General features: G+C 65.9%; 16 protein-coding genes (2 of these 16 cut by a window edge). 8 read left to right on the top strand and 8 right to left on the bottom strand.

The window, feature by feature from the left end:
- Nucleotides 1–336, bottom strand: partial view of an aminotransferase-like domain-containing protein gene (locus tag AC6I6U_RS16455; protein ID WP_497883045.1) — the 5' portion only. Its footprint begins 996 nt before the window's first position; the window shows 336 of its 1,332 coding nt (coding positions 1–336); it begins with the start codon at nucleotides 334–336; its stop codon lies beyond the left edge, outside the window.
- 99 nt (nucleotides 337–435) lie between these two features.
- On the opposite strand from AC6I6U_RS16455, the gene AC6I6U_RS16450 reads away from it, so the two are divergent.
- From AC6I6U_RS16450 to AC6I6U_RS16430, 5 genes are all read left to right on the top strand, one after another.
- A complete protein-coding gene (locus tag AC6I6U_RS16450; protein ID WP_497882955.1) occupies nucleotides 436–1,332 on the top strand; it encodes a DMT family transporter in 897 nt (298 codons plus the stop codon).
- A 795-nt stretch (nucleotides 1,333–2,127) separates the two neighbouring features.
- Complete coding sequence (locus AC6I6U_RS16445) at nucleotides 2,128–2,619, top strand: hypothetical protein (RefSeq protein WP_497882954.1); 492 nt, start codon at nucleotides 2,128–2,130, stop codon at nucleotides 2,617–2,619.
- Between the two features lie 69 nt (nucleotides 2,620–2,688).
- Complete coding sequence (locus tag AC6I6U_RS16440; RefSeq protein ID WP_497882953.1) at nucleotides 2,689–3,213, top strand: hypothetical protein; 525 nt, start codon at nucleotides 2,689–2,691, stop codon at nucleotides 3,211–3,213.
- Between the two features lie 78 nt (nucleotides 3,214–3,291).
- Complete coding sequence (locus AC6I6U_RS16435; RefSeq protein ID WP_497882952.1) at nucleotides 3,292–4,563, top strand: transporter; 1,272 nt, start codon at nucleotides 3,292–3,294, stop codon at nucleotides 4,561–4,563.
- On the top strand, nucleotides 4,560–5,201 hold the full coding sequence (locus AC6I6U_RS16430; RefSeq protein WP_497882951.1) for a C39 family peptidase: 642 nt from the start codon (nucleotides 4,560–4,562) through the stop codon (nucleotides 5,199–5,201). The genes AC6I6U_RS16435 and AC6I6U_RS16430 overlap by 4 nt, the downstream gene beginning before the upstream one ends.
- Nucleotides 5,202–5,221: 20 nt before the next feature.
- Here AC6I6U_RS16430 and yfcF read toward each other — a convergent pair whose 3' ends face one another.
- Nucleotides 5,222–5,857 (bottom strand): glutathione transferase, encoded by a 636-nt coding sequence (yfcF, locus tag AC6I6U_RS16425; RefSeq protein ID WP_497882950.1) that lies wholly within the window; start codon nucleotides 5,855–5,857, stop codon nucleotides 5,222–5,224.
- Nucleotides 5,858–6,040: 183 nt separating this feature from the next.
- Here yfcF and AC6I6U_RS16420 point away from each other — a divergent pair, with 183 nt between their 5' ends.
- Nucleotides 6,041–6,757: a helix-turn-helix transcriptional regulator gene (locus AC6I6U_RS16420; protein WP_497882949.1), complete on the top strand. Its 717-nt coding sequence runs from the start codon at nucleotides 6,041–6,043 to the stop codon at nucleotides 6,755–6,757.
- 57 nt (nucleotides 6,758–6,814) lie between these two features.
- Here AC6I6U_RS16420 and AC6I6U_RS16415 read toward each other — a convergent pair whose 3' ends face one another.
- From AC6I6U_RS16415 to AC6I6U_RS16395, 5 genes are all read right to left on the bottom strand, one after another.
- Nucleotides 6,815–8,773, bottom strand: coding sequence for a MacB family efflux pump subunit (locus AC6I6U_RS16415; protein WP_497882948.1), 1,959 nt, complete (start codon nucleotides 8,771–8,773; stop codon nucleotides 6,815–6,817).
- Nucleotides 8,770–9,927, bottom strand: a complete 1,158-nt coding sequence (macA, locus tag AC6I6U_RS16410) for a macrolide transporter subunit MacA (protein ID WP_497882947.1) — start codon at nucleotides 9,925–9,927, stop codon at nucleotides 8,770–8,772. The genes AC6I6U_RS16415 and macA overlap by 4 nt, the downstream gene beginning before the upstream one ends.
- A gap of 56 nt (nucleotides 9,928–9,983) precedes the next feature.
- A complete protein-coding gene (locus tag AC6I6U_RS16405; protein ID WP_497882946.1) occupies nucleotides 9,984–24,671 on the bottom strand; it encodes an amino acid adenylation domain-containing protein in 14,688 nt (4,895 codons plus the stop codon).
- Entirely contained in the window at nucleotides 24,668–47,368 is a 22,701-nt protein-coding gene (locus AC6I6U_RS16400; protein ID WP_497882945.1) for a non-ribosomal peptide synthase/polyketide synthase, read from the bottom strand. The genes AC6I6U_RS16405 and AC6I6U_RS16400 overlap by 4 nt, the downstream gene beginning before the upstream one ends.
- 338 nt (nucleotides 47,369–47,706) lie before the next feature.
- A complete protein-coding gene (locus AC6I6U_RS16395; RefSeq protein ID WP_497882944.1) occupies nucleotides 47,707–54,108 on the bottom strand; it encodes an amino acid adenylation domain-containing protein in 6,402 nt (2,133 codons plus the stop codon).
- 495 nt (nucleotides 54,109–54,603) lie between these two features.
- On the opposite strand from AC6I6U_RS16395, the gene AC6I6U_RS16390 reads away from it, so the two are divergent.
- Nucleotides 54,604–55,404 carry a helix-turn-helix transcriptional regulator gene (locus AC6I6U_RS16390; protein WP_497882943.1) on the top strand — a complete coding sequence of 267 codons (801 nt, stop codon included), beginning with the start codon at nucleotides 54,604–54,606 and terminating at the stop codon, nucleotides 55,402–55,404.
- A 71-nt stretch (nucleotides 55,405–55,475) separates the two neighbouring features.
- On the top strand, nucleotides 55,476–56,915 hold the full coding sequence (gene adeC, locus AC6I6U_RS16385) for an AdeC/AdeK/OprM family multidrug efflux complex outer membrane factor (RefSeq protein WP_497883044.1): 1,440 nt from the start codon (nucleotides 55,476–55,478) through the stop codon (nucleotides 56,913–56,915).
- Nucleotides 56,916–56,948: 33 nt separating this feature from the next.
- Here adeC and AC6I6U_RS16380 read toward each other — a convergent pair whose 3' ends face one another.
- Nucleotides 56,949–57,671, bottom strand: the 3' portion of a protein-coding gene (locus AC6I6U_RS16380) for a LysR substrate-binding domain-containing protein (protein ID WP_497882942.1). 228 nt of this gene lie beyond the right edge of the window; only the last 723 of its 951 coding nucleotides appear in the window; its start codon lies beyond the right edge, outside the window — the gene reads right to left on this strand; the stop codon is at nucleotides 56,949–56,951.

The raw sequence follows: 57,671 nt of genomic DNA, 5'->3' as shown, positions 1-57,671 counted from the left end.
CAGTTGTCGCAGGCCGTTGCGCAGCAGTTCCGACTGCCCCGGCAGCGAGGGGTAATTGAAGTTGAGGTCGGCCACGCCCACGGCGATTTCCGGCTGGTCGATGCCCTGCCCCGGCGGCAGGCTGGTTTCCCGGACGAAGGTGCCGCGACCGGTTTCGCCACTGACCAGGCCCATGCTCTCCAGTTCGCCATAGACCCGGGTGGCCGTCACCAGAGCGACGCCGTGGGTTTCGGCCAACTGGCGGTGGGTCGGCAGGCGGCTGCCCGGCGACAGCCTGCCCGAGCGGATGTCCGCGGCGAGGCTGTCCACCAGGGTCTTGTAGCGCAGGCGTGGCATGTGCAAGCGTATCCATGACAATTTTTTGATTGTCATCATACGCACTCCTAGCATGGACACAACCGGTTCCCGGTTCAACCTTGAGGAGCATGCTGCCGGATGGAACAGCTATCGAACGTGCAACAACCGACGACCAGCCAGCGCACCAGCGGATGGCTCAACGGCCTGATCGGCGTGGTGATTTTCAGTGGTTCACTGCCCACCACGCGGCTGGCGGTGCAGGAGTTCGACCCGGTCTTTCTCACGGTGGCCCGTGCGAGTATCGCCGGGGTGCTGGCGCTCGCCTTGCTGTGGGTTTTCGGGGAGCGGCGCCCGGCACGGGGCCAGTTGTGGTCACTGGGCGTCGTCGCCCTCGGGGTGGTGCTCGGGTTTCCGCTGTTGACGGCGTTGGCCCTGCAGTATGTGACTTCGGCGCATTCGATTGTCTTCGTTGGCTTGTTGCCGCTGGCGACGGCGGCCTTTGCCGTCCTACGGGGTGGCGAGCGGCCGCGGCCGGCGTTTTGGTGTTTTTCGGTAGTGGGCAGTCTGCTGGTGGTGGGGTATGCGCTGGCCCAGGGGCTCAGTGCCTCGCCCGTGGGGGATCTGTTGATGCTGCTGGCAATTCTGGTCTGTGGGCTCGGGTATGCCGAGGGGGCCAGATTGTCACGGACGCTGGGTGGCTGGCAGGTGATCTGCTGGGCACTGGTGCTGTCGTTGCCCTTGATGCTGGTGTTGAGCCTGGTTTGTGCTCCGCCGGGCTTTTCGGGTGTGTCTACGGCGGCTTGGGTCAGCCTGGGGTATGTGTCGGTGTTCAGTATGCTGGTCGGGTTTGTGTTCTGGTATCGGGGGCTGGCCCAGGGCGGCATTGCGGCGGTGGGGCAGTTGCAGTTGCTGCAACCGTTTTTTGGGTTGGCGTTGGCGGCTACTTTGCTGCATGAGCAGGTGAGTCTGGGGATGGTGGGGGTGACGGTGGCGGTGATTTTTTGTGTGGTGGGGGCTCGGAGGTTTGCTCGGTAGGAGGCTTGTTAGTAGAGGTTTTTTTGGGGTGCGGGGCGGTAATGGCCCGCCGGGAGATTGTCGGGCATATCCGTTTGCGCGTTTAGCTGATGTGTTGGTTTCGCCCTTTACGGGCGAGTCACTTTTGCCAAGCGGCAAAAGTAACCAAAAGCGCTTGCCCCTCCATTCGGCCCTCGCTACGCGAGGGTTCCTTCGCTCCGGTCCCGTTTCGAGAGCACGCCGCGATGGGCCATCCATGGCCCAACACGGCTCGCCCGGCATCCCTGCCGGGCGTCTCTCGAAACAGAACCTCCACTCAGCCTGCTGGGCGGGGCAGGTAGATCAAAAGCCAAATCAAAAGCCAGAGCCAGAGCCAGAGCCAGATCTGGGGCTGGGGCTGGGGCTGGGGCTAGGGCTAGGGCTAGGGCTTATCCTGTGGGAGCGGGCTTGCCCACACATAGGCCGGCGATCACATCAGAAATCCCTCTGATTCTCCGCTCCATCACAACTATGTTATTCGCGCTCTTTTTGTAGCTCTAAGGCTACAGCCATTTCCTATATATATTCACACGAAACCTCAGGCAAGCTTTTATTATTTCCAAATAACAGAAAACCTATCCGTTCGGACAGTTTTTAAGCCTTCTAAAAATATATTAAATATCCACTTACAAATGAGCGCAGCCTGGGTCTTTGGCAGCCATAAAGATAATAAGCACATCTCTGCCGGCTGCCAAAAATATAAGAAAGATAAATTTCGATACCGTTCCTTTCTGGCTTTACACCACGATCACTGAGACTTTGAAGCTGGAGTCAAAAATGAAAATCACCTATCTACTGTTAGCTACCTCCTTGTTACCGGCCATCAGTGCAGCACAAACACCCATTCTTGCTTCACTTGAAGCCAAGGGCATTCCGGTAACAATCCTCGATGATGAAAGCCTCGGCAAGATCAAGGGCGCTGCCATGATTACCGGCCATCCCTACCCCAGCGTTATCCAGGGTTTGAAGATATACAACATCAGACTGAAGCGCTTTGGAAACGAGCACGATTACAGGTCCTACTACTCGGTAGGCAGCAACTGGAGCCCGCACAAACATCTTGAGCGTACGGAAGATGGCAGGACCTACAAAATTGCTGGCGACCTTTGGCTGGCAGACAAATCTGACTCTCCTGGTGGGCAGTGGAATGCAAGCAACGCCGTAGAAGTGGATTTCCATTATCAAGCTCTGGACCAGAATGGAGCGCCGCTCAACTTCGGCTGGAGAGAAACCAGTTGGAACAGGCCCATCTCGACTTTTTCCTGGTAGTCACCACTCCTGCACCGTACCCAATCAACACGCCAGTCCGCGTAGATTCTCCACTTACAAGGCACACACATGAAAATCAACAGCAACCTAACTTCACAAGCACAAAACTCACCAACTCCTCCAAAAACAACACATCAGATAGAAAACCAGAATCACTTTTCAATAGACACTCTCCAAAACGTCAAAAATGAAGACGACAAAGTCAGTATCAGTACGGCCGCCATGGATCTGTCGGACACAATGGACCCGCCTGTTCCGGTAGGCGCCATGCCGAGCTGGTGGGGTCAGTTTGCGGTCGAAGTCATATTTCTATCGGACTTGCCAGGTTGGAAAGGCGAAGTTGGCTCAATATTCGACAGAAGCGGAAAATTTTCGAATCTTTCAGCTGGGGAAACAGATGAATACTTCAAGCTGTTGCAGTCACACATGGATGCCCTGTACGAACGAAACGGTCTCATCGACGATGAATCGACCTACGCCGCCCTCAACTCCCGTTCCATGAACGAAAAACTCCATCAGGAGTTCCTCGAAGGCATCAGAAACGACCCACGAATGGCCGAGTTCGTCGGTCGCCTCGGTATCGCGATTTCCTGACCTCCTCGCAGCAACTCCACCGACCACGCTCCTGCAGCGTGGTCAGCCAATGCCTTTCCCTGAGGCCAGGACGCTAGCATGACCAGTCCCTTCAAACTGCTCGCCGCCATCGGCGTGATCTTTCTGTATCTCTACGAATCCATACCGGTCCTGGCCGATAACCTGGTCCTGAAAAATGGCGATCAGGTATCCGGTCATATCATCTCGTTCAGCGACGGGCTGTGTATCTTCGATACCCGTTACGGTTCAGCGATTCGGGTGCCCACCACTGAAATTCTCTCGATCGGCAGCGACAAGCCCTACTCTCTGCTGTTTGCCAGCGGGGAAAAGGTCACCGGAAAAATGCTGCTCTCCGCCGACCACTGGACACTGCTGCAATCGGAAACGTTCGGCACCGCGCCCATCGAAGTCTCGGCCATCGTCCGCCTGACGCAAGCGCTGCCCCAGGCAGCCACCGCGCCAGGGAATCCACCAACGGAGAACCCGGACAGCCGTTATGGCACACAGGAGCAAAGCCAGCCGCCACTGGATTTCCTCACCGGCTCCACCGTGCTGCTGTCGCCCGGTGAATATGAATTGGACCTGGGCATCGCCTACAAACAGAATCGTATCCAGTACGGCCTGCCGCAGGCCGGCTATTTCCAGCGTTCGTCGTACTCGGCGCGGCAACTGGAGCTGCGCCCGACCTTCCGCGCCGGTCTTCATCGGGACCTTGAGGGCTACCTCAGCGTGCCGTTCACCTATAGCCAGGTCGAGGACGTGTCCAGCAACGCGTTCGTGCGCAAGACCGCTGCCTGGCGCCTGGCCGATATCGCCCTCGGCGCGCAGTACCAGATCGTCGAGGAGGACGCCCACACCCCGGCGATTGCGCTGAGCCTGGACCTCAACATTCCCACGGGACAAAAACGCTACAACGATGTTTTCAACCGCTGGAAAGACCCGTTGAACAACGGCTCCGGACACTGGAGCCTGACCCCCGGCGTGGCGTTCGTGCGCAGTACCGATCCGGCCATACTCTTCGGCGGCATCGGCTACCAGTACGCCTTCGCCAACACCATAGACGGCTATCGCCTCAAGCCTGGCGGGGTGTTCAAGGGGTATGCCGGAGTCGGTTTCGCCCTCAACGAACGACTGTCACTCGGCGGCCGGCTGGCCTATGCCCACAGCGCCAACCTGCAGGCCGATCACCAGACCATCCAGGGCTCCGACGCCGATCCACTGGAGCTGTCCTTGAGCGCGGCCTATCGGCTCGACGACAATTGGGTGCTCTCGCCGGAGATCACTCTTGGCTTGAACGACGACGCCGGCCCTGCTGCACTGTCGGCACATTTCAAGAGACGGTTCAATTGACCGGCCAACGGCTGGCGAGCGTGCTTATCCTGTTCACGCTGCTGTTCGACAGCCAGATCACCACGGCGGCTGGCCCACGGTTGCAGTCGATGAAGCAACTACGCTTTCACGGCATCCAACGCCAGACCCTCGACTATTCGTGCGGTGCGGCGGCGCTCGCGATATTGCTCAAGCGTTACCTTGGCGAATCGGTCGAGGAAACGCAGATCCTTGCCGATATCGTGCTGCGCCTGTCGCAAGCCGAGGTACGCGAGCGGGTCCGGGAAGGCTTCTCGATGCTGGACCTCAAGTCATCTGCCCGGCATCTGGGCTACAACGCCGAAGGCGTACTGCTGCCACCGCAAGCCCTGCATGCGCTGGACGGTCCGGTAATCATTCTGCTACGCCGCAACCGGCTCAATCATTTCGTGGTACTCAAGGGCGTCAAGCAAGGACATGCCTTCCTCGCCGACCCGGCACGCGGCCACCTGCGGCTACCGTTGTTCGAGCTGCTCAACGAATGGCACGGCGAAACGCTGATCGTCGGTCACGCGGATGGCCGCCAACCGGGGGACTCTGCGTTGAGCTCCCCCGGTGCACACTACAGGGATGCCGAGACCGACGTCGTCAGAACCCTGCTGGGCCCGTCCAGCCGCTGACCCGGACAGGCACCGAAAATTTACTTCGAGGCCGCGCACGACAACGCCACCCACTCCTGCACCGCCGGGTGCTGCCATTGCTGGCGCGCATACGCGACCAGCCCATCCGGCACCGGATCGCCATTGAGGATCAGCCGGTTGAGCATCAGCGCCAGGTCGACATCGGCAATCGACCATTGCTCGAACAGACTGCTGCGCCCATCGGCCAACAACGCCTGCGCGCCATCGAGCAGCTTGCGCGCGGCCGCCTCGCCCGCCGCCGACAACGGACCGCCCTTGCGGCCCTGGAAAATCACCAGGGTCGAACGCTCCTGGCGCAGCGCCTGCAAGTCGCTGCGCAACCAGGCCTGCACCTGTCGCGCCCGCGCCCGTTGCCGGGCGTCCCGCGGGTAGAGCGGTGCCTGCGGATAAAGTTCGTCGAGGTATTCGGTGATCGCCGACGACTCGGACAGGGCAAATCCATCCTGCTCCAGGGTCGGCACCCGTTGGGTCAGGGACAGGCCGGCATAACCTGGCGCCTGCTGCTGGCCGGCGTCGAGATCGAGGGGCTGCAGGTCGAATTCGACACCCTTCTCCCGCAGCGCGACAAACACCGACAGGGCATAGGGGCTGGTGTACTGGGCATCGACATACAAACGCGGACGGGCATTGTTCACGGCACACTCTCCTTGGGATGTGCACGACACGCTACGGGATCTGCCCGGACAAATGAAATCATGGATTTTCATGGGCGTATTCCCGAGCGGAATACTGGGAATTAGGCTATGGTAAACGCCGCTGCTCCAGGCACGTCCTACGGGTAGCGCATGTAATGGACTCTGATACTCACGGATGAAACGATGAACTCACAACTGTTCCCTCATATTGGCAAGGTCATCGCCAGCACTGGCAGTCGCAGTTTTCCGCGGATGCTGCATGACCTGATTCTTACTCAGTTGTCAGTCGACGCCACGCATATCCGCAAGCTGCCGATGGACACCCATACCACCCCGGTATCGGCCAGTGCCGGCAGCCAGGTCATCACCCATGGCGAACTGATCTCCGCGGCGTCCCACGCAAAGGAATCGGCCCTGCACCTGACCCGGCGCAAGGATGACTGCAGCTACACCCTCTCGGTGTACCGTTCGGACGAGTCGCAGCAGTTCTCTGCCCAGGAACGGAGCATCCTGCAGGACTTCTCCCCGCTGCTGCTGCCGATGGTGGAAAAACACATCAGTGCCCTGCAACCCCTGTCGAGTTCACTGGACAGCCAATCCGCCCTGCCCGACAGCCTGGAAAGCCAGGGCCTGCAGACATTGCGCCTGCGGTTTGCCGATCGCCTGGCGCAGTCGGGGCTGACGCTGTCCAACCGGGAAATGGATGTCTGTGTCGGTCTGCTGTCCGGCCGCACGGCGCCGGTGCTGGCCGAGCATCTCCAGCTGAAGGTCAACACCGTGGAGAGTTACCTCAAGCGCGCGGCCATCAAGATGGGTATCAGCGGGCGCCACTCGCTGATGCGCTGGATGTATGCGGAGGAAGTCCCGGTCCCGGTGGTCGTGCCGACGGTGCCGGTGTAACCGGCCTGCCGGCGGCCCGGCGAGGGGGTGCACCCTGGCATCCCCGCCGGCCCCGCCTCAGTCCCGCGCCAAAGCCTCGATCGGGTCGAGCCGCGAGGCATTGCGCGCCGGCACGAAACCGAACACGATGCCGATCAGCGTCGAACAGATCACCGCCGTGGCGATCGCCCCCATCGAGAACACCATCTGCCACTCCTTGATGAACAGCGAGAACAGATAGCCGATTCCGAACGACAGCGAAATGCCGATCATCCCGCCGATCAGGCAGACCATCACCGCCTCCACCAGGAACTGCTGGCGAATGTCCGACTGGCGCGCACCGACCGCCATGCGGATACCGATCTCGCGAGTGCGCTCGGTCACCGACACCAGCATGATGTTCATCACGCCGATACCACCCACCGCCAGGGAAATCACCGCGATCAGCGACAGCAGCAGCGCCAGCGAGCGACTGGTCTTGTCCACCGTCTGCATGATGTTGTCGAGGTTGTTGGTGAAGAAGTCCTTGGTGCCGTGGCGTTGCTGCATCAGCTTGACCACGTTGTCCTCCACCACCTTGCTCGGCTGGCCATCCTTGATCCGCACCATGATGCTGTCCAGGTAGCGTTGCCCGAGCAGGCGACCGGCCGCGGTCTCGTAGGGCACCCAGACATTCAACTGCTTGCTGGAGGTGAAGATGTTCTTGTTGTCGGCCGTCACCCCGATCACCGTGCAGGGCAGGTTGTCCAGCAGGATCACCTGGCCCAGCGGGTCGACATTCGGCCCGAACAGGCGGTTGCGCGTATTGTGGTCGATCACCACCACCTGGGCCTGGCGCCGGGCATCGCTTTCGCTGAAGGAAATCCCCTGCGCCATCTTCAGGCCACGCACCTGGAAGTAGCGGTCACTGACACCGTTGACCTGGGCATCGAGGTCGACGTTCTGGTAGCGCAGGAGCATGTTGCGCCCGACCATCGGCGTGGCGCTGTCGACGTAGTACAACTGGCTCAGCGCAAGCACATCGGCCGGTACCAGCGTCTCGATCCGGCTGGCCCGGCTGTCGCCGAAACTGGTTCCCGGATAGATGTCGATGGTGTTGCTGCCGATTGCCTGGATGTCCTTGAGCACATAGCGCTTGGCGCCTTCGCCGATGGCCGAGATCGACACCACCGAGGTGATGCCGATGACAATGCCGAGCATCGTCAGCAGCGTGCGCATGCGATGCGAGATCAGCGCCACCCAGGCCATGTTGAAGGCTTCCTTGAACAGCCCGAAGCTGGCCACCAGGCGCCCTGCCCCGCGCGAAGCCAGCGTGGCCTTTTCCAGGGCGGACAGGTCGTCGCTGACGCGCTCGTTGCTGCGGTCGCTGATGATCTCGCCATCGCGCACCTCGATGATCCGCTCGGCGTTGGCGGCGACCTTGGGGTCGTGGGTGACGATGATCACCGTATGCCCGGCAGCGTGCAGTTCCTGGAGGATCTGCATCACCTCCTTGCCGCTGTGGGTGTCCAGGGCACCGGTGGGTTCGTCGGCGAGAATCACCTCGCCGCCGTTCATCAGTGCCCGGGCGATACTGACCCGCTGCTGCTGGCCGCCGGACAGCTGGTTCGGGCGATTCTGCAGGTGCGCGGCCAGGCCCAGCCGATCGAGCAGCTCGCGAGCCCGGCCATGGCGCCGGGACTCACCAGTGCCGGCATAGATCGCCGGCATCTCGACGTTGTGCATGGCACTCAGGTGCGGCAACAGGTGATAGCGCTGGAAGATGAAACCGAAATAGTCACGGCGCAACGCGGCCAGTTCCTCATTGCCCAGGTCACGGGTTTCGCGGCCGTTGATCCGGTAGCTGCCGGCGGTCGCGTAGTCGAGGCAGCCGAGGATGTTCATCAGGGTCGACTTGCCCGAGCCCGAGGCGCCGGTGATCGCCACCATTTCCCCGGCATTGATCGTCAGGTTGATGTTCTTCAACGCTGTGAACTCACGCTCGCCGGCCATGAAGCTGCGGCTGATGCCGCTCAGTTCCAACAGGGGCCGAGTCATTGCCCGGCCCCCGCCACGGCCGGCGTCGGCTCGCCGATCACCACCTTGTCACCTTCGGCCAGGCCGTCGTTGATCTGCACCTTGACGTTGTTGTTGATCCCGGTGCGCACCTTGCGCTCCTGGGCCACGCCCTTGGCGTCGACCACCCGCACCGGATAACTGCCATCGGCGTTGCGCGTGCCGAGGGCCGCCACCGGTACCGTCAGCACCGCCTTGGCGGTGTCGAGGACGATACGCACCTGGGCGGTCATGGAAATACGCAGGCGATGGTCGGGGTTGGGTACATCGAACAGTGCGTTGTAGAACACCGCGCTGTTCTGCTTGGGCGTGCCGGCGGTCTGGGTTTCCAGGAAGTTCTGCGGCGCAGGCTCGGTACCACGCAGTTTGGCGTAGTAACGCTTGTCCGCCTCGCCGAGGATAGTGAAGTACACCTCCTGGCCGGGGCTGATATGGATCACGTCGGCCTCGGAGACCTGGGCCTTGACGGTCATGGTGTCCAGGTCAGCCAGCTTGAGCAGCACCGGTGCCAGCTGGTTGGCGATCACGGTCTGGCCCTCCTGGGTGACGATGCCCACCACATCGGCATCGATCGGCGCCACGATACGGGTGTAGGCCAGGTTGACCTTGGCCGTGTCGATCTGCACCTTCGCGCTCTTGATCTGCGCCTCGAGCGCGGCCAGGTTGGCGCGCTGCACCTCGTAGTTGGACTCGGCGGTCTCGAAGTCCTGCCGGGAGATCGCCTCGTCGCTCTGCAGTCCCTGGTAACGTTCATAGACCGCCTTGGTCTGCTTCAGTTGGGCCTGGGTCGCGCGCCGCTGCGCCTGCAGGTTCTCCTCATCGACCTGGGCCTGGCGCAGGGTATTCTGCAGTACCAGCGGGTCGATCTCCGCCAGCCACTGGCCCTTGCTGACCTTGTCGCCGACCTTGACCTTGAGGGATTTCAGCTGCCCGGATACCTGGGCCCCGACATCCACCTGGCGGATCCCTTCGAGCAGGCCGGTCGCCAGCACCGTGTTCTCGATATCCGAACGCTCGACCGTGGCGACCAGGTACTGCGGCGGCTCGGCAGGCGCGCTCACCGTGTAGAACACCAGGCCGGCAAGCGCCACCACAGCCAGCCCGATACCCGTCTTGCGAAACTTCGATTTATTCATAAATGACCATCAATACCTTGAGAAAGACTTGAAATCGAACCGCAGCAAGGGGCGTCTCACGACACCCCCGCCTCGACGGCAGCCGGCAACATGCCCAGCCACCAGGCCACCAGGTGACCGACAGCAGGCGCCTTGAGCAGGCTGAAATGGTTGCCGGGGCCGTACCACACCGTCAGCTCGTCCACCTGCCCGTTCCAGCCGGCGATCATCGCCTCCTGCTCACGCAGGTTGCCGGTCGCGTCCAGGCGCGGGTCGTCGGCCAGTACCAGGCTGACCCGCCCCTCGAAACGACGTGCGGGCCGATAGACGGTACGCAGCGCACTGGCGAAGGTCCGCGCCGGCCCATGCATTGCCTGCGGGGCCGCCCGTGCCGAGAGCAGGCCGACCCGGACCATGCCGGCGTGTAGTTGCGCCAGTTGGTGGTTGTCGTCCTGTTCGGCGAAGGCCTCGGCGTCGATGCCCAAGGACTTGCCCGAGGCCAGTTGCATCGCCTCGACCAGCCGTTGCAGGGCCTCGGTGGTGGTGTAGGGCTTGCCGATCACGCTGTTGCCACCCGGCGATTCGCTGTCGATCAACGTCAGCGAAGCCACCTCGCGGCCAGCCGCCTGCAGTTGGGTGGCCATTTCGAATGCCACCCAGCCACCGAAGGAGTGCCCGACCAAATGCACCGGCCCCTCCGGGCAGGCCTGCTCCAGCGCCTGCAGGTAAAACGCCGCAGCGCTCTCGACACGGCTGTGGGGCACCGACTCGCCATCCAGTCCACGGGGTTGCAGGCCAATCACCGGCCAATCCGGGCCGAGGGCATCGGTGAGGCCGATGAAACCGGTGACACTGTCCCCGGCACCCGGCACACAGAAGATCGGGGTGTGCCCGTCACGCCCGCGCTGAATCGTCAGCAACGGCTGGTGCACGGCAGCCGAGGCCGCTTGTGCCCGTTCCAGGGCCTGGCCGATCAACTGGCCGAGCACCTGGACGTGCGGTGCCTGCATCATGCCCAGGTGATCCCCCGGCACCTCGATACGACGCAGCTCGCCGCTGCCCAATGCAGTCTCCCAGCCCAGCGACTCGCTGCGCCGCGCCAGCTCGCTGGTGCGTTCGCTGGCCCGGAACAGGTGCACCGGCATGCCGATCGGGTGCACGCGGTAATGGGCCAGCGCGTGCCCATGGGCCACCTCGCGGTCGAGGTACTGCCACAGCTCCTGGGCAGACGCCGCGCCCAAGCTGCTCGGCAGCAACTGCCGTTCACGGCAATGCTCCAGCAACGCGTCGAAGTCGAAGCGCGCGTGGTCCGCCTCCAACTGCCGCAGTTGCGCCAGCGCTTCGCTGCCCGCCGGCCCTTCGGCGCTGAACCAGGCGGAGCATTGCAGCAACAGGTGGCGCTTGTGCGCCGCCTCGCCGGCCCAGCGCGCCTTGCCCTGGTCGGTCAGCCGCGGCACATAGCTGTCGAGCAGGCCGAGGAACTGCACCGACTGGTCCTGGCCCAGCAACTGGATGGCGACCTCGTAGGCCAGCACGCCACCGAACGACCAGCCGGCCAGGCGATACGGCCCTTGCGGCTGCACTGTCCGGATCAGTTCCACCAACCGCGCCGCCAGGCATTCCAGGGTGCGCAGTTGTGGCTGGCCGAGGGCGATGCCCGGCAGGCCATAGATCGGGTAGTCACCCGGCAGGTGTTGGCCCAGCGCCGGGAAATAGGCATCCGCGCCACTGAATTCGTGCACCAGGAACAGCGCTGGCTGGCTACCACCAGCCCGCACGGTGATCACCTCTTCGTCGCCGGTCGGTGCGTCGCCCCGCTGTTCAAGCAAGGTGGCCAGCGACTCGACGCTGGCATGCTGGAACAACTCGGCCAGCGACACCGACAGCCCGGCCTGCTCCAGCCGGTTGACCAGCCGGATGGCCAGCAGCGAGTGACCACCCAACTCGAAAAAGTTGTCGTGCCGGCCGACCCGCTCGACCTTGAGTACATCGCCCCACCCTTGCGCCAGGGTCTGTTCGAGGGCATTTGCCGGCGCCACATAGGCCCGACTGGCGAAATCCTTGATGAGCGGCACCGGCAGCGCCTTGCGATCCAGCTTACCATTGGCGGTCAGTGGCAGCATCGGCAGTTGCACATAGGCAGACGGCACCATGTAGTCCGGCAACTGCCCCAGCAGGTGGCTGCGCAGTGCCTCGACCTCCGGCGCCACGCCTTCCCCGACCGTCGTGAAGTAGGCCACCAGGCGCTTGTCGCCCGGCGCCAGCTCATGCACCAGCACCGCCACCTCGCGCACCTGCGGATGCCGCCCCAGGCGGGTCTCGATCTCGCCCAGCTCGATCCGGAAACCACGGATCTTCACCTGACTGTCGTTGCGCCCGAGGTATTCGAGGCTGCCATCGGCACGCCAGCGCACCAGGTCACCCGTGCGGTACATCAGGCGGTCCGGCACCGGGTTGAACGGATCGACGAGAAATTTCTCCGCCGTCAGCTCCGGCTGGTTCAGGTAACCCTTCGCCACGCCCGCCCCGCCGACATACAGCTCACCGACCACACCCACCGGCACCAGTTGCTGCCAGGCGTCCAGCACGTAGGCGCGGGCGTTGCCGATCGGCCGGCCGATCGGCAGGCTGCCCTCGGCCACCGTGGTGATTTCGAAGGTGGTCGAGAAGGTCGTGGCTTCGGTCGGACCGTAGCCATTGAGCAGATGCCGGGGCGCCCCCTGCCTGAGTACCCGTTCGATCACGGCCGGGTCGAGGACATCGCCCCCCACCATCAGGTAGCGCAGGCCACGGAAGGCGTCCATCAGACCGTCGGCGTACTGCTGGAACAGGCCGGCGGTCATCCACAGCACGCTGACGGCCTGTTCCAGCAACAACGCCCCCAGCACATCGCGCGACAGCAGGTCGCCCTGGTCGACCACCACCACGCAACCGCCGTTGAGCAACGGCGCCCAGACTTCCAGGGTGCTGGCGTCAAACGCCGGGTTGGAGGCGAAGGCCACTCGGTCGTGTTCGTTGAAATCGGCGTAGCCGTTGTTGATTACCAACCGCGTGATCGCCCGGTGCGGCACCAGCACGCCCTTGGGCGTCCCGGTGGAGCCGGAGGTGTACATCAGGTAGGCGACCGTCTCGGCCGATTGCACCAGCTGCGGATTGTGCCGTGGCCGCCAGTCAAGGGCGAGGCTGTCCAGCTCGACCCGGGCCAGTGCGAGGTCGGCCAGTTCGTCACCGTGGGTCAGCAGCACCACGGCCCGGCTGTCTTCGAGCATGAAGCGCTGGCGCTCGACCGGTGCATGGATATCCAGCGGCACATACACCGCTGCGCACTTGCTGACCGCCAACTGGCTGGCCAGCAGGTCCACCGAGCGCTCCAGCAGGATCGCCACCGCATCCCCCGGTGCCACGCCGAGGGCGAGCAAGTGATGGGCCAACTGGTTGGCCCGGTTGTTCAAGGCCTGGTAGCTGAGGGTCTGCGCCCCATGCACCACGGCCAACGCGTCAGGACGGCCCGTGACCTGAGCTTCGAACAACTGGTGTACGGTCTGCTGGTGCGGATAGGCGCGCGTTGTCGCGTTGAACCCTTCCAGCAATTGCCGACGCTGGTCGCTCGGCAGTACCGGCAGTTGTCCGATCGGCAGAGTCGGCTGCTGTTCCAGGGCCTGTGCCAGGTTCTCCAACACCGCGTGCATCAGGTCGCAGACACGCTGCGCCCCGATATCCGCCGGCGCCAGCGCCGTCAGCGCGAAATCCTCGCCGAGGTCGTCGACACTGAGGGTCAGCAGGTAGTTGGTACGCTCCTCGGCCTTGAGCAACTGGATGCCCTGCCAGGCGTCCCGTGTTTCATCCGCCGCGGTCTGTGCCCCGGCGCCGTGCCGGTAGTTGAGCAAGGCGCTGAACAACGGCGTGCCGGCGGCCACGCCGCTGCAGCGCTGCATCAGCGCCAGCGGCGCATGCTCATGGGCCAGCAGCCGGGCCAGTCGCCCGTGGGTGGCCTGCAAGGCCTCACGCACCGGTCGCTCATCGATGTCGACGCGCAACGGCAAGGTGTTGATAAAGACCCCCAGGGCCCGCTCGGCGCCCTCGCCGCCCTGCAGGCGTCCGAGCAGCACAGTGCCGAACACCACCTGCTCGCGGGCCGCGGCCGCGCCCAGCAGTCGCGCCCAGGCCAGGTGCATCAGGCTCGCGGCACTCACTCCCAGTTGCCGCGCCTGCTGGCGCAGGCGCCGACTCAACGCCGGGTCGACCGGACGCTGGCGCTCCTCGACGCCCGCACCATTGCCCTGCACCTCCCGCAAGCCGAACGGCAAGGTCGGTTCGTCGATATCGCCCAACTGCTCGCGGAAGAACGCTTCGTGCTCCTGCTCGCTGATCCCCAGGCGGGCCTGGGCCACGTAGTTGCGGTAAGGCACGGCGGCGCCCAACCGTTCGCCATGGCCGAGCAGGCAGGCCTGCAACTCCTGCTGCAGCACGTCCAGCGCGACGTGGTCCATCACCAGGTGATGGAACAACAACAGGCCGATGATCCGGCCATTGGCCGGGTCGGCGCAGTGCACCAGCCGCAGCAGCGGCGCGCGGGTGATGTCCAGGCGATAATGGCGGGTATCGAAGCGGGCCAGCAACCGGCTGGCCACGTCGCCATCCGCTGGTTCCAGCGACACCGCCTCGCACACCAGCGGTGCCTCGCGCAGCACCACTTGCAGAGGCTGCGGCAGGCCGTCCCAGAGGACCGCGCTGCGCAGGATGTCATTGCGTGCGATCACCTGCCCCAGCGCCTGGCTGAAGGCGTCCAGGCGCTCGGGACTGGCAAAGGCGAATTGCGCCTGCAACAGATACGGATCGCCTTCGCTGGCGGCCAGGTGATGATAGAGAATCCCCGCCTGCAACGGCGCCAGCGGGTAGATATCCTGCACGTTGGCACGGCCGCCCGGAACGCTGGCGACGATCCGGTCGATGGCCGCCTGCTCCAGGTTCACCAGCGGCAGGTCATCCGGCGTGATCGGCTGGGCACCGGGATGGATGCGGTTGGCCGGAATTTCGATCTCGCGCCCCGTACCGAGGCTGGCGACAAACGCAGCCAGGCTCGGCTGGCCGAACAGCACGCGCACATCGGCCGACAGGCCAAGCCGGCGCATGCGGCCGATCAGGCTCACCGCCAGCAGCGAATGCCCGCCCAGCTCGAAGAAGTTGTCGTGGCGCCCCACCTGCTCGACCTTGAGCAACTCGGCCCAGAGCCGGGCCATCAATATTTCAGTGTCGCCCTGCGGCGCTTCGTATTGGCGGGCGGCCAGGGCCGCGTGATCCGGCGCCGGCAGCGCCTTGCGATCGAGCTTGCCGTTGGGGCTCAGCGGCAGCGCGGCCAGGTGCACGAACAGCATCGGCACCATGTAGTCCGGCAACTGCTCCAGCAGATGAGCGCGCAAGGCGTCGATCACCTGGGGCTCAACGGCGGTGTAGTAGGCCACCAGACGCTTGTCACCGGGAACATCCTCGCGAGCGACCACCACCGCTTCCTGCACCGCCGGGAAGGCGATCAGGCGCGCCTGGATCTCGCCCAGTTCGATGCGCAGGCCGCGGATCTTCACCTGGTCGTCGTTACGTCCCAGGTACTCGATGTTGCCGTCCGCCAGGTAACGGCCGACGTCGCCCGTTCGGTACATGCGGGCCCCGGCAGCCGGATTGAACGGATCCTCCAGGAAGCGTTCGGCGGTCAGTTCGGCACGGTTCAGGTAACCGCGCGCCACCTGCACGCCGCCGATGTACAGCTCGCCGACCACGCCCAGCGGCACCGGCTGCATCTGCCCGTCGAGCAGGTACATTCGGGTATTGGCGATCGGCTTGCCGATCGGCGTGTTGTCCGGAGTCTGTTCCAGCGGGCCGGCGCAGTTCCACGCCGTCACGTCCACGGCCGCTTCGGTCGGGCCATACAGGTTGTACAACCCGGCCTCTGGCAACTGCGCCTTGAAACGACGCACCACGCTGCCTGGAAGGGCTTCGCCGCTGCACATGACCCGCTTCACGCTGGCACAACGTTCGACATCGCCGTGGGCCAGGAACACATCGAGCATCGACGGCACGAAGTGCAAGGTGGTGATCTGCTCCGCCTCGATCACTTCGCTCAGGTACAGCGGGTCCTTGTGCCCTTCGGGGCGCGCCATGATCAGGCGCGCGCCGGTGAACAGCGGCCAGAAGAACTCCCACACCGACACGTCGAAGCTGAACGGGGTCTTCTGCAGCACCGCGTCCTCCGACGTCAGGCCGTACTCGTCCTGCATCCACAGCAGGCGGTTGACCACCGCCGCATGCTCGTTGATCACGCCCTTGGGCTGGCCGGTGGAGCCGGAGGTATAGATTACATAGGCACTGTGCCGTGGTGTCAGCGCTTGCAGCCACGGATTGTTCACAGAGCGGTCGTGCCAGGTATTGTGGTCCAGGTCGATCACCGGCACCGACACCTCGCCCAGCAGCTCGCGGGTCGCCCCCTGTACCAGCACCACGGCCGGTGCGCTGTCCTGCAGCATGTAGGCGATGCGCTCCAGCGGATAGGTCGGATCCAGCGGCACGTAGGCCCCGCCCGCCTTGAGGATCGCCAACAGACCGACGACCATGTCCAGGCCACGTTCGACACAGATCGCCACTCGCGCATCCGGCCCCACGCCCTGTTCGCGCAGGTAGTGGGCCAACTGATTGGCACGCTGGTTCAGTGCCCGGTAGGTCAGACGTTGCTCGCCCGCCTGCAGCGCCAACGCTTCCGGTGCCCACTCGACCTGGTCCTGGAACAGGCCGTGGAGGGTCTGCTCGAGGTTGTAGCCGGTTTCGGTGGCATTGAAATCAACCAGCAGTTGCTGGCGTTCGCTCGGGTCCAGCAGGTCGATCCGTGCCAGTACGGCCTGGTCATCGGCGACCATGGCCCGCAACACCCGCTCGAAATAGCCGGCATAACGCCGCATCGTCGACTCGTCGAACAGCGCCGTCGCGTAGCCGAGCCCGCCGCTGATGCAGCCCTGCACCTCGCCCAGGTCCAGGGACAGGTCGAACTTGGCGAAATGCCCCGGTGCAGCGATCCCTTCCAGTTGCAGGTCACCCAGCACCGCTGCGGCGTTGCCGCCCGCCTGCCAGGTCAACAGGGTCTGGAACAACGGGCTGTGGGCCAGGCTGCGCGCCGGACGGATCAGCTCCACTACCTGTTCGAACGGCAGGTCCTGATGGGCCTGGGCCTCAAGTGTGCGCTGGCGGACCTGCGCCAGCAGACCGGCGACACTCACGGCGCCGGCCACATCCAGGCGAATCGCCAGGGTATTGACGAACAGGCCGATCAAGCCCTCGACCTCCACGCCCTGGCGGTTGGCGACCGGCGAACCGATGACGACCTCGTCCTGCCCGGCCAGGCGACTGAGCAACAGCCCCCAGCCGGCCATCATCGTCATGTACAGCGTCAACCCATGGCGTTGGCCGAGTGCCTTGAGCCCCGCGCTCAACGACTCGTCGAGGTGGATCTCGACAGTGCCCCCGGCATAGTCCTGGCGCACCGGACGCGGCCGGTCCGTGGGCAGCATCAGCAGCGCGGGTGCGCCGCCCAGGGCCTGCTGCCAATAGGTGTGCTGCCGCGCCAGCACCTCGTCGCGCAACCACTGCCGCTGCCAGACGGCGAAGTCGGCGTACTGCAACGCCAGCGGCGGCAGCGGATCGCTCTCGCCGCGACGGAAGGCGGTATAGAGCGTCGCCAGCTCGCGGGTCAGCACGTCCATCGACCAGCCATCGGAGATGATGTGATGCAGGGTCAACAGCAACACGTGCTGATCCTCACCGAGGATCAGCAACCGGCCACGGATCAGTGGCCCGTGCGCCAGGTCGAACGGGCCCTGGGCCTCGTCGCGGATCAAGCCGTCCACGGCCGTGTCTGCCTGTGGATGCTGGCGCAGGTCCTCGACCTGCAGGAGCGGGCCGGCCTCGACCGGGGCAATCAGCACCTGGGCTGTTTCGTCGCGCTCGACAAAGCGGCTGCGCAGGGTTTCGTGACGCGCGACGATCGTCGCCAGCGCCTGTTGCAGCGCCGCCCCATCCAGCTCTCCGCGCAGGCGCAGGGCGATCGGAATGTTGTAGGCGCTGCTGGCGCCTTCCATCTGGGCCAGGAACCACAGCCGTTGCTGGGCGAACGACAGCGGCAAGGCACCGTCGCGAGGGGCCGCGACGATACCCGGCAGGCTGGTCTGCGCATCGCTCTGGAGGAAGCGCGCCACCGCCGCCAGCTCGGGATTGGCGAACAGTTCGCCCAAGGGCAGCTCGCGCTGCAGTTGCAGGCGCACCTGGGACACCATGCGCATCGCCAGCAACGAGTGGCCACCCAGTTCGAAGAAATGATCCTGGCGCCCGACCCGCTCGACCTGCAGCAGTTCGCCCCAGATTCGCGCCAGGCTGTTTTCCAGTTCGCCTTCGGGCGCCTGATAGTCGCGCTGCGACAACGCCTCCAGCGCCGGCTGAGGCAGCGCCCGGCGATCGAGCTTGCCGTTGGCGGTCAGTGGCAGCGCCTCCAGTCGCACATAAGCCACGGGCAGCATGTATTCCGGCAACTGCGTCGCCAACCGGGCACGCAATTCACCGGGCTCGGGCAACACACCCGCCACGGTTTCCGTGAGATAGGCCACCAGGCGCACCTGGCCGGGCTCGTCCTCACGCGCCAGCACCACCGCCTCGCGCACGCCGGGGACACGGTTGAGGCTGGCCTCGATCTCGCCCAGCTCGATCCGCACGCCACGAATCTTCACCTGGTCGTCGTTACGCCCCAGGTACTCCAGGGTGCCGTCGGTGCGCCAGCGCGCCAGGTCGCCGGTACGGTACATGCGCGCCTGCGGCGCCGTGCTGAACGGATCGTCGAGGAAACGCTCGGCGGTCAGTTCCGGACGGTGCAGGTAGCCTCGCGCCACGCCGGCTCCGCCGACATACAACTCCCCGGCCACCCCCACCGGTACCGGTCGCAATTGCTCGTCCAGCAGGTAGATCCGCGCATTGGCGATCGGCCGGCCGATGTGCAGCACCTGGCCAACCTCGACCCGCCCGGAGGTGGCGACCACCGTGGCCTCGGTCGGACCATAGTTGTTGATCACGGCAAACCCCGGCTCCTCGGCGAACTGCCGCAGCCGGTCACCGCCGACCAGCAGCGTGCGCAGGGTCGGATGGCCACCACCCTGGCCAAAGGCATACTCGGCCACCGGTGTCGGCAGGAAACACACCTGCAACGGCTGGGCCCGCCACCAGTCGAGCAGGCCATCCAGTTCGCCACTGCCCAGGCGTGCCGGTGGCAGGTGCAGGGTCGCACCCACGCACAGGGCCGGCCAGACCTCCCAGGCCATGGCATCGAAACCGACCCCGGCGACACTGGCGGTATGGCTGCCCGGCCCCAGGTCGAAAGCCGCGCAATGCCAATGCACCAGGTTCTCCAGGGTGGCATGTTCGACCATCACCCCCTTCGGCAACCCCGTCGAGCCGGAGGTGTAGATCACATAGGCGAGATGGCGGGCGTCCAGCCCCGCGACCTGCGGATCGGTCTCGGACTGCTGCTGCCAGCCCGGCAAGTCGAGATCGATCAGCGGCACATCCAGTTGGCCGGGCAGTTCGCGGGTATCGCCCTGGACCAGCACCGCCCGTGGCGCGCTGTCCTCCAGCAGGTAGCGGATGCGCTCCTGGGGATGGGCCGGGTCGATCGGCACATAGGCGCCACCGGCCTTGAGGATCGCCAACAGGCCCACCAGCATCTGCGGGCTGCGGCGGACACAGATCGCCACCCGCTCATCCGCCTGCACACCCAGCGCCCGCAGGTGATGGGCGAGCTGGTTGGCCTGGCGGTTGAGTTCACGGTAGCTCAGCGCCTGCCCATCCATCTGCACGGCGATGGCCTGCGGTGTCCGCACGACCTGGTCCTCGAACAGCCCGTGCAGGGTGTGCCCGCGCGGGTAATCGACCTGGCTGGCATTGAAACCTTCCAGCAACTGCACGCGCTGGCTGTCATCGAGCAGGTTGGCCTGCCCCAGGCTGGCCTGGTCGTTGTCGACCATCGCCTGCAACACACAACGCAGGTAACCGACATAACGCTCGATGGTGCCGGCGTCGAACAACGCCGTGGCATAGGTCAGCGAACCGGCCAGGTGCGTACCGGCATCGCCCAGGTCCAGCGCCAGGTCGAACTTGGCGAACTGGCCGCTGCCGGACAGCCCTTCCAACTGCAGGTCACCGAGCTGCAATGCCGGTTCATCGTGGTTCTGCCAGGAGAACATGCTCTGGAACAACGGGCTGTGGGCCAGGCTGCGTTGCGGCCGGGTCAGTTCCACCACTTGCTCGAACGGCAGGTCCTGGTGGGCCTGGGCCTGCAGCGCCCGCTCGCGGACCTGGGCCAGCAACGCCTCGACGCTCTGTTGCGGCGACACGTCGAGACGAATCGCCAGGGTGTTGACGAACAGGCCGACCAGCCTCTCCACCTCGGCGCGCTGACGGTTGGCCACCGGCGAGCCGATCACCAGGTCGTGCTGCCCGCTCAAACGCCCGAGCAGCACGGCCCAGGCCGCCAGCAGGGTCATGTAGGGGGTGATGCCGTGACGCTGGCCGAGGGCTTTGATCGCGGCACTCAGGCGTTCATCCAGCTCGAAGGCGACACTGGCGCCGGCATAGTCCTGGCGCGCCGGACGTGGCCGGTCGGTCGGCACCATCAGCAAGGCCGGGGCACCGGCCAGCGCCTGCTGCCAGTAGCGACTCTGCTGCTGCAGCAACTCGCCATCGAGCCAGCGCCGTTGCCACACGGCGAAGTCGCCATATTGCACCGCCAGCGGCGGCAGCGGATCCGCCTGGTCATGGCGGAAGGCTTCGTAGAGCGCCATCAGTTCGCGGGTCAGCACGCCCATCGACCAGCCATCGGAGACGATATGGTGCAGGGTCAGCAGCAACACATGGTGCTGCTCGGCCAGGCGCAGCAGGCGCCCGCGTATCAGCGGGCCCAGTTGCAGGTCGAAGGGTGCCGCGCTTTCCTCGCGCAGGCGCGCCTGCAGGCTGCCTTGGGCATCCGCCGCCCCGCGCAGGTCTTCGATCTCGAACAGCAGGCCCTGTTCGGGCGGCGCAATCTCCACTCGCGGCTCATCACCGTGCAGGACGAAACGGCTGCGCAGGGTTTCATGCCGCTCGACGATGCGCACCAGCGCCCGCTGCAACGCGGCGCTGTCCAGCGGACCACGCAGGCCGAGGCCGACGGGAATGTTATAGGCACTGCTGGCGGCACCCATCTGCGCCAGGAACCACAGCCGCTGCTGGGCGAAGGACAGCGGCAGGCCGTCCTCACGCGGCACCGCGAGGATCTGCGGCAAATCACTGCGCGCGGCCTGGCCAAGGACCTGGGCCACGGCCGCCAGTTCGGCATTGGCGAACAGCTCGGCCAGCACCAGTTCCACCCCCAGGCGCTGGCGGACCTGGGCCACCATGCGCATGGCGAGCAGGGAATGCCCGCCCAATTCGAAGAAATGATCACGCCGCCCCACCCGCTCGACCTGCAGCACCTCACTCCAGATCTGCGCCAGGGTGGTTTCCAGTTCGCCCTCCGGCGCCTCGTACTCGCGGCTGAACAACGCCTCCAGCTCGGGCTTGGGCAAGGCGCGGCGATCGAGCTTGCCGTTGGCCGTCAACGGCAACGCCGCCAGCTTCACGTAGGCCGCCGGCACCATGTAGTCGGGCAGGTGCGCCTGCAACCAGGCGCGCAATTCGCCAGTTTCCAGCGGCTCGACCTGGTCCTGTCCGGTGAAGTAGGCCACCAGCCGCGTCTGCCCTGGCTGATCCTCACGGGCCACGACCACCGCCTCCTGGATACCGGCCAGTTGGTTCAGGCGGGCTTCGATCTCACCCAGCTCGATGCGCATGCCGCGGATCTTCACCTGGTCGTCGTTACGCCCCAGATATTCGAGCGTGCCGTCCTCGCGCCAGCGCGCCAGGTCGCCAGTGCGATACATGCGCGCCTGCGGCTCGCCGCTGAACGGGTCGCGCAGGAAACGCTCGGCGGTCAGTTCCGGGCGATTCAGGTAGCCTCGCGCCACGCCGGCACCGCCGACATACAACTCACCGGCCACGCCCAGCGGCACCGGGCGTTGTTGTGCATCGAGCAGGTAGACCCGCGCATTGCTCATCGGCTGGCCAATGTGCAGGGACTGCCCGGCCTCGACCCGCCCGGAGGTGGCGACCACCGTGGTTTCGGTCGGGCCATAGTTGTTGATCACCTCGAAGCGCTGGTTGCGGTTGAACTGCCGCAGCCGATCACCGCCGATCAGCAGGGTTCGCAGGGTCGGATGCTCAAGGTTCAGGCTGAACGCGTGTTCGGCAATCGGCGTCGGCAGGAAGCTCACATCCAGAGGTTGCCCACGCCACCAGGCCAGCAGTACGTCGACGTCCTCGCCACCGGCGACCGCTGGCGGCAGATGCAGGGTCGCGCCGGCGCACAGGGCCGGCCAGACTTCCCAGGCCATGGCATCGAAGCCGAAGCCGGCGACGCTTGAAGTGTGCCGGCCCGGGCACAGGTCGAAGGCCGCGCAATGCCAGTCGACCAGGTTGGACAGGGTCTGGTGCTCGACCATGACCCCCTTGGGCAGGCCGGTGGAGCCGGAGGTGTAGATCACATAGGCCAGGTGCCGTGGATCGGGACTTGGCAGTTGCGGATTGGCGACGGTGTGTTCCTGCCAGAACGGCTTGTCGAGGTTGATCACCGGTACCGCCAGCGCCGGCAGGCGCACCAGCAGGTCGTCCTGGGTCAATACCGCGACCGGGGCGCTGTCGTCGAGCAGGTAGCGCAGGCGTTCAGCCGGGTGGGCCGGGTCGATCGGCACGTAGCCGGCACCGGCCTTGAGGATCGCCAGCAGCCCCACCAGGGTGTCGAGTCCGCGCCGGGCAACGATCGCCACGCGGTCATCGGGACACACGCCCAGCTCGCCCAGGTGGTGGGCGAGAACATTGGCCTGCCGGTCCAGCTCGGCATAAGTCAGTTGCTGCCCCAGGCATACCGCGGCCAGCGCCTGCGGTTGCTCGGCGGCGCGGGCGGCGATGCGCTGGTGCAGCGTCAGCCCTTGCGGGTAGTCGGCACGATGGGCGTTGAAGCCTTCGAGCAGCAACTCGCGCTCAGCCTCGGGCAGGATCGACAACTGCTCCAGCAGCGCCTGCGGGCTCTGCTCCAAGGCCTGCACCAGTTGTTCCAGGGCAGTGCGCATGTAGTCGCAGACCCGTTGCCCGTCGACCTCCGTACTCGCCAGCAGGGCCAGGCGAAAGTCCTCGCCGAGGTCGTCGATGCTCAGGGTCAGCGGATAGTTGGTGCGTTCCTCGGAACTGAGCGGCGTGATGCCCTGCCAGGCCGACACACCGCCGGCGCTGGCGGCAACGCTGTTGTGCCGATAGTTGAGCAGCGCACTGAACAGCGGCGTCGGCACCTGCACGCCGCTGCAACGCTGGGCCAGCGCCAGCGGCGCATGTTCGTGGCGCATCAGCGCGGTGAGCCGGGCCTGGGTCGCGCGAACCCCGGCCTGTACGGTCAGGCCGCCAATATCCACCCGCACCGGCAAGGTATTGATGAAGATACCCAGTGCCCGGTCGCCGTCGCCACCGCCCTGCATGCGGCCCATCAGCACCGTGCCGAAAACCACGCTGCGCTTGCCCGCCAGCGCCGCCAGCACCTGGCCCCAGGCGAGGTGGAACAGGCTGGCGACACTCGCCCCCTGCTGCCGCGCCAGGCCCCGCAGGCGCTGGCTCAGGCCCGGTTCCAACGGCAGGTCGAACTCGGCGATCGCCGTGCCGTCGCCCTGCACATCCTGCAGGCCGAACGGCAGGGTCGGTTCATCGATGTCCGCCAGCATCTCGCGGAAGAACCCTTCGTGCTCGGCCTGGCTGGTGCCCAGCCGCGCCTGGGCCACGTAGTTGCGAAACGGCACCGGCGTGCCCAGTTGCGCGCCCTGCCCCTGCAGGAATGCGCTCATCTCGTGCCGCACCACATCCAGCGCGCTGTGGTCCAGGGCCATGTGATGGAACAGCAGCATGGCCACCAGCCGTCCCGCCGCTTCGTCGCGGGCATGGACCAGACGAATCAGCGGCGCACGTGTGACGTCGAGGCGATAGTGGCGGCCATCGAAACGCTCATGCAACTGCTGCAGCACTTCGCCGTCGCGCGGGTCGAGACGCTCTTCCTGCACCACCAGCTCGGCCTTGCGCCAGACTACCTGCACCGGACTTTCCAGCCCCTCCCAGAGCACCGCGGTGCGCAGAATGTCGTGACGGTCGATGACCTTCTGCAGGGCCAGCGCGAACGCCCCCAGGCGTTCCTCGTCGGCGAAGGCGAACTGCGACTGCATGACATAGGGATCGCCCTGGGTCGCGCTGACGTGATGGAACAGGATGCCTTCCTGCAACGGTGCCAGCGGGTAGATGTCCTGCACGTTGGCCACGCCACCGGGCACCGTCGCGACGATCCGGTCGATCTGCTCCTGGCTCAGACTCGCCAGCGGCAGCATCTGTGGTGTGATCCGGTGGGTATCGACGGCAATGCCGTTGGCCGGTACCGCCACCTGGCCGCTCACCGAAGGCGCATAGGAACCATCGCGGATCATCTCGATCAGCACCGGCTTGTACTCACGCAAGCGGGCGATCAATTCGGGTTCGGTCAACGCCTGCTTGTTACCCTGCACGATCAGTTGATCGTCCCTGACAGCCAGTTGGATGCCCTTGGCCTTCAATGTGGCCAACAGTTGCGTCACGTTCACAAGGCGATCTCCATTTTTTCGGTAATTGCGGCGTATCCGGACAACGTCGGTTGTTCGAACAGCGCCCTCATGTCGGCTTCCATGCCTTCCTGGTGCAGACGGCCTATCAGGCTGACGGCCAGCAGCGAATGCCCGCCCAGCTCGAAGAAGTTGTCGTGGCGACCCACGCGCTCGACATTGAGCAACTCCGCCCAGAGCCGGGCCATCAATATTTCGGTGTCGCCTACCGGCGCTTCATACTCGCGGGCCGTCAGGGCTGCGTGATCCGGCGCAGGCAGCGCCTTGCGGTCGAGCTTGCCGTTGGGGCTCAGCGGCAAAGCGGCCAGGTGCACGAACAGCGCCGGGACCATGTAATCCGGCAACTGTTCCAGCAGATGGGCGCGCAAGGCGTCGATCTCCTGGTGTTCGGTCGCCGTGTAGTAGGCCACCAGGCGCTTGTCGCCTGGCACATCCTCGCGGGCGACCACCACTGCTTCCTGCACCGCCGGGAAGGCGGTCAGGCGTGCCTGGATCTCGCCCAGTTCGATGCGCAGGCCGCGGATCTTCACCTGGTCATCGTTGCGCCCGAGGTACTCGATATTGCCGTCCGCCAGGTAGCGGGCGACGTCGCCGGTGCGGTACATCCGCGCCTCGGCCTGCGGGCTGAACGGGTCCTTGAGGAAGCGTTCGGCCGTCAGCTCGGCACGGTTCAGGTAGCCACGGGCCACCTGCACGCCGCCAATGTACAGCTCGCCAACCACCCCCAGCGGCACCGGCTGCATCTGCGCATCCAGCAGGTACATGCGGGTGTTGGCGATCGGCTTGCCGATCGGCGTATTGTCCGGGGTCTGCTCGATCGGGCCGGCGCAGTTCCACGCCGTCACGTCCACCGCTGCCTCGGTCGGGCCGTAGAGGTTGTGCAGCCCGGCCTGTGGCAGTTGCGCCTTGAACCGACGCACCACGCTGCCTGGCAGCGCTTCGCCGCTGCAGATCACCCGCTTGACGCTGGCACAGCGACTGACATCGCCATGGGCCAGGAAGATATCGAGCATCGACGGCACGAAGTGCAGGGTGCTGATCCGCTCGGCCTTGATCACCTCGCCGAGGTAGACCGGGTCCTTGTGCCCTTCCGGTCGCGCCATCACCAGGCGCGCGCCGGTGAACAGCGTCCAGAAGAACTCCCAGACCGACACGTCGAAGCTGAACGGGGTCTTCTGCAGCACTGCATCTTCAGGCGTCAGGCCGTACTCGTCCTGCATCCACAGCAGGCGGTTGACCACCGCCGCGTGCTCGTTGATCACGCCTTTCGGCTGGCCAGTGGAACCCGAGGTGTAGATCACGTACGCACTGTGCCGTGGACTCAACTCGGCAACCAGAGGATTGCTTTGCGGCTGCCCGCTCCAGTCGCGACGGTCAAGGTCGATCACCGGCACCGCCAGTTCACCCAGCAGCTCGCGGGTGCCGGCCTGGACCAGCACCGCCAGCGGCGTGCTGTCGGCCAGCATGTAGGCCAGGCGCTCCGCCGGATAGGCCGGATCCAGCGGCACATAGGCGCCGCCGGCCTTGAGGATCGCCAGCAGACCGACGACCATTTCCAGGCCACGCTCGACACAGATCGCCACGCGCGTATCAGGCCCTACGCCCTGCTCGCGCAGGTAATGGGCCAACTGGTTGGCGCGCCGGTTCAGCTCGTCGTAGCTCAGGTGCTGGTCGCCGGCGCTGACCGCCGGGGCCTGTGGCGCCAATTCGACCCTGGCCTCGAACAACCCGTGCAGGGTCTGTTCGAGGTTGTAGTCGACCGCCGTGGCGTTGAAGTCCACCAGCAGTTGCTGGCGCTCCTGCGCGGTCAGCACCGGCAGGCACTTCAGCGCTCGGCGCGGCGCCTGCTCCAGGGCGTCGACCAGGCCCGCCAGGGCGGTCAGCATGAAGCCGCAGACCCGCTGCGCGCCAATTCGCGCCGGGGTCATCGCGGTCATGCTGAAACCCTCGCCGAGATCATCGACGTTCAGGCTCAACGGGTAGTTGGTGCGTTCCTCGCTGGACAGGGTCTCGATACCCCTCCAGGCACCCGGCGTCGGGTTGTCGAACATCCGGGCATCGCTGTGGCGGTAGTTGAGCATCGCGCTGAACAGCGGCGAGGCCGCGGCCACGCCACTGCAACGCTGGGCCAGGGCCAGCGAGGCATGCTCGTGGCCAAGCAAGGCGGTCAGGCGGCCGTGGGTCGCCTTGACCCCGGCACGAACCGGCGTGTCATCGATATCGACCCGCAACGGCAGGCTGTTGATGAACATGCCCAACGCGCGATCAGCGCCCTCGCCGCCCTGCATGCGTCCCAGCAGCACGGTGCCGAACACCACGCTCTGCTTGCCGGATGCGGCAGCCAGCACCTGGGCCCAGGCCAGGTGGAACAGGCTCGCGGCACTGACCCCGAGTTGCCGGGCCTGCTGGCGCAGCCGCGTGCTCAATTCGAGCGGCAGGCGCTGCCAGGCTTCCTCGATGGCACGCCCGTCGCCCTGCACATCCTGCAGGCCGAATGGCAGCGTCGGCTCGTCGATATCACCCAGCATCTCGCGGAAGAAGGCCTCGTGTTCCGCCTCGCTGACGCCCAGGCGTGCCTGGGCCACGTAGTTGCGGTACGGCACCGGTGCGCTGAGCGCCTCGGCACGCCCCTCGATGAAGGCGCGCATTTCCCGGCCCACCACTTCCATGGCGGTATGGTCGACGGCCAGGTGATGGAACAACAGGATCGCCACGATGCGGCGCCGTGCGGCATCCTCGGCATACACCAGCTCCACCAGCGGAGCCTGGCGGATATCCAGGCGGTAATGGCGGGCATCGAAACGCGCGTGCAACTGCGCGAGGATGTCGCCATCGGCCGCCTGCAACCCGATCGGCCGCACACTCAGCGGCGCCTGCCGTCGAACCACCTGTACCGGCCGCTCCAGCCCTTCCCAGTGCACGCTGGTGCGCAGGATATCGTGGCGGTCGATCACCTGCTGCAGGGCAGCGGTAAAGGCCTGCAGATGCACCAGGCTGTCGAAGGCCATCTGCGACTGCAGCAGATAGGGGTCGCCCTGTTCGGCACTCAGATGGTGATAGAGGATGCCCTCCTGCAGCGGCGCCAGCGGGTAGATGTCCTGCACATTGGCCGCGCCGCCGGGAACCCCGGCGACGATCCGGTCGAGGCTTGCCTGGTCGAGGTCGATCAGGGGCAGCAGGTCCGGGGTCAGGTGCCGGCAATCGGCGGGGATGCGATTTTCCGGCACCTGGACCTCGCGACCACTGCCGATCGCTGCCGCCAGCGCGGCCAGGGTCGGCTGGCTGAACAGCACGCGCACATCAGTGTTGAGCCCGACCTGGCGCATGCGCTCGATCAGCGTCACCGCCAGCAACGAGTGGCCACCCAGTTCGAAGAAGTGGTCATGACGCCCCACCCGCTCGACCTTGAGCACCTCGGCCCAGATCTGCGCCAGGGTGATCTCGACAGTGCCTTGCGGCGCCTCGAAGACGCGGCTGAGCAATGCGTCCTGGTCCGGTGCCGGTAGCGCCTTGCGGTCCAGCTTGCCGTTGGCGGTCAGCGGCAGTGCATCGAGTTGCACATAGGCTGAAGGCACCATGTACTCCGGCAGGCGGCCGTGCAGGTAGCTGTTCAAGCCTTCGACAACCAACGCCTCGGTGGCGGTGAACCAGGCTACCAGGCGCCCGTCGCGCACCAGTACCACGGCTTCGGTGACCGCTTCGTGGCTGCTCAGTGCCGCTTCGATTTCACCCGGTTCGATCCGCACGCCGCGAATCTTCAACTGGTCGTCGTTACGCCCCAGGTAGTCGAGATTACCGTCGGCCAGCCAACGCGCCTGGTCGCCGGTGCGATACAGGCGAGCCTGCGGTTCGACACTGAACGGGTTGTCGATGAAGCGCTCGGCGGTCATTTCCGGGCGGTTCAGGTAGCCACGTGCGACCCCGGCACCACCGATGTACAGCTCGCCGGCGACGCCGACCGGGACCGGTTGCAGTTGCTCGTCGAGCAGATAGACCTGGGCATTGGCGATCGGCTTGCCGATATGCAACACCTGGCCGGCCGCCATTTGCCCGGAAGTCGCGACCACCGTGGCTTCGGTCGGACCGTAGTTGTTGATCACCGCGAAAGACTGAGCCTGGTTGAACTGGCGCAGGCGGTCGCCGCCGATCAGCAGCGTACGCAAGGTGGGATGGCGCAATTGCCGGCTGAACGCGTACTCGGCCACCGGGGTGGAGAGGAAGCTCACCTGTAGCGGTTGCTCCAGCCACCAGCCCAGCAGGCGGTCGATTTCCTGGTGATCGATATCCGCTGGCGGCAGGTGCAGGGTCGCCCCGACGCACAGCGCCGACCAGACCTCCCAGGCCATCGCATCGAAACCGAAGCCGGCGACACTGGAGGCGTGACCACCGGCGCGCAGGTCGAACGCCGTGCCGTGCCAGTGCACCAGGTTCTCGACGGTGCGGTGCTCGACCATCACGCCCTTCGGCAAGCCGGTAGAACCGGAGGTGTAGATCACATAGGCCAGGTTTGCCGGGGTCAGGCCGCCCGCTGCCGGATTGTCGAGCGGCTGCTCCTGCCAGGTGGCGCGATCCAGTTCCAGCACCGGGATTGCCAGTGCCGGCAGATGCCCGCGCCACTCGCTCTGTGTCAGCAGCACCGCTGGAGCGCTGTCTTCGAGCAGATAACGCAGGCGCTCGCCCGGCAACGCCGGATCGACCGGCACGTAACCGGCACCGGCCTTGAGAATCGCCAGCAGCCCGACCAGCATCTGCGGGCCACGCCGGACGCTGATCGCCACCCGATCATCCGGCTGCACGCCGAGGCTGCGCAGGTGATGGGCCAGCTGGTTGGCCTGCTGGTTGAGCTGGCGGTAGCTGAGGGAATCGCTGCCCTGCACCACCGCCGGGGAATCCGGCAGGCGCTCGACCTGGGCCTCGAACAGGCCATGGACGGTCTGCCCGCGAGGGAAGCCGGCCGCGCTGGCATTGAATGCCACCAGCACTTGCTCGCGCTCCGCGGGTGGCAGGATCGCCAGGCGGTTCAGCAGCGTCGTGCCATCGTGTTCCAGGGCATCGGCCAACTGCTCCAGGGCCCCTTGCATGTACTCGGCCACGCGCTGCGCGCCGACCGAGGTCGAGGCCAGCACCCGCAGCCGGAAATCGACACCAAGGTCATCGACGCTCAGGGTCAGTGGGTAATTGGTGCGCTCCTCGCCGCCCAGCAGGTGGATACCCTGCCAGATGCCGCCAGCGTCTGCCGGCAGCTCGTCATGGGCGCTGTGGCGATAGTTGAGCAAGGCGCTGAACAGCGGCGCCACCGTATCCACCGCACTGCAGCGTTGGGCCAAGGCCAGGGAGGCATGCTCGTGGCCGAGCAGCGCGGTCAGCCGCCCATGGGTCGCCTTGACCCCTTCGCGCACCGCCACCGCGCCAGCCTCGACCCGCAACGGCAAGGTATTGATGAACATGCCCAGGGCCCGGTCCGCGCCCTCGCCGCCCTGCATCCGGCCCATCAGCACCGTACCGAACACCACCGTGTCCTTGCCGGACGTGGCCGCCAGCACCCGCCCCCAGGCCAGGTGCATCAGGCTCGCCGCGCTGACCCCAAGCTGGCGGGCCTGCTCGCGCAGGCGCCGGCTCAGGGCCTCGGCCAGCATCAGCGGGGCTTCCTCGATATCGCGGCCATCGCCCTGCACATCCTGCAAGCCGAAGGGCAGTGTTGGCTCGTCGATATCGCCGAGCATCTCGCGGAAGAACGCTTCGTGCTCCGCCTCGCTGACACCCAGGCGCGCCTGGGCCACATAGTTGCGGTAGGCCACCGGCAGCGGCAGCCGGTCGGCTTGCCCGTGCAGCAACGCATGCATTTCCTCGACCACCACCGCCATGGCGGTGTGGTCCAGGGCCAGGTGATGGAACATCAGGATCGCGACGATCCGCTGCTGCAGCGGGTCATGGGCATGCACCACCTGCATCAGCGGCGCCTGGCGAATGTCCAGGCGATAGCGACGGGTTTCAAAGCGCTCTTGCAGTTGCGCCAGGGCATCGCCGGCGGCCGGATCGAGCTGTACTTCCTGCACCGGCAGTTCGGCCTCGCGCCGGACCACCTGGACCGGTTGTTCCAGGCCTTCCCAGTGCACGCTGGTGCGCAGGATGTCGTGACGGTCGACCACCTGCTGCAGGGCTCCGGTGAAAGCCTGCAGATGCGCCAGACTGTCAAAGGCCATCTGCGATTGCAGCAGGTACGGATCGCCCTGCTCGGCACTCATGTGGTGATAGAGAATGCCCTCCTGCAACGGTGCCAGCGGATAGATATCCTGGACGTTGGCCGCGCCACCGGGAATCCCGGCAACGATCCGGTCGATGCTCGCCTGGTCCAGTTCCACCAGCGGCAGCAACTGTGGCGTGAGCTGCTGGCAACCGGGGGTGATCAGGTTGCGCGGCACCTCGACTTCCCGGCCACTGCCAATCGCCGCCGCGAGCGCCGCCAGGGTCGGCTGGCTGAACAGCACCCGCACGTCGGCGCTGAGACCGGCCTGGCGCATGCGTTCGATCAGCGTAACCGCCAGCAGCGAGTGGCCGCCCAGTTCGAAGAAGTGATCGTGGCGACCGATCCGCTCGACCTTGAGCACCTCGGCCCAGATCTGCGCCAGGGCAATTTCCACGTGGCCTTGCGGGGCCTCGAACTCCCGGCTGAGCAGCGCCTGCTGGTCCGGCACCGGCAGCGCCTTGCGGTCGAGCTTGCCGTTGGCAGTCAGCGGCAGCGCGTCAAGCTGCACATAGGCCGACGGCACCATGTAGTCCGGCAACTGCTCTTGCAAGTGATCACGCAACGCTTCGATGTCCAGCGTGACACTGGTATCGCGGGCGGTGAACCAGGCCACCAGGCGCTTGTCCCCCGGCGTGACCTCGCGCACCAGCACCGCCACGTCGCGAACCTGCGGATGGCCGCCCAGGCGGGTTTCGATCTCGCCCAGTTCGATACGGAAGCCACGGATCTTCACCTGGCTGTCGTTGCGTCCCAGGTATTCCAGATTGCCGTCGGCGCGCCAGCGCACCAGGTCGCCACTGCGATACATCAGGCTGTGGGGGCGAGGGTTGAACGGGTCGGCGAGGAACTTCTCGGCACTCAGTCCAGGCTGGTTCAGATAACCCTGGGCCACCCCGGTACCGCCAATGTACAACTCGCCAACCACCCCGACCGGCACCGGCTGCTGCCGGGCATCGAGCACATAGGCACGGCTGTTGCCGATCGGCCGGCCAATCGGAATGCTGCCGTCTTCGACCGCCGTGATCTCGAAGGTGGTCGAGAACGTAGTCGCCTCGGTCGGGCCATAGCCGTTGAGCAGGTGCTGTGGCGCGCACTGCGCCAGGACCCGGGCGATCACCGCCGGATCGAGCACATCGCCGCCGACGATCAGGTAGCGCAGGCCACGGAATGCTGCCAGCAGGCCATCGGCATGCTGGTGGAACAGGCCGGCGGTCATCCACAGCACGCTGACCTGTTGCTCCTGCAGCCATGCCGCCAGGGCTTCGCGAGACAACAGCACATCCTGCTCGACCACCACCGCACAGCCGCCATTGAGCAACGGTGCCCAGACTTCCAGGGTACTGGCATCGAACGCCGGGTTGGAGGCAAACGCCACCCGGTCGTGTTCGTTGAAATCGGCGTAGCCGTTGTTGATCACCAACCGGCTGACCGCGCGGTGCGGCACCAGCACGCCCTTGGGCGTCCCGGTGGAGCCGGAGGTATACATGATGTAGACCGCCGCCTCGGCGGACTGCCGCAGCCCCAGGTCATGGGCCGGCTGGTCGGCCAGGTCGAGGCGGTCGAGATCGACGCGGCGGGCCGGGTAGCCGAGGGTTTCACGACTGCGGGTGAGCAGCAGCACCGCGCCGCTGTCCCGGATCATGAAATCCTGGCGTTCGGCCGGGGCATTGATGTCCAGCGGTACATAGACGGCCGCGCACTTGCTGATCGCCAGTTGGCTGACCAGCAGGTCGACCGAGCGCTCCAGCAGGATCGCCACGTGGTGCCCGGGCCTTACGCCCTGGCCGACCAGGTAATGGGCCAGGCGGTTGGCCTGCCGGTTGAGTTCGCCATAACCGAGCACCTGCTGGCCATGGATCACCGCCGGTGCCTCCGGCTGGGCCAGGGCACGCGCTTCGAACAGGCTGTGCAGGGTCTGGTCGATCGGGTAGGCACGCTCGGTAGCGTTGAAACCTTGCAGCAGATGCTCGCGCTCGGCCTCGGGCAGCATCGCCAGGTCATGCAGCGGCGTATTCGGCGCGAGCGCCAGCGCATCGATCAGGTGTTGCAGGGTCGTGCACAGGTAGCCGGCAATCCGCTCCAGCCCCAACTCGGCCGGCGCCTGGATCTTGAACGAGAAACCTTCGCCGAGGTCATCGACGTTGAGCACCAGTGGGTAGTTGCTGCGCTCGCGCGCCTGGAGCAACTGGATGCCATCCCAGGTCGCCGCCTGCTCGACCGAGGCTTCGGCAGCACTGCTGTGGCGGTAGTTGAACAGGCTGCTGAACAGCGGCAGCGAAGCGGGTACGCCACTGCAACGCTGGGCCAGGGCCAGCGACGCATGCTCGTGGCCAAGCAGTTGCGACAACCGCCCATGGGTCGACCGCAGGGCTTCGCGAACCCCGACCGCACCGACGCTCAGCCGCAGTGGCAGGGTGTTGATGAACATGCCCAGGGCCCGGTCGGCGCCCTCGCCGCCCTGCATCCGCCCCATCAGCACGGTACCGAACACCACTTCGTCACGCCCCGAGACCCGTCCGAGCACCTGGGCCCAGGCCAGGTGCAGCAGGCTCGCGGCATTCACCCCGAGCTGGCGGGCCTGCTCGCGCAGACGCAGGCACAGCGCCGCATCCAGCGCCACCGGCAGTTCATCGATATTGCGGCCATCGCCCGCGACCTCCTGCAAGCCGAAGGCCAGGGTCGGCTCGTCGATATCGCCAAGCATCTCGCGGAAGAAGGCCTCGTGCTCCGCCTCGCTGGTGCCCAGGCGCGTCTGCGCGACGTGGTTGCGATAAGGCACCGCCGCCCCCAGGCGCTGCACCTGGCCCTGCAGGCTGGCGCTCATTTCATGCACCAGCACGTCCAGCGCGGTGTGATCGAGCAGGATGTGGTGGAACAGCAGCACGCCGAACCAGCGGTCCAGTTGCTCGTCACGGGTATAGGCCAGGCGCAGCAACGGCGCCTGGTTCAGGTCCAGGCGATAGTGGCGTGGGTCGAAACGCTGTTGCAACTGCTGCAGGGCAGCGCCGGCAAGCGGGTCGCTGTCGAGCCGTTCCAGCGCCAGCGGAGCCTCTCGCCAGACCACTTGCACCGGCTCGCCGAGGCCTTCCCAGTGCACGCTGGTGCGCAGGATATCGTTGCGTTCGATCACCACGTTGAGCGCCCGGACAAAGGCCTTGACCTGCGCCAGGCCGGCGAACTCGAACTGCGCCTGCATGACATAGGGGTCGCCCGCGCGGGTCGCCAGGTGGTGGTAGAGGATGCCCGCCTGCAACGGTGCCAGGCCATAGATATCCTGCACATTGGCCACGCCGCCAGGGATGCTCGCGACGATCCGGTCGATGCCGGCCTGGTCCAGCTCGGCCAGCGGCAGCATTTGCGGGGTGATCCGCGAACAGTCGGCGGTGATGCGGTTGGCCGGAACCTGTACTTCGACCTGCCCGCCCACGGCGGCGGCCAGGGCGGCCAGGGTCGGTTGGCCGAACAGCACCCGCACATCGGCCGCCAGGCCCTGCTGGCGCATGCGCTCGATCAGCTTGACCGCCAGCAGTGAATGCCCGCCCAGTTCGAAGAAGTTGTCTTCGCGCCCGACCGGCCCGACCTTGAGCACTTCGCTCCAGATCTGCGCCAGGGCGGTTTCCACCGGGCCTTGTGGTGCCTGGTAGACCCGGCTTGGCAAGGCCGCCTGGTCCGGCGCCGGCAGCGCTTTGCGATCCAGCTTGCCGTTGGGGCTCAGCGGCAGCACTTGGAGGTGAACGAACAGCATCGGCACCATGTAGTCCGGCAACTGCTCCAGCAGATGGGCGCGCAAGGCGTCGATCGCCTGATGCTCGGTCGCCGTGTAGTAGGCCACCAGCCGCTTGTCGCCAGACACATCCTCGCGGGCAACCACCGCCGCTTCCTGCACCGCCGGGAAGGCGGTCAGGCGCGCCTGGATCTCGCCCAGCTCGATGCGCAGGCCGCGGATCTTCACCTGGTCGTCGTTGCGCCCCAGATACTCGATAGTGCCGTCCGCCAGGTAGCGGGCGACGTCGCCGGTGCGGTACATCCGCGCCTCGGCCTGCGGACTGAACGGGTCCTCAAGGAAGCGTTCGGCCGTCAGTTCGGCACGGTTCAGGTAGCCACGGGCCACCTGCACGCCGCCGATGTACAGCTCGCCAACCACCCCCAGCGGCACCGGCTGCATCTGCGCATCCAGCAGGTACATGCGGGTGTTGGCAATCGGCTTGCCGATCGGCGTGTTGTCCGGGGTCTGCTCGATCGGGCCGGCGCAGTTCCACGCCGTCACGTCCACCGCTGCCTCGGTCGGGCCGTAGAGGTTGTGTAGCTCGGCCCCCGGCAATTGAGCCTTGAACCGACGCACCACGCTACCCGGCAGCGCCTCGCCGCTGCAGATCACCCGCTTCACCGAGCCGCACAATGCGCTATCGCCATGGGCGAGGAACACGTCGAGCATCGATGGCACGAAGTGCAAGGTGCTGATCCGCTCGGCCTCGATCACCTCGCCGAGGTAGACCGGGTCCTTGTGCCCTTCCGGCCGCGCCATGACCAGGCGCGCGCCGGTGAACAGTGTCCAGAAGAACTCCCAGACCGACACGTCGAAGCTGAACGGGGTCTTCTGTAGCACCGCGTCCTCGGGCGTCAGGCCGTACTCGTCCTGCATCCACAGCAGGCGGTTGACCACCGCCGCGTGCTCGTTGATCACGCCTTTCGGCTGGCCGGTGGAGCCCGAGGTGTAGATCACGTAGGCGCTGTGCCGTGGGCTCAGTTCGGCAATCTGCGGATTGCTTTGCGGCTGCCCGCTCCAGTCGCGACGGTCAAGGTCGATCACCGGCACCGCCAGTTCACCCAGCAGCTCGCGGGTACCGGCCTGGACCAGCACCGCCAGCGGCGCACTGTCGGCCAGCATGTAGGCCAGGCGCTCCGCCGGATAGGCCGGGTCTAGCGGTACATAGGCGCCGCCGGCCTTGAGGATCGCCAGCAGGCCGACGACCATTTCCAGGCCACGCTCGACACAGATCGCCACACGCGTGTCAGGCCCTACGCCCTGCTCGCGCAGGTAATGGGCCAGCTGGTTGGCACGCCGGTTCAGCTCGTCGTAGCTCAGGTGCTGGTCGCCGGCGCTGACCGCCGGGGCCTGTGGTGCCGATTCGATCCTGGCTTCGAACAGCCCGTGCAGGGTCTGTTCGAGGTTGTAGTCGACCGCCGTGGCGTTGAAGTCCACCAGCAGTTGCTCACGCTCGGCGGCGCCCAGTACCGGCAGGCGCTCCAGGGCCAGTTCCGGCTCGAACTCCAGTGCCTGCACCAGCGACTCCAGCGCCACCTGCATGTAGTCGCAGATCCGTTGCGCACCGACCTCGGCGACCTGCGCCACCAGGCGGAAGGCATCGCCCAGGTCGTCGACGTTGAGGCTCAGCGGGTAGTTGGTGCGTTCCTCGCTGGTGAGTACCTCGATGCCCTGCCAGGCCTGCCGGGCCTGGGCGTCACGCTCGCCAAGATGACCGTGGCGATAGTTGAGCATCGCGCTGAACAGCGGCAACGGCGCCGCCACCCCGCTGCAACGCTGGGCCAGGGCCAGCGAGGCATGCTCGTGGCCGAGCAGGTCGGTCAGGCGCGCATGGGTCGCCTTGACGCCGTCACGCACCGAGGTGGCATCGATGTCGACCCGCAGCGGCAAGGTGTTGATGAACATGCCCAGGGCCCGGTCGCTGCCCTCGCCGCCTTGCATGCGGCCCAGCAGCACGGTGCCGAAGACCACGGCCGACTTGCCGCAGGTGGCCGCCAGCACCCGCGCCCAGGCCAGGTGGAACAGGCTGGCGGCGCTGACGCCGAGCAGACGGGCCTGGGCCCGCAGGCGCAAGGTCAGCTCGGTCGGCAGGAGCTGGCTGGTTTCCTCGATGGCATGGCCTTCGCCCTGCACGTCCCGCAGGCCGAATGGCAGGGTCGGTTCGTCGATATCGCCCAATTGCTCGCGGAAGAACGCTTCGTGTTCCTGTTCGCTGACACCCAGGCGCGCCTGGGCCACGTAGTTGCGATAAGGCACTGCCTTGCCCAGCGGCTCGTCCAGCCCGAGCAGGCCGGCCTGCAGCTCCTGGCCCAGCACCTCCAGGGCGGTGTGGTCGAGCACCAGGTGATGGAACAGCAGCACCGCCACCGTGCGCCGATTCAGCGGGTCGTAGGCATGCAGCAGGCGGATCAGCGGTGCCTGGGTCAGGTCCAGGCGATAGTGGCGGGCGTCGAAACGCGCCTGCAACTGCGCCAGTACATCGCCGGCCGCCGGGTCGAGGGCGACGGCCTCGACCGTCAGTTGCGCGTGGCGCCAGACCACCTGCACCGGCTGGTCCAGGCCCTCCCAGAGAATCGCGGTGCGCAGGATGTCGTGACGCTCGATCACCTGTTGCAGGGCGCCGGCGAAGTCCTCCAGGCGCTGCGGGTGGTCAAAGGCCATCTGTGATTGCAGCAGGTACGGATCACCCTGCCCGGCACTCAGGTGATGGTAGAGAATGCCTTCCTGCAATGGCGCCAGCGGGTAGATGTCCTGCACATTGGCCGCGCCGCCCGGCACGCTGGCAACGATCCGGTCGATAGCGGCCTGGTCCAGTTCGATGAGTGGCAACAGGTCCGGAGTGATCTGCTTGCAGTCGGCCGGAATGCGGTTGTCCGGCACCGTCACCGCCCGCCCACCGCCCACCGCCGCGGCCAGCGCCGCCAGGCTTGGCTGGTTGAACAGCACGCGGATATCGGCGCTCAGGCCGACCTGGCGCATGCGCTCGATCAGGCTGACGGCCAGCAGCGAATGGCCGCCCAGTTCGAAGAAGTGATCGTGACGGCCGACCCGTTCGACCTTGAGCACCTCGGCCCAGATAGCGGCCAGGGTGGTCTCGATCTCGCCGATCGGCGCCGCGTATTCCCGGCTGGCCAAGGTGGCCTGGTCGGGGGCCGGCAAGGCCTTGCGGTCCGGCTTGCCGTTGGGGCTCAGCGGGATGCTTTCCAGGTGCACGAACAGCGTCGGCAGCATGTACTCCGGCAGGTAGCCGAGCAGATGCGCCCGCAGTTCATCGACGGCCGGGGCTGTGCTGGCCGTGTAGTAGGCCACCAGGCGCTGGTCGCCCGGCTCGTCCTCGCGAACCATCACCACCACGTCCTGGAGCGCCGGATGTTCGGCCAGTCGAGCCTGGACCTCGCCCAACTCGATACGCAGGCCACGCAGCTTGACCTGGTCGTCGTTGCGGCCGAGGAATTCGAGGTTACCATCGAGGCGGTAGCGCACCCGGTCACCGGTACGGTAGAGCCGGTCGCCGGCAACGAACGGGCTGTCGATAAAGCGTTCGGCGGTCAGCTCGGCCAGGCCGACATAACCGCGTGCCACGCCAACGCCACCGATATGCAACTGGCCACTGACGCCCAGTGGCACTGGCTCGTCGCGGGTATCGAGGACATACAAGCGAGTGTTGTCGATGGCACGGCCGATCGGCAGTTGCGTGGTCGGTACCGGCGCCTGCGGCTCCAGTGTCCATACCGTGCTGTCCACCGTGGCCTCGGTCGGCCCGTAGACGTTATGCAGGCGCACCCAGGGCAGCCGTGCCCGCACTGCCTGGGCCAGGGCCGGGGTCAGGTCGCCACCGCCGCAGAACACATCGGTCAGGCTACTGCACTCGCCGACGTCCTCCACGTGCAGGAACTGTTGCAGCATCGCCGGCACGAACTGGATAACGCTGACCTGCTGCTCACGGACCTGCTGTACCAGATAGGCCGGATCGCGATGGCCATCCGGACGCGCCAGCACCAGGCGCATGCCGCTGCTCAGCGGCCAGAACAGCTCCCAGACCGAGGCATCGAAGCTGAACGGCGTCTTGTGCAGCAGCGTCCCCTGGGCGGCGTTGGCACAGAGCCGGGAACTCCACTGCACCAGGTTGCACACGCCACGGTGTGGCACTGCCACGCCCTTGGGCGTGCCGGTGGAACCGGAGGTGTAGATCACGTAGGCCAGGTCGGCGGCCGACGCCGGCGACAGGTTGGCCGTGGAGCGTTCGCCCCAGACCGCGTGGTCGAGGTTGACCAGCGGCACGGTGACAGGCCCCAGGCGCGCGAGGGTCGCGTCCTGCGCCAGCACCGCCAGCGGGGCGCTGTCCTTGAGCATGTAGGCGATCCGCTCCTGCGGATAACCGGGATCGAGCGGCACATAGGCGCCCCCGGCCTTGAGGATGGCGAGCAGGCCCACCAGCATCGGCACGCCGCGCTCGACGCAAATTGCCACCCGCGCATCGGCGCCCACGCCCTGCTCGCGCAGGTAATGGGCCAGGCGGTTGGCACGCTGGTTCAGTTCCCGGTAGCTCAGTTGTTCGCCGTCGGCTACCAGTGCCACCGCCTCTGGCGTACGCTCGACCTGGGCCTCGAACAGGCCATGGATCGCCTGGTCGGAGCCGTTGTCGAGGACCTGGGCATTCAAGCCGAACAAGAGTTGCTCACGTTCCCGAGCTGGCAACACCACCAGGCGATCCAGCGCCCGCCCTGGCTCCTGTTCCAGGGCCTGGACCAGCGACACGAGCGCCTGCTCCATCAGCTCGCAGATACGTGATGCGCCCACCGACGCCAGGGTCAGGGCGATCAGCCGGAAGCCCTCGCCGAGGTCGTTGACACTCAGGCTCAACGAGTAGTTGGTACGGCCATCGCTGGCCAGCGCTTCGATCCCCTCCCAGGCCGCCTGGGTATCGCTGCCACTCTGGCGATAGTTGAGCATTGCACTGAACAACGGCGCCGGTGCCGCCACCGCGCTGCAGCGCTGGGCCAGGGCCAGCGAGGCATGCTCGTGGCCCATCAGCGCGGTCAGCCGTGCATGGGTCGCCAGGACCCCGGCACGGGCCGGCGTGGCATCGATCCCGACCCGCAATGGCAAGGTATTGATAAACATCCCCAGGGCGCGGTCAGCACCCTGGCCGCCCTGCATCCGCCCCAGCAATACCGTGCCGAACACCACCTGTTCACGGCCGCTGGTGGCCGCCAACACCTGGCCCCAGGCCAGGTGGAACAGGCTCGCCGGTGTCACGCCGAGCCCACGGGCAGCCGCCCGCAGGCGCTGGCTCAGGTCATCGGCCAGCGGCCGGGCAACCTCCTCGATATCGCTGCCATCGTTCTGCACGTCCTGCAAACCGAAAGGCAGGGTCGGTTCGTCGATAGCGCCGAGCATGTCGCGGAAGAACGTTTCGTGTTCCTGATCGCTGACACCCAGGCGCGCCTGGGCCACATGATTGCGATAGGGCACCGGCTCGCTCAGGACCGCGTCCTGGCCGAGCAGCGTCGCCTGCATCTCCTGCAGCACCACCTTGAGTGCGGTATGGTCCAGGATCAGGTGGTGGAACAGCAGCGCGGCGACCGTGCGCTGAAGCGCCGGATCGTAGGCGTGTACCAGGCGGATCAGCGGCGCCCGGGTCAGGTCCAGGCGATAGTGGCGCGAATCGAAACGCGCCTGCAACTGGTCCAGCACCTCGCCGTCGGCCGGGTCGAGCGCCAGCGCCTGGACCACCAGTTCGGCCCGGCGCCAGACCACTTGCACCGGCTGTTCCAGGCCTTCCCAGAGGAAAGTGGTACGCAGGATGTCGTGACGCTCGATCACCTGTTGCAAGGCCCCGGCGAAAGCCTCCAGGCGCTCGGCGCTGTCGAAGGCCAGCCGCGACTGCAGCACATAGGGATCGCCCTGCCCGGCGCTGAGGTGGTGATACAGGATGCCTTCCTGCAACGGCGTGAGCGGGTAGATATCCTGTACGTTGGCGGCACCACCCGGCACGCTGGCAACGATACGGTCGATGCGCGCCTGGTCCAGCTCGACCAGCGACAGCAGGTCCGGGGTGATGCGCTGGCAATCGGCGGGAATGCGGTTGGCCGGTACCAGCACTTCACGACCAGTACCGATGGCCGCGGCCAGGGCCGCCAGGGTCGGCTGGCTGAACAGCGTGCGCACGTCGGCACTGAGGCCGGCCTGGCGCATGCGCTCGATCAGTGTCACCGCCAGCAGCGAGTGACCGCCCAGCTCGAAGAAGTTGTCGTGGCGACCGACCTGCTCGACCTTGAGCAGCTCGGCCCAGATCCGTGCCAGCCGGGTTTCCACTTCGCCCTCGGGGGCTTCGTAGCCGCGGCTGAGCAGCGCGCTGTCGCCTGGCGCCGGCAGCGCCTTGCGGTCCAGCTTGCCGTTGGCGGTCAGCGGCAGCGTGTCGAGTTGGACATAGGCCGACGGCACCATGTAGTCCGGCAACTGCGCCTGCAGATAATCACGCAGTGCCTCGATCTGCACCGACTCGCCCGCCACCGCAGCGCTGAACCAGGCCACCAGGCGCTTGTCTCCCGGCGCGACCTCGCGCACCAGCACCGCCACGTCGCGCACCTGCGGATGACGACCCAGGCGTGTTTCGATCTCACCCAGCTCGATACGGAAGCCGCGGATCTTTACCTGGTGGTCATTACGCCCCAGGTATTCCAGGTTACCGTCGGCACGCCAGCGCACCAGGTCACCGGTGCGATACATCGAGCCACCGGCGAACGGATCGGCGCTGAATTTTTCCGCGCTCAGTTCCGGCTGGTTCAGATAACCCTTGGCAATACCGGCACCGGCGACATACAGCTCGCCCACCGCGCCGAGCGGTACCGGCTGCTGGCGGGCATCGAGCACATAGGCGCGGCTGTTGCCGATGGGTCGCCCGATCGGAATGCTGTCGCCATCGACCGCCGTGATCTCGAACGTCGTCGAGAAGGTCGTGGCTTCGGTTGGGCCGTAGCCGTTGAGCAGGTGCTGCGGGGCCCCCTGCTCCAGCACTCGGGCAATCACCGCCGGATCCAGCACATCACCACCAACGATCAAGTAGCGCAAGGCGCGCAGACTCTCCATCAGGCCATCGGCATGCTGGTGGAACAGGCCCGCGGTCATCCACAACACGCTGACCGCCTGTTCGCGCAGCAACGCCGCCAGGGCTTCGCGGGACAACAGCACGTCCTGCTCGACCACCACCACGCAGCCGCCATTGAGCAGCGGCGCCCAGACCTCCAGGGTGCTGGCATCGAACGCCGGGTTGGAGGCAAGCGCCACCCGGTCCTGGGCGTTGAAATCGGCATAGCCGTTGTTCAGCACCAAGCGTGCAACCGCACGATGCGGTACCAGCACGCCCTTGGGCGTGCCGGTGGAGCCGGAGGTGTACATGATGTAGGCCGGTGCCTCGGCCGACTGGGCCAGGCCCGGATCATGTGCGGCCAGTGAGTCCTCGGCGAGCCGGTCCAGTTCCACCCGGCGCAGCCCCTGGGCGTCCGGCTGGTCGCTGCGGGTCAGCAGCAGCACCGCCCGGCTGTCTTCAAGCATGAAGCACTGGCGTTCGAGCGGTACATGGATATCCAGCGGCACATAGACCGCCGCGCACTTGCTGATGGCCAGTTGGCTGACCAGCAGCTCTGCCGAGCGCTCCAGCAGGATCGCCACGCTGTCCCCCGGCTGCACGCCGAGGCCGAGCAGGTGATGAGCCAACTGGTTGGCACGCCGGTTGAGTTCGCCATAGCCGAGCACTTGCCCGCCATGCACCACCGCCGGACTGTCCGGCTGGGCGGCGGCACGAATTTCGAACAGCCGGTGCAGGGTCTGCTGCCCAGGATAGGCTCGCTGGGTGGCATTGAACGCGTGCAACACTTGTTGCCGCTCCACCGCGGGCAGGATCGACAGTTGCCCCAGGGCCAACTCCGGGCTCTGTTCGAGCGCCTGCACCAGTTGCTCCAGGGCAACGCCCATGTAGTCACCCAGCCGTTGCGCGCCGACGGACACCGAAGCCAGCACGCGCAACTCGAAGCCGTTGCCGAGGTCATCGACACTCAGGGTCAGCGGGTAGTTGCTGCGTTCCTCGCCCCCGATCGAGTGAATGCCCTCCCAGAGCGCTTGCCCTGGCTCCGCGCGATCGGCGGCGCTATGACGGTAGTTGAGCAAGGCGCTGAACAACGGCAGCGAGGCATCCACCGCACTGCAGCGCTGGGCCAGTGCCAGGGACGCATGCTCGTGGCCGAGCAACGCGGTCAGTCGCGCATGGGTCGCCTTGACGCCGGCGCGTACGCTGGTTTCGCCCACTTCGACCCGCAGCGGCAAGGTGTTGATGAACATCCCCAGGGCCCGGTCGGCGCCTTCGCCGCCCTGCATCCGGCCCATCAGCACGGTGCCGAAGACCACCGTGTCCTTGCCCGAAGTAGCGGCCAGCACCCGGCCCCAGGCCAGGTGCATCAGGCTCGCCACACTGACGCCGAGCTGCCGTGCCTGTTCACGCAGACGCAGGTTCAGGTCATCCGCCAGCGGCAGCAGCGCCGACTCGATATCCCGGCCATCACCCTGCACGTCCTGCAGGCCGAACGGCAGGGTCGGCTCGTCGATATCGCCGAGCATCTCGCGGAAGAATGCCTCGTGTTCCTGCTCACTGGTACCGAGCAGGGCCTGGGCTACATAGTTGCGGTACGGCACCGCCGCCGGCAGGGGCTCGCCCTGCGCCGCGAGCAGGCTGCGGATCTCCTGCACCACCACCGCCAGTGCGGTGTGGTCCATGGCCAGGTGATGGAACATCAACACCGCGACAACCCGCTGCTGCGCCGGGTCTTGCGTATAGGCCAGTTGCATCAGGGGGGCCTGGCGGATGTCCAGGCGATAGGCACGCGCATCGAAACGTTGCAGCAACTGCTCGAGCACTTCGCCATTGGCCGCATCGAAACGCTCCTCCCACAGCGGCAGCTCGGCCTGGCGCCAGACCACCTGGACCGGCTGTTCCAGGCCTTCCCAAAGTACGCTGGTACGCAGGATATCGTGACGCTGGACGACCTGCTGCAGCGCAGCGGCAAAGGCCTGCAGACGCTCCAGGCCGTCGAAGGCCAACTGTGCCTGCAACAGGTAGGGATCGCCCTGCTCGGCGCTCATGTGGTGATAGAGAATACCTTCCTGCAACGGCGCCAGCAGGTAGATGTCCTGCACATTGGCCGCACCGCCGGGCACGCCGGCGACAATGCGGTCGAGGCTTGCCTGGTCGAGGTCGATCAGGGGCAGCAGGTCCGGGGTCAGGTGCCGGCAATCGGCGGGAATGCGATTTTCCGGGACCTGGATCTCGCGACCACTGCCGATCGCCGCTGCCAGTGCGGCCAGGGTCGGCTGGCTGAACAGCACGCGTACGTCGGTGTTGAGCCCGACCTGGCGCATGCGCTCGATCAGGATCACCGCCGACAGCGAGTGCCCGCCCAGTTCGAAGAAGTGATCGTGACGGCCCACCCGCTCAACCTTGAGCACTTGCGCCCAGATCGTTGCCAGGGCGACTTCCACGGCCCCCTGGGGGGCCTCGAAGGCACGACTGAGCAGCGCCTCCTGGTCCGGTGCCGGTAGTGCCTTGCGATCCAGCTTGCCGTTGGCGGTCAACGGCAACGCATCGAGCTGCACATAGGCCGAGGGCACCATGTACTCCGGCAGGCGGCTATGCAGGTAGATATTCAGGGCTTCGATCGCCAGGGCTTCGCTGGCCGTGAACCAGGCCACCAGGCGCCCATCACGCACCAGGACTACAGCTTCATTGATGACTTCGTGGCTGGCCAGTGCCGCTTCGATTTCTCCCGGTTCGATACGCACGCCACGAATCTTCAGTTGATCGTCGTTACGCCCGAGGTAGTCCAGATTGCCGTCGGCCAGCCAGCGCGCCTGGTCGCCGGTGCGGTACAGGCGAGCGTCCGGTTCGGCGCTGAACGGGTTGTCGATGAAGCGCTCGGCGGTCATCTCCGGGCGGTTCAGGTAGCCGCGTGCGACCCCGGCACCGCCGATGTACAGCTCGCCAGTCACGCCGACCGGGACCGGTTGCAGTTGCTCATCGAGCAGATAGACCTGGGCATTGGCGATCGGCTTGCCGATGTGCAGCACCTGCCTGGCGTGCATTTGTCCGGAAGTTGCAACCACCGTGGCTTCGGTCGGGCCGTAGTTGTTGATCACCGCGAAGCGCTGGGCCTGGTTGAACTGGCGCAGGCGATCGCCGCCAATCAGCAGGGTCCGCAGGGTCGGGTGTTCGATCTGCTGGGTGAAGACATGTTCGGCAATCGGGGTCGCCAGGAAGCAGACGTCCAGTGGCTGCTGTTGCCACCAGACCAACAGGCGGTCGATCTCCTGGTGGCCGATGTCCGCCGGCGGCAGATGCAGGGTCGCGCCCACGCACAGTGCCGACCAGACTTCCCAGGCCATGGCGTCGAAACCGAAACCGGCGACACTGGAGGCATGGTCGCCGGCCTTCAGTTCGAACGCGGTACGGTGCCAGTGGATCAGGTTCTCGACAGTGCGATGCTCGACCATCACGCCCTTGGGCAGGCCGGTCGATCCGGAGGTATAGATCACGTAAGCCAGGTGCGCCGGGGTCAGGCCAGCAGCCACGGGATTGTCCGGCGACTGCTCCTGCCAGGAGACGCGGTCCAGCTCCAGCACCGGAATTGCCAGTTCCGGCAATTGCCCGCGCAGTTCGCTGTGCGTCAGCAAGGCAACCGGCGCGCTGTCTTCGAGCAGGTAGCGGCGGCGTTCGCCAGGCAGCGCCGGGTCGACCGGGACGTAGGCGGCACCGGCCTTGAGAATCGCCAGCAAGCCCACCAGCATCCCGGGGCCACGCGGCAGGCTGATGGCGATGCGGTCGTCCGCCTGCACACCTAGCGTGCGCAAGTGGTGGGCCAGTTGGTTGGCCTGCCGGTTGAGCTGGCGGTAGCTGAGCGAGTCAGCGCCCTGTACCACCGCCAGGGTTTCGGGCCGATGCTCGACCTGGACCTCGAACAAGCCGTGGACGGTCTGTCCGCGCGGGAAGTCGACCGTGCTGGCATTGAACGCCACCAGCACCTGCTCACGCTCCGCCGCCGGCAGGATCACCAGGCGGTCAAGCGGCGTTTCGGGGGCCTGTTCCAGTGCCTGCTGCAGCGCCTCCAGCGCGTTGTTCATCATGGCGCAGACCCGCTGCGCGCCGGCCGAAGCCAGCACGTGGGCGGTCAGGCGGAAGTCTTCACCGAGGTCGTCGATGCTCAGGCTCAGCGGGTAGTTGCTGCGCTCCTGGGCGCCCAGCACCTGGATGCCTTCAGCCACCTCGATCACTTCGGCGGCATCGCCAGCAGCGCTGTGACGGTAGTTGAGCATCGAGCTGAACAGCGGCGTCGGCGCACTGACGCCGCTGCAACGCTGGGCCAGGGCCAGGGAGGCCTGTTCATGGTCGAGCAAGGCGGTCAGCCGGGCATGGGTGGCAAGTACGCCGGCACGCACGCCCTGCGCGTCGACATCGACCCGCAGTGGCAAGGTGTTGATGAACATGCCGAGGGCCCGTTCGGCGCCCTCGCCGGCATCCATCCGCCCCAGCAGCACGGTACCGAAAACTACCGCCGAGCGCCCCGACAGGCCGCTCAACACCCGCGCCCAAGCCAGGTGCATCAGGCTCGCCGCGCTGACGCCCAACTGCCGCGCCTGGTTGCGCAGGCCCAGGCTCAGACGCGGGTCCAGGGTCAGCCGACCCTCTTCGATGCCGGGGCCGCCCTCGGCCACTTCGCGCAGGCCGAACGGTAGGGTCGGCTCGTCGATATCGCCGAGCATGCCGCGGAAGAAGGCTTCATGGGCCGATTCGTCGAGGCTCATCCGTGCCCGTGCCAGGTAGTCGCGAAACGGCACTGCCGCCGGCACCTGCTCGCTCTGCCCGCGCAGGCAGGCGGCGATTTCCTGGCGAACCACATCCAGCGCGGTATGGTCCATGGCCATGTGGTGGAACAGCAACAACGCAACCACTCGCTGGTTGGCCTCATCGTTGGCGAACACCAGGCGCAGCAGCGGCGCCTGGCGCAGGTCGAGGCGATAGTGCCGGGAATCGTACAGCTCGCGCAGGCGGCCCAGCACATCACCCTCGGCGTCCTCCAGCCGGTGCTCATCGCATACCAGCGGCGCTTCGCGCCAGACCACTTGCAGCGGCTCGTCCAGGCTCTCCCAGGCGATGGCGGTGCGCAGGATATCGTGACGATCGATCACCCACTGCAAGGCCTCGACGAAGCGATCCAGGCGCGCGCGGCTGTCGAAGGTGAACTGCGCCTGCAGCACGTAGGGATCGCCCTGGGGGGCAGAGAGGTGGTGGTAGAGCATGCCGTTCTGCAACGGCGCCAGCGGGTAGATATCCTGGAGGTTGGCCGGTCCCCCCGGTACGGTCGCGACGATGCGGTCTATCGCCTCCTGGTCCAGGGTCACCAGCGGCAGCATTTCGGGGGTGATGCGAAAGGCCGGGCTGAGCCAGTCGCCGCCATGACTGGCGACCAGTTCGAGCAATTGAACCTTGTAGTGGCTCAACTGGTCCCACAACGCATCATCCAGCGCGTCGTCGTTCCCCTGGATCACCAGATCGTCATCTTCCCTTTGGAGACGGATCGCGTGGGTGGAAATAACTGCCATCAATTCACTGAACTGCATTGTGAGACCTGCTTTTAATTCGGAAACGGTTGACGAGAAAGTCCATTTTCAAAGGCAACGTGGTACCGGTATCGCGCGCCCTGGTACTGGCGGAGCGGCATCTGGAGGCGGCTCTGCACAGCGGGTCTGGATGAAAATAGAGGCACTAAGCCATTACTTCTTCACTGATTTGAAAAGCTAAAACATCCGAATGGAGGTGTCTGACACGGGAAGCGGGGACACGTCCCGTACGCTGTCGGGCGCTCGGCAAAAAGGGATGGGCTGCCTGTAGCGGATCGCCAGGATGTCGCCCACGACAAGGCCACCCCCACCGAGCGGAAGCGGCCTCGATCACGCCGCTAGAGGCGGCGCTTGCGGTTCAGGGTCGGGATGGTGGTTGCCGGCACCTCAACCTTTTGCATGTGCCCGACGGACTTGGCCGCCAGCGCCGCCAGCGTCGGTTGGTTGAATACCTCCCGTGCATCGGCGTTCAGCCCCGCCTTGCGCATCCGGGCCACCAGGCTGACCGCCAGCAACGAATGCCCACCCAGCTCGAAGAAGTGGTCATTGCGCCCCACCCGCTCGATCTTCAGGACCTCGGCCCAGATCTCGGCCAGGGCGATTTCCGCGGCGCCCTGGGGCGCCTCGTAGTCCCGACTGATCACCGCGTCCTGGCCCGGCGCCGGCAACGCCCGGCGGTCGAGCTTGCCGTTGGGGCTCAACGGCAGGGCGTCGAGTTGCACGTAGGCCGAAGGCACCATGTAGTCCGGCAGATGCCCCAGCAGGTAGCCGCGCAAGGTCTCGATAGTCGGCACCTGGCCGGGCACCCGTGCCGTGAAGTAGGCCACCAGCCGCTCGTCACGCATCAGCACCGCCACTTCGCGCAACGCCCCATGCCCCAGCAGCGCCGACTCGATCTCACCCAGCTCCAGGCGCAGGCCATGCAGCTTCACCTGGAAGTCGTCGCGGCCAAGGAACTCGAGGTTGCCGTCCGGACGGTAACGCACCAGGTCGCCCGTGCGGTACAGGCGGTCGCCGGCCACGAACGGACTGTCGATGAAACGCTCGGCATTCAGCTCCGCCAGGCCCAGGTAGCCACGGGCGACGCCAACCCCACCAATGTGCAACTGCCCACTCACGCCCATCGGCACCGGCCGGTCATGGGCATCGAGGACGTACGCCCGCGTATTGCAGATCGGCCTGCCGATCGGCAGTTGCAGCGCCGGTATCGACGTGTCCGGCTCCAGGGTCCAGGCGGTACTGTCGACGGTGGCCTCGGTCGGCCCATAGACGTTGTGCAGCCGTACCCATGGCAACCGGGCGCGCACCGCCTGGGCCAGCGCCGCCGTCAATTCACCGCCACCGCAGAACATGTCCGTGAGGCTGGTGCACTGGCTGACCTGCTCCTGCTCGAGGAATGACTGGAGCATCGCCGGCACGAACTTGATCACGCGGATCCGTTGTTCGCGGATCACCCGCACCAGGTAATCCGGGTCGCGATGGCCGTCAGGCCGTGCAAGCACCAGGCGCATGCCGGTGGTCAACGGCCAGAAGAACTCCCAGACCGAACCGTCGAAACTGAACGGTGCCTTCTGCAGCAACCCGGTATTGCCCATGTCCGGGCACAGCCGCGAGCTCCAGTGCACCAGGTTGCACAGCCCGCGATGCTCGAGTGCCACGCCCTTGGGCGTGCCGGTGGAGCCGGAGGTGTAGATCACGTAGGCCAGGTTCGATGGGCCGAGATCGGCGATACACGGGTTCTCCACCGGCTGGTCCTGCCAGGTGTTGCTGTCGAAATCGATCAGCGGAATGCTCACCGGCCCCAGCAGATCCCGCGTCGCCTGGTGCACCAGCACCGCTACCGCCGAGCTGTCCTGCAGCATGTAGCCCAGGCGCTCGATAGGGTAGCCGGGGTCCAGTGGCAGGTAGGCACCGCCAGCCTTGACGATGGCCCAGAGGCCGATGACCAGTTCCAGGCCACGTTCGACACAGATCGCCACCCGCGCATCCGGCCGCACGCCATGCTGGCGCAGATGGCAGGCCAACTGGTTGGCCCGTTCGTTGAGTTCGCGGTAGCTCAGGTGCCGCTCGCCAGCCACCAGGGCGACAGCGTCCGGAGTCCGCCGTACCTGCTCCTCGAACAGCGCCTGGATGCACTGTTCCAGCGGGTGGTCGAAGGCGGTGGCGTTGAGTGTTTCGAGCAGATGCCGACGCTCGACCGCCGGCAAAATCGACAGGCGATTCAGCGGCGTGTGCGGTGCCTGCTCCAGGGCATCCGCCAACCCTTCCAGGGCCGCCTGCAGATAGTCCAGCACCCGCGCCGCGCCCAGGCTCGCCGGTGCACTGGCGGCCAGGCGGAAGTCGTCGCCCAGATCGTCGACCGAGAGCATCACCAGGTAACTGATGATCTGCGCGCTGTCGAGCAGTTCGACCCCTGGCAAGCTGTCGCCCCGGCCAAGTTCAGCGGTGTGGCGATAATTGAGCAGGCTGTTGAACAGCGGTGTATTGGCCGCCACCACGCTGCAACGTTGCGCCAGGGCCAGGGGCGCCTGTTCGTGGGCCAGCAAGGCACTGAGTCGCTCGTGCGTGTGGCGGACGCCGTCCAGCGCATTACGCCCACCGAGACCGATGCGCAGCGGCAAGGTGTTGATGAACATGCCCAAGGCGCGCCCGGCGCCTGCGCCGGCCTGCAATCGCCCCAGCAGCACGGTGCCGAAAACCACGTCGTCGCGCCCCGAGAGGCCGCCCAGCACCTGCGCCCAGGCCAGGTGATAGAGGCTCGCCGGACTCACCCCCAACTGCCGCGCCTGGTGGCGCAGGCGCTGGCCGAGATCGCTCGGTACGGCACGCTCGATACGTTCGTGGTCGTGACTGTCGTCCTGGCGGCGCTGCATGCCAAAGGCCAGCGTCGGCTCATCGACATCGCCCAGCAATTCGCGGAAGAACGCCTCATGCCCGGCCTCCCGGCCACCCAGGCGGACCTGCGCCACGTAGTCGCGATACGGTACCGAAGGCGCCAGGCGCTGCGCCTGGCCTTGCATGTGGGCCTCGATCTCCGCCAGTAGCAAGGTGGTGGAGGTGGCGTCGTTGACCAAGTGATGAAAACGCAGCAGGCCGAGCCAGCGCCGCTGGCCGGGGTCTTCGACACCAGCCAGCGCCAGCAGCGGCGCGCGGCGGATATCCAGCGGCTGCTGGCGTGGATGCAAGCGGGCCAGCAACTGCGTGGCGACATCGCCCTCTCCGGCCATCGGCCCGATCATTTCGAACGGCAACGGCGCCTCGCGCCAGACCACCTGCATCGGTTGTTCCAGGCCTTCCCAGGCCAGGCTGGTGCGCAGGATGTCGTGCCGCGCGATCACGGCCTGCAGCGCCTGGGCAAAGGCTTCCAGGCGCTGGCGGTCATCGAAGGCGAACAACGCATATTGCTGGTAGGGATCGCCCGCGGTGGCGGTCATGTGGTGATAGAGCAGCCCTTCCTGCAACGGCGCCAGCGGATAGATTTCCTGCACGTTGGCCGCAAGACCGGGGACACCGGCGACGATCCGGTCGATGGCATCCTGCTCCAGCTCCGCCAGCGCCAGCATCGACGGGGTAATGTGCCGGCAATCGGCGGCGACCCGGTTGGCCGGCACCTCGATGGCCTGGTGCTCTGTCACAGAGGCCGCCAGCGCCGCCAGGGTCGGCTGGCGGAACAGCACCTGTACATCGGCCTGCAGGCCAGCCTGGCGCATGCGCTCGACCAGCGCCACGGCCAGCAGCGAATTGCCACCGAGTTCGAAGAAATGGTCCTGGCGCCCTACCCGGCCGACCTGCAGCAACTCGGCCCAGATCCGTGCCAGGGTGGCTTCGACCGTTCCTTCGGGCGCCTGATACTCGCGGCTGACCAATGCATCGGCAGTCGGCGCCGGCAGGGCCCGACGGTCAAGCTTGCCGTTGGCGGTCAGGGGCCAGGCTTCAAGCTGCACATAGGCGCTCGGCAGCAAGTGACCTGGCAGATGGCCCTGCAGATGGCCGTGCAGGGCCTGCGCTGGCAGCGCCTCGTCGGCGATGAACCAGGCCAGCAGCCGCCCTTCGCGCAATTGCACCACCGCCTCGCGCACCGCCGGATGACTGGACACCGCTGCCTCGATTTCGCCCAGCTCGACCCGTACCCCACGGATCTTCACCTGGTCGTCATTGCGCCCCAGGTACTCCAGGCTGCCGTCCTCGCGCCAGCGCGCCAGGTCGCCGGTTCGGTACATGCGTGCCCCCGGCTCGTCGCCGTAGGGGTCGTCAAGAAAGCGCTCGGCGGTCAGTTCGGCGCGGTTCAGGTAGCCCCGCGCCACACCGGTGCCACCGATGTACAACTCGCCGGTGGCACCGATCGGCAGCAGGCGCCGGTGCGCATCGAGCAGATAGATCCGCGTGTTGGCCACCGGCCGGCCGATCGGCAGTACCCGACCGGGCGACAGGGTGCCGGAGGTGGCGACCACCGTGGTCTCGGTCGGGCCATAGTTGTTGACCACGGCAAAACGCCGGGCCTGGTTGAATTGGCGCAGGCGGTCGCCACCAATCAGCAGGGTGCGCAGGGTCGGGTGCTCCAGCCCGCGACTGAAGGCGTACTCCGCCACTGGAGTGGGCAGGAAACTGATGTCCAGCGGCTGCGCGCACCACCAGGCCAGCAGCGCGTCAATGTCCTCGGCGCCCTGGGACGCTGGCGCCAGGTGCAGGGTCGCGCCCGCGCACAGCGTCGGCCAGGTTTCCCAGGCCATGGCGTCGAAGCCGAACCCGGCCAGGCTGGACACCTGGCTGTGGGAACCGAGGTCGAAGGCGCGGTTGTGCCAGTCCACCAGGTTGGACAGCGTACGGTGTTCGACCATCACGCCCTTGGGCAACCCGGTGGAGCCGGAGGTGTAGATCACATAGGCCAGGTGCCGTGAGCCCAGTCCGGCCACCTGCGGGTTGGCCTCGCTGCCGGCCTGCCAGCGATCGCTGTCCAGTTCGATCAGCGGCACCGATGACCGTGACAGGCGCGCCAATAGTTCGGCCTGGACCAGTACCGCCACCGGCGCGCTGTCTTCGAGCAGATAACGCAGGCGTTCGTCGGGATGGCTCGGGTCGACCGGGACGTAGGCGGCCCCGGACTTGAGGACGGCCAGCAGCGCCACCAGCGTCTCCAGCCCGCGTCGGGCGACGACTGCAACCCGGTCGTCAGGGCGCACGCCCTGCGCCTGCAAATGGGCGGCCAGGGCATTGGCCCGTCGGTTCAGCTCGGCATAGCTCAGCGAACGACCCTGGTGCACGGCCGCCACGGCCTCGGGACGGGCGGCGGCCTGCTCCTCGATACGCTGGTGGATGGTCGCGTCGTGGCGGTACTCGGCGGTGCTGTCGTTCCACTGCGCCAGGCGCAGGGCCTCCTGCGGCGGTAGCAGGGAAAACGCCGACAGGGGCATTTCGACAGCGGCCAGGCCCTGTTCCAGGACATGAATGATGCGCCCGGCGAGCGCCTCGACCTCACCCGCGTCGAAGTACGCCGCGTCGTAGACGCAGTGCATCCAGACCCGGTCGTTGAAGCGATTGCTGCGCAGGTGAATCGCCAGCGGCATCGATTCGTGGCGGTTGGAGACCTTCACCGTGTGGGCTGGCACCTGACCATAGCGGTAGTCATGGTCATCCTGCTCGTAGGACACCGATACCTCGAACAGTTGCGCCCGATCCTCGCGCAGCAGGCCGAGGCCGCGGTTGAGTTCGCTCAGGGGAAAACGCTGATGGCGCAGGTCCTGTCGCAGCACTTGGCCGATACCCCGGACCAGTTCGCCGAAGGGGATGCTGTCGGGGAATGCCAGGCGCGCCGGGCTGACCTGGGCAAACAACCCCAGGGTCGCCTTGAACCGGGCATGGGTACGATTGAGGATCGGCAACCCGACCACCCACTCGTCGCGCTGGTGGCTGCGGGTAAAACACACATATAGGGCGGCCAGCCAGACATGAAAGGTCGAGGCCTGGCAGGCCTTCGCCAGGTTGTTCATGCGCTGGAGCAGTGCGGTGGGGACGGCCTGTACCACGCTGTCGCCAGGCGGGGTACCGGCAACCGGACGCTCGTGATGCCGAGGCTGGAGCATGGGTTCGGGGAGCGTGCGGTACTTGTCGAGCCAGTAGTCACGATCACGCAGGTAACGCGGCGACGCCTGGTAGAGCCGGTCTTCCTGGATAAAATCGACATAGGAGGCCGCCGCTTCGCCGACCTCCTCGCCTTGCATCAGGGCGCTGTAGATCCGCCCCAGGTCAGCGAGCATCTGACCGAAGCCCCAGCCATCGAGAATCAGGTGGTGCGCCTGGGTTCCCAGGAGGTAGTGGTCATCACGCAAGCGCATCAGGAAGAACCGGAACAGCGGCGAACCATCCAGCGGATAGACCTGGGCCATCTGCTGCTCGACCAGTTCCCGGGCGGCAGCCAGCGGCTCGGCATGGTCGGCGAAGCAATACAGCGGTACCTGCACCGCCAGCCGCTCGACGAACCGCTGCTGCGGCAGGCCGTCGGCACCGGGCTGTAGCACCGTGCGCAGTGCATCGTGACGCTGCACCAGGCTGTCGATCGCCTGGCGCAGACACTCGGGATCCACCGCGCCACCGAGTTCGACGTAGCCACCGATGTTGTACAACGGAGAATCGCCCCGGCTCGACTGGTCCAGCCAGATATCCTGTTGGGCTGCGGTCAGCGGGTAAGGCACGGAAGCCGGGCAGGCAGCCTCGGCGGCGGCCGTTGAAAAAAACCTGTCCATAGATCCTTCTCGTTGAATTGACTCGAAAAAACCCAGGCGCCGATCACTCGATCACAACGCGCTGTTGGCGGGGACAACACGACAGGGAGCAGATCGCTGACACACCCATCCGAGCCAGTGTGGACGGATTCGCCAACCACGGCTTGCTCGAATTTTCCGAGTACATCAACCCGAATTGTTGTAGGAAATCAGCTACAACTTGGGTGAGGCGATTCTGTCTGACGATCAGACAAATTTAAATAATCGTTAAAAAACAGTGCATTACAAACCACAGCAAGACAGCGTAAACCTTGAGTAAGCGCCGATTCCCCGGAGAAATGCCCGCTTAACCCGGCATTTTTCCATGTCATTTTGTGTCCCGGTTTTCCACTACAGACGCAAGGCAGATGTATAAGATTAAATCCGGTCTGTAGTCCTCTTCAGGGAGAAGGGGTTGCTTGCAAACACGGACGCCAGAGCGCTCCCGCCCGGGTCCGGCTCAAGGATGATGACGATATGAGTCTTGGCAGCAGCATGACGAACCTTGAAAGTTCCCATTTCTACTGTGAACTGGGCGAGCTGATTTCCAGTACCGGTAACGATCATTTCGCCGCGAACATGCTGCGCCTGGTGGACAAACTGGTGCCAGTGGACCTGGTTGAACTCAGCGAGTGGACACTCGACGAGCGCCAAGCCAGCGTGCTCGATATCAAGCCACTGGGTTGCGCCGCCCTCGAGCAGGACCCTCCGCCGGCGCCTGCGCTGCACCATCCCGACAACAACCCGCTGCTGGAACGGATGACCGAGATGGACGACTCGCTGCTGATCCAGATGAACGCCCGCCTTCAAGGCTCCCGGGAAACGCGTCACCAGTGCAACCTGGTATCGCGCACCGCCAACCGGCGCTGGGTCATCTCGTTTTGCCGCCCACAAGCGCGGCCGGTGTTTTCCCTGAGTGAACTGTCGTTCCTCAAGAACCTCTCCGATACCCTGCTGCCACTGACCGAGCGTCACGCCTGGATCAGCCGGCACACCGCCGCGAGAGCGGAGATGAATACCCCGCCCAGCGCTGGAGGCGACCTCGAACACAAACCGTTGGAGCAGGCCTTCGACGAGCGACTGACGCTGGAGCAGGTCATGCTCTCGGTCAGGGAAAAGGAAGTCTGTCTCGGCCTCCTCAGCGGCGGCACCATTCCACGCCTGGCCGAACAGCTCTGCGTCAAGAACAGTTCAATCGAGACCTACCTCAAGCGAGCCGCGAGCAAGTTGGGGGTCAGTGGCCGACACGGACTCGCGCGGTGGATGGCCAGAGCATGAACCGCCCCTTCCCTCCATCCTTGAGTTTCACCCGGACGGCCGCCCGCCTGGTCCGCCCATGGCGCAAGCCGATGAAGCACTTGCCGATCGCCCTGCTGGGCATGATGTTGGTGCTAGGCGGCTGCTCGCTGATACCGGAGTATCACCAGCCCGCTTCCCCCAGTGCCGCACAGTATCCGTCGGGACCGGCCTACGCGCCGCTGTCCGCAACCGACACCGGTATCGCGGCGGGCGCCGACTGGCAGCAGTTGTTCCAGGATCCATCGCTGCGCCAACTCATCGCCAACGCCCTGGACAACAACCGCGACCTGCGCGTGGCCGCGTTGAACGTCGAAGCTTTCCAGGCGCAATACCGACTGCAGCGGGCCGACCTGTTCCCGGCGGTTTCCGCCAACGGCAGCGGCACCCGCCAGCACGTTCCCGGCAGCCTGACCGGCACCGGCAAGTCGGCGATCACCTCGACCTATTCGGCGAACCTCGGCATCAGCGCCTACGAACTGGATCTGTTCGGGCGAGTGCGCAGCCTGACCGAACAGGCCAGGGCCAACTACCTGGCCACCGAGGAGGCCCGCCGCAGCACCCATATCAGCCTGGTGGCGAACGTCGCCAATGCCTACCTGACCTGGCGAGCGGACCAGGAACTGCTGGCCCTGAGCCGCAAGACCCTCGATGCCGACGAGCAAAGCCTGCGCCTGACCGAACGTAGCCGCGACGCCGGCAAGATGTCGACGCTCGATGCACTTCAGTCCCGGACCAGCGTCGAAAGTGCGCGCGCCAGCGTGGCACGTTACGAGCGCCAGGTCGCCCAGGACCTGAACAACCTGGCCCTGCTGGTCGGCGGGCCGGTACCGGACACCCTGCCCGGCCTGCCCCTGGCCAACGAGCTGGTGGCGCAGGTGCCGGCGGGCCTGCCATCGGACCTGCTGCAGCGGCGCCCGGACATCCTCCAGGCCGAGTACAAGCTCAAGGCGGCCAACGCCAACATCGGCGCGGCTCGGGCGGCGTTCTTCCCCAGCGTGACCTTGACCGGCACTGCCGGGACGTCGAGCAACCAGCTGTCCGGCCTGTTCAAGGGCGGCTCTGGCGCCTGGACTTTCCAGCCCCAGATCAGCCTGCCGATCTTCAACGCCGGCAACCTGCGGGCCAGCCTGGATTATGCCAAGCTGCAGAAGGACATCCTGGTGGCGCAGTATGAAAAATCCATCCAGACCGCCTTCCAGGAAGTTGCCGACGGCCTGGCGGCACGCAAGACCTACAACGAACAACTCAGCGCCCAACGCGACCTGGTCGATGCAACGCAAACCTACTACGACATGGCCCAGCGTCGGTATCGCACCGGTGTCGACAGCAGTCTGGTGTTTCTCGATGCCCAACGTTCCCTGTTCACAGCCCAGCAGGGTTTGATCAACGACCGACTGGCGCAGTTGGTCGCCCAGGTCAACCTGTACACCGCACTCGGAGGTGCTTGGGCACAACCGGCCGACCTGGCGTTGTCCGATTCGCCACACTGAAACCGCAGGCGGGCCGGGTCACGGCCCCGCCCCTCAGCCGAGAAATTCCATATCCTGCTGATCGATTTTCGGTGCGTTCTCACAGAGATGGCTCTTGAGCATACCGAGCATCTTGTTATCCCGGGCCCGATCGGGCCACACCATGTAGTAACTGTCGCCAGTACGCACGGCTTTTTTCGACGGCAACACCAGCGCCCCCTTGAGCAACTCGTCGCCGACCAGCGCGAGGTCGCCAATTGAAACGCCGTGTCCCTGGATCGCGGCGGAAATGCCCAACTCCAGCGTGTCGAGTATCTTGCCTTTCTGCCAGGAGACCGAGCCGATCAGCCCGGCACTCTCCAGCCAACGCTGCCAGTCGCGGCGATCCCTGGACGGATGAATCAACCCGGCAGAAAAAACCTGGTCGCCCCTTGACTCAAGACGTTCGATCAATTGCGGGGAGCAGACTGGAACCAGCCACTCGTCGAACAACTTCACGTAGTTCCAGTCTTCCGGGAAAACACCCGAGCCGAGCAATACCGCGCAATCGAAAGGTTCGGCCTCGAAGTCGACGAAATCGACATCCATCCATTCGCTGGTCAGTTGCACCTGATCATCGGGATGCAACTCATTGAACCCGTCCAATACATTCAACAACCAGCGCATGGTCAACGTCGACGGCGCCTTGAGTCGCAACGTCTGTTCCTGACGTGCCGTGGAGATACAGGCCTGCTCAATGATCCTGAAACCGATTTTCAGTTCCTGCGCCAGTAACCG

This window comes from Pseudomonas sp. UTLPPB19802 (assembly GCF_059730225.1).
Note: the sequence above shows the minus strand (reverse complement) of the source record. Positions and strands in the feature narration are given on the sequence as shown.

What these genes read in the sequence shown, in the direction of transcription:
- AC6I6U_RS16420 (WP_497882949.1), top strand. Translation starts at nt 6,041, where the DNA reads ATGAACTCACAACTGTTCCCTCATATTGGCAAGGTCATCGCCAGCACT.
- AC6I6U_RS16390 (WP_497882943.1), top strand. Translation starts at nt 54,604, where the DNA reads ATGAGTCTTGGCAGCAGCATGACGAACCTTGAAAGTTCCCATTTCTAC.
- macA (WP_497882947.1), bottom strand. Translation starts at nt 9,927, where the DNA reads ATGAATAAATCGAAGTTTCGCAAGACGGGTATCGGGCTGGCTGTGGTG.
- AC6I6U_RS16445 (WP_497882954.1), top strand. Translation starts at nt 2,128, where the DNA reads ATGAAAATCACCTATCTACTGTTAGCTACCTCCTTGTTACCGGCCATC.
- AC6I6U_RS16400 (WP_497882945.1), bottom strand. Translation starts at nt 47,368, where the DNA reads ATGCAGTTCAGTGAATTGATGGCAGTTATTTCCACCCACGCGATCCGT.
- adeC (WP_497883044.1), top strand. Translation starts at nt 55,476, where the DNA reads ATGAAGCACTTGCCGATCGCCCTGCTGGGCATGATGTTGGTGCTAGGC.
- AC6I6U_RS16415 (WP_497882948.1), bottom strand. Translation starts at nt 8,773, where the DNA reads ATGACTCGGCCCCTGTTGGAACTGAGCGGCATCAGCCGCAGCTTCATG.
- AC6I6U_RS16440 (WP_497882953.1), top strand. Translation starts at nt 2,689, where the DNA reads ATGAAAATCAACAGCAACCTAACTTCACAAGCACAAAACTCACCAACT.
- AC6I6U_RS16395 (WP_497882944.1), bottom strand. Translation starts at nt 54,108, where the DNA reads ATGGACAGGTTTTTTTCAACGGCCGCCGCCGAGGCTGCCTGCCCGGCT.
- AC6I6U_RS16450 (WP_497882955.1), top strand. Translation starts at nt 436, where the DNA reads ATGGAACAGCTATCGAACGTGCAACAACCGACGACCAGCCAGCGCACC.
- AC6I6U_RS16435 (WP_497882952.1), top strand. Translation starts at nt 3,292, where the DNA reads ATGACCAGTCCCTTCAAACTGCTCGCCGCCATCGGCGTGATCTTTCTG.